56 protein-coding genes, 1 tRNA gene, 1 other RNA gene and 1 pseudogene (2 of these 59 cut by a window edge) are annotated in these 55903 nt (G+C 65.9%); 16 read left to right on the top strand and 43 right to left on the bottom strand.

The window, feature by feature from the left end; all coding sequences use genetic code 11:
- Window positions 1-118, top strand: the 3' portion of a protein-coding gene (locus ASE82_RS16695) for a JAB domain-containing protein (protein WP_056065872.1). It extends 275 nt beyond the left edge of the window; 118 of the gene's 393 nt are visible here — the last part of the coding sequence; the start codon falls outside the window, past its left edge; it ends in the stop codon at window positions 116-118.
- 361 nt (window positions 119-479) lie between these two features.
- Here ASE82_RS16695 and ASE82_RS16700 read toward each other — a convergent pair whose 3' ends face one another.
- The 3 genes from ASE82_RS16700 to ASE82_RS16710 form a co-directional block, all read right to left on the bottom strand.
- Complete coding sequence (locus ASE82_RS16700; RefSeq protein WP_056065874.1) at window positions 480-1175, bottom strand: class I SAM-dependent methyltransferase; 696 nt, start codon at window positions 1173-1175, stop codon at window positions 480-482.
- Between the two features lie 23 nt (window positions 1176-1198).
- Window positions 1199-2326, bottom strand: coding sequence for a peptide chain release factor 2 (prfB, locus tag ASE82_RS16705; protein WP_056065876.1), 1128 nt, complete (start codon window positions 2324-2326; stop codon window positions 1199-1201).
- Between the two features lie 134 nt (window positions 2327-2460).
- Window positions 2461-4980: a penicillin-binding protein 1A gene (locus ASE82_RS16710; RefSeq protein WP_056066103.1), complete on the bottom strand. Its 2520-nt coding sequence runs from the start codon at window positions 4978-4980 to the stop codon at window positions 2461-2463.
- A gap of 501 nt (window positions 4981-5481) precedes the next feature.
- Here ASE82_RS16710 and hrpB point away from each other — a divergent pair.
- Window positions 5482-7922: pseudogene (hrpB, locus tag ASE82_RS16715) on the top strand (ATP-dependent helicase HrpB).
- A gap of 10 nt (window positions 7923-7932) precedes the next feature.
- Window positions 7933-8214, top strand: coding sequence for an ETC complex I subunit (locus ASE82_RS16720; RefSeq protein ID WP_056051595.1), 282 nt, complete (start codon window positions 7933-7935; stop codon window positions 8212-8214).
- Window positions 8215-8314: 100 nt separating this feature from the next.
- Here the strand turns inward: ASE82_RS16720 and ASE82_RS16725 are convergent, their stop codons facing one another.
- Genes ASE82_RS16725 through ASE82_RS16740 form a run of 4 tightly spaced genes read right to left on the bottom strand, consistent with a single transcriptional unit; the run spans window position 8315 to window position 10946 of the window.
- On the bottom strand, window positions 8315-8818 hold the full coding sequence (locus ASE82_RS16725) for an NUDIX hydrolase (protein ID WP_056065879.1): 504 nt from the start codon (window positions 8816-8818) through the stop codon (window positions 8315-8317).
- Entirely contained in the window at window positions 8815-9480 is a 666-nt protein-coding gene (locus ASE82_RS16730; protein ID WP_056066106.1) for a TPM domain-containing protein, read from the bottom strand. The genes ASE82_RS16725 and ASE82_RS16730 overlap by 4 nt, the downstream gene beginning before the upstream one ends.
- A gap of 1 nt (window position 9481) precedes the next feature.
- Window positions 9482-10339 (bottom strand): TPM domain-containing protein, encoded by an 858-nt coding sequence (locus ASE82_RS16735; RefSeq protein ID WP_056065881.1) that lies wholly within the window; start codon window positions 10337-10339, stop codon window positions 9482-9484.
- Between the two features lie 10 nt (window positions 10340-10349).
- Window positions 10350-10946, bottom strand: a complete 597-nt coding sequence (locus ASE82_RS16740; protein WP_056065884.1) for a LemA family protein — start codon at window positions 10944-10946, stop codon at window positions 10350-10352.
- 104 nt (window positions 10947-11050) lie between these two features.
- Here ASE82_RS16740 and mscL point away from each other — a divergent pair, with 104 nt between their 5' ends.
- Window positions 11051-11521, top strand: coding sequence for a large conductance mechanosensitive channel protein MscL (mscL, locus tag ASE82_RS16745; RefSeq protein ID WP_056065888.1), 471 nt, complete (start codon window positions 11051-11053; stop codon window positions 11519-11521).
- 146 nt (window positions 11522-11667) lie between these two features.
- Here mscL and ASE82_RS16750 read toward each other — a convergent pair whose 3' ends face one another.
- Window positions 11668-12099: an RrF2 family transcriptional regulator gene (locus ASE82_RS16750; RefSeq protein ID WP_056065892.1), complete on the bottom strand. Its 432-nt coding sequence runs from the start codon at window positions 12097-12099 to the stop codon at window positions 11668-11670.
- Window positions 12100-12220: 121 nt separating this feature from the next.
- On the opposite strand from ASE82_RS16750, the gene ssrA reads away from it, so the two are divergent.
- Window positions 12221-12576, top strand: a transfer-messenger RNA (tmRNA) gene (gene ssrA, locus ASE82_RS19095).
- A 72-nt stretch (window positions 12577-12648) separates the two neighbouring features.
- On the opposite strand, the gene ASE82_RS16755 is transcribed toward ssrA, so the two are convergent.
- The 15 genes from ASE82_RS16755 to rimP form a co-directional block, all read right to left on the bottom strand.
- On the bottom strand, window positions 12649-13023 hold the full coding sequence (locus ASE82_RS16755; RefSeq protein WP_156348939.1) for a hypothetical protein: 375 nt from the start codon (window positions 13021-13023) through the stop codon (window positions 12649-12651).
- On the bottom strand, window positions 13017-13325 hold the full coding sequence (locus tag ASE82_RS16760) for a hypothetical protein (protein WP_056065897.1): 309 nt from the start codon (window positions 13323-13325) through the stop codon (window positions 13017-13019). The genes ASE82_RS16755 and ASE82_RS16760 overlap by 7 nt, the downstream gene beginning before the upstream one ends.
- A gap of 209 nt (window positions 13326-13534) precedes the next feature.
- Entirely contained in the window at window positions 13535-13915 is a 381-nt protein-coding gene (locus ASE82_RS16765) for a response regulator (protein WP_056065900.1), read from the bottom strand.
- 119 nt (window positions 13916-14034) lie between these two features.
- Entirely contained in the window at window positions 14035-16458 is a 2424-nt protein-coding gene (gene pnp, locus ASE82_RS16770; RefSeq protein ID WP_056065902.1) for a polyribonucleotide nucleotidyltransferase, read from the bottom strand.
- A 231-nt stretch (window positions 16459-16689) separates the two neighbouring features.
- Entirely contained in the window at window positions 16690-16959 is a 270-nt protein-coding gene (rpsO, locus tag ASE82_RS16775; RefSeq protein WP_055881152.1) for a 30S ribosomal protein S15, read from the bottom strand.
- A gap of 18 nt (window positions 16960-16977) precedes the next feature.
- Complete coding sequence (gene truB, locus ASE82_RS16780) at window positions 16978-17967, bottom strand: tRNA pseudouridine(55) synthase TruB (RefSeq protein ID WP_056065904.1); 990 nt, start codon at window positions 17965-17967, stop codon at window positions 16978-16980.
- Between the two features lie 151 nt (window positions 17968-18118).
- Entirely contained in the window at window positions 18119-18694 is a 576-nt protein-coding gene (locus tag ASE82_RS16785; RefSeq protein ID WP_056065907.1) for a thymidine kinase, read from the bottom strand.
- Window positions 18694-19083 carry a type II toxin-antitoxin system VapC family toxin gene (locus tag ASE82_RS16790; protein WP_056065910.1) on the bottom strand — a complete coding sequence of 130 codons (390 nt, stop codon included), beginning with the start codon at window positions 19081-19083 and terminating at the stop codon, window positions 18694-18696. The genes ASE82_RS16785 and ASE82_RS16790 overlap by 1 nt, the downstream gene beginning before the upstream one ends.
- A complete protein-coding gene (locus tag ASE82_RS16795; RefSeq protein WP_056066108.1) occupies window positions 19080-19349 on the bottom strand; it encodes an AbrB/MazE/SpoVT family DNA-binding domain-containing protein in 270 nt (89 codons plus the stop codon). The genes ASE82_RS16790 and ASE82_RS16795 overlap by 4 nt, the downstream gene beginning before the upstream one ends.
- Before the next feature lie 31 nt (window positions 19350-19380).
- Window positions 19381-19770: a 30S ribosome-binding factor RbfA gene (rbfA, locus tag ASE82_RS16800; RefSeq protein ID WP_056051571.1), complete on the bottom strand. Its 390-nt coding sequence runs from the start codon at window positions 19768-19770 to the stop codon at window positions 19381-19383.
- Window positions 19771-19885: 115 nt separating this feature from the next.
- A complete protein-coding gene (gene infB / locus ASE82_RS16805; RefSeq protein WP_056065913.1) occupies window positions 19886-22735 on the bottom strand; it encodes a translation initiation factor IF-2 in 2850 nt (949 codons plus the stop codon).
- On the bottom strand, window positions 22732-23451 hold the full coding sequence (locus tag ASE82_RS16810) for a DUF448 domain-containing protein (RefSeq protein WP_056066111.1): 720 nt from the start codon (window positions 23449-23451) through the stop codon (window positions 22732-22734). Before ASE82_RS16810 ends, infB begins: the two co-directional genes overlap by 4 nt.
- Window positions 23452-23506: 55 nt before the next feature.
- Complete coding sequence (locus tag ASE82_RS16815; RefSeq protein ID WP_056065916.1) at window positions 23507-23788, bottom strand: tautomerase family protein; 282 nt, start codon at window positions 23786-23788, stop codon at window positions 23507-23509.
- Window positions 23788-25578 carry a transcription termination factor NusA gene (gene nusA / locus ASE82_RS16820; protein WP_082441639.1) on the bottom strand — a complete coding sequence of 597 codons (1791 nt, stop codon included), beginning with the start codon at window positions 25576-25578 and terminating at the stop codon, window positions 23788-23790. Before nusA ends, ASE82_RS16815 begins: the two co-directional genes overlap by 1 nt.
- Window positions 25578-26174: a ribosome maturation protein RimP gene (gene rimP, locus ASE82_RS16825; RefSeq protein ID WP_056065919.1), complete on the bottom strand. Its 597-nt coding sequence runs from the start codon at window positions 26172-26174 to the stop codon at window positions 25578-25580. The genes nusA and rimP overlap by 1 nt, the downstream gene beginning before the upstream one ends.
- Before the next feature lie 178 nt (window positions 26175-26352).
- On the opposite strand from rimP, the gene ASE82_RS16830 reads away from it, so the two are divergent.
- Window positions 26353-27477 (top strand): PQQ-dependent sugar dehydrogenase, encoded by a 1125-nt coding sequence (locus ASE82_RS16830; protein ID WP_082441640.1) that lies wholly within the window; start codon window positions 26353-26355, stop codon window positions 27475-27477.
- A 124-nt stretch (window positions 27478-27601) separates the two neighbouring features.
- Here ASE82_RS16830 and ASE82_RS16835 read toward each other — a convergent pair whose 3' ends face one another.
- Together ASE82_RS16835 and ASE82_RS16840 are read right to left on the bottom strand one after the other, a co-directional pair.
- Window positions 27602-27997: a PaaI family thioesterase gene (locus tag ASE82_RS16835; RefSeq protein ID WP_056065922.1), complete on the bottom strand. Its 396-nt coding sequence runs from the start codon at window positions 27995-27997 to the stop codon at window positions 27602-27604.
- On the bottom strand, window positions 27994-28449 hold the full coding sequence (locus ASE82_RS16840) for a PaaI family thioesterase (RefSeq protein WP_056065925.1): 456 nt from the start codon (window positions 28447-28449) through the stop codon (window positions 27994-27996). The genes ASE82_RS16835 and ASE82_RS16840 overlap by 4 nt, the downstream gene beginning before the upstream one ends.
- A 94-nt stretch (window positions 28450-28543) precedes the next feature.
- On the opposite strand from ASE82_RS16840, the gene ASE82_RS16845 reads away from it, so the two are divergent.
- Entirely contained in the window at window positions 28544-29326 is a 783-nt protein-coding gene (locus ASE82_RS16845) for a crotonase/enoyl-CoA hydratase family protein (RefSeq protein WP_056065929.1), read from the top strand.
- 208 nt (window positions 29327-29534) lie between these two features.
- On the opposite strand, the gene ASE82_RS16850 is transcribed toward ASE82_RS16845, so the two are convergent.
- The 13 genes from ASE82_RS16850 to ASE82_RS16910 all read right to left on the bottom strand — a co-directional run bounded on the left by ASE82_RS16850 (window position 29535) and on the right by ASE82_RS16910 (window position 41686).
- Window positions 29535-29900 (bottom strand): hypothetical protein, encoded by a 366-nt coding sequence (locus ASE82_RS16850; protein ID WP_235524772.1) that lies wholly within the window; start codon window positions 29898-29900, stop codon window positions 29535-29537.
- Window positions 29900-30316 carry a hypothetical protein gene (locus ASE82_RS16855; protein WP_235524773.1) on the bottom strand — a complete coding sequence of 139 codons (417 nt, stop codon included), beginning with the start codon at window positions 30314-30316 and terminating at the stop codon, window positions 29900-29902. The genes ASE82_RS16850 and ASE82_RS16855 overlap by 1 nt, the downstream gene beginning before the upstream one ends.
- A gap of 39 nt (window positions 30317-30355) precedes the next feature.
- Complete coding sequence (gene gloB / locus ASE82_RS16860; protein WP_056065932.1) at window positions 30356-31081, bottom strand: hydroxyacylglutathione hydrolase; 726 nt, start codon at window positions 31079-31081, stop codon at window positions 30356-30358.
- Window positions 31082-31088: 7 nt separating this feature from the next.
- Window positions 31089-31505 carry a VOC family protein gene (locus ASE82_RS16865; RefSeq protein WP_056065934.1) on the bottom strand — a complete coding sequence of 139 codons (417 nt, stop codon included), beginning with the start codon at window positions 31503-31505 and terminating at the stop codon, window positions 31089-31091.
- 79 nt (window positions 31506-31584) lie between these two features.
- The gene (gene lptG / locus ASE82_RS16870; protein ID WP_056065936.1) at window positions 31585-32682 is read right to left on the bottom strand and encodes an LPS export ABC transporter permease LptG; all 1098 of its coding nucleotides are present in this window, start codon (window positions 32680-32682) and stop codon (window positions 31585-31587) included.
- Window positions 32679-33872: an LPS export ABC transporter permease LptF gene (gene lptF, locus ASE82_RS16875; RefSeq protein ID WP_200910743.1), complete on the bottom strand. Its 1194-nt coding sequence runs from the start codon at window positions 33870-33872 to the stop codon at window positions 32679-32681. Before lptF ends, lptG begins: the two co-directional genes overlap by 4 nt.
- Before the next feature lie 89 nt (window positions 33873-33961).
- Window positions 33962-35857: an ATP-binding protein gene (locus ASE82_RS16880; RefSeq protein ID WP_156348940.1), complete on the bottom strand. Its 1896-nt coding sequence runs from the start codon at window positions 35855-35857 to the stop codon at window positions 33962-33964.
- Between the two features lie 165 nt (window positions 35858-36022).
- The gene (gene spt / locus ASE82_RS16885; protein WP_056066129.1) at window positions 36023-37285 is read right to left on the bottom strand and encodes a serine palmitoyltransferase; all 1263 of its coding nucleotides are present in this window, start codon (window positions 37283-37285) and stop codon (window positions 36023-36025) included.
- 138 nt (window positions 37286-37423) lie between these two features.
- On the bottom strand, window positions 37424-37669 hold the full coding sequence (locus tag ASE82_RS16890) for an acyl carrier protein (protein WP_056065939.1): 246 nt from the start codon (window positions 37667-37669) through the stop codon (window positions 37424-37426).
- Window positions 37670-37727: 58 nt separating this feature from the next.
- Window positions 37728-38627 carry an NAD-dependent epimerase/dehydratase family protein gene (locus ASE82_RS16895; RefSeq protein ID WP_056065943.1) on the bottom strand — a complete coding sequence of 300 codons (900 nt, stop codon included), beginning with the start codon at window positions 38625-38627 and terminating at the stop codon, window positions 37728-37730.
- Window positions 38628-38724: 97 nt separating this feature from the next.
- Window positions 38725-39822 (bottom strand): glutamate 5-kinase, encoded by a 1098-nt coding sequence (proB, locus tag ASE82_RS16900; RefSeq protein WP_056065945.1) that lies wholly within the window; start codon window positions 39820-39822, stop codon window positions 38725-38727.
- A 151-nt stretch (window positions 39823-39973) separates the two neighbouring features.
- Window positions 39974-41020: a GTPase ObgE gene (gene obgE, locus ASE82_RS16905; protein ID WP_056065949.1), complete on the bottom strand. Its 1047-nt coding sequence runs from the start codon at window positions 41018-41020 to the stop codon at window positions 39974-39976.
- A 66-nt stretch (window positions 41021-41086) separates the two neighbouring features.
- Window positions 41087-41686 carry a TetR/AcrR family transcriptional regulator gene (locus tag ASE82_RS16910; RefSeq protein ID WP_056065951.1) on the bottom strand — a complete coding sequence of 200 codons (600 nt, stop codon included), beginning with the start codon at window positions 41684-41686 and terminating at the stop codon, window positions 41087-41089.
- A 63-nt stretch (window positions 41687-41749) separates the two neighbouring features.
- Between ASE82_RS16910 and ASE82_RS16915 the strand changes: the two genes are divergently transcribed.
- On the top strand, window positions 41750-42619 hold the full coding sequence (locus ASE82_RS16915; protein WP_082441644.1) for a metal-dependent hydrolase: 870 nt from the start codon (window positions 41750-41752) through the stop codon (window positions 42617-42619).
- A gap of 310 nt (window positions 42620-42929) precedes the next feature.
- Here ASE82_RS16915 and ASE82_RS16920 read toward each other — a convergent pair whose 3' ends face one another.
- The 4 genes from ASE82_RS16920 to hspQ form a co-directional block, all read right to left on the bottom strand.
- Complete coding sequence (locus ASE82_RS16920; RefSeq protein WP_235524774.1) at window positions 42930-43475, bottom strand: GNAT family N-acetyltransferase; 546 nt, start codon at window positions 43473-43475, stop codon at window positions 42930-42932.
- 175 nt (window positions 43476-43650) lie between these two features.
- Window positions 43651-43941 (bottom strand): 50S ribosomal protein L27, encoded by a 291-nt coding sequence (gene rpmA / locus ASE82_RS16925; RefSeq protein WP_056055842.1) that lies wholly within the window; start codon window positions 43939-43941, stop codon window positions 43651-43653.
- Window positions 43942-43954: 13 nt separating this feature from the next.
- The gene (rplU, locus tag ASE82_RS16930) at window positions 43955-44299 is read right to left on the bottom strand and encodes a 50S ribosomal protein L21 (RefSeq protein ID WP_056065957.1); all 345 of its coding nucleotides are present in this window, start codon (window positions 44297-44299) and stop codon (window positions 43955-43957) included.
- 237 nt (window positions 44300-44536) lie between these two features.
- Complete coding sequence (hspQ, locus tag ASE82_RS16935) at window positions 44537-44932, bottom strand: heat shock protein HspQ (RefSeq protein WP_056065959.1); 396 nt, start codon at window positions 44930-44932, stop codon at window positions 44537-44539.
- A gap of 156 nt (window positions 44933-45088) precedes the next feature.
- Between hspQ and ASE82_RS16940 the strand changes: the two genes are divergently transcribed.
- The 6 genes from ASE82_RS16940 (at window position 45089) to ASE82_RS16965 (ending at window position 49904) form a co-directional block, all read left to right on the top strand.
- Window positions 45089-45178, top strand: a tRNA-Ser gene (locus ASE82_RS16940).
- Between the two features lie 154 nt (window positions 45179-45332).
- Window positions 45333-46331, top strand: a complete 999-nt coding sequence (gene rsgA / locus ASE82_RS16945; protein WP_056065962.1) for a ribosome small subunit-dependent GTPase A — start codon at window positions 45333-45335, stop codon at window positions 46329-46331.
- Between the two features lie 547 nt (window positions 46332-46878).
- Window positions 46879-48129: a lipoprotein-releasing ABC transporter permease subunit gene (locus ASE82_RS16950; RefSeq protein ID WP_056065966.1), complete on the top strand. Its 1251-nt coding sequence runs from the start codon at window positions 46879-46881 to the stop codon at window positions 48127-48129.
- The gene (locus ASE82_RS16955; protein ID WP_056065970.1) at window positions 48122-48835 is read left to right on the top strand and encodes an ABC transporter ATP-binding protein; all 714 of its coding nucleotides are present in this window, start codon (window positions 48122-48124) and stop codon (window positions 48833-48835) included. Before ASE82_RS16950 ends, ASE82_RS16955 begins: the two co-directional genes overlap by 8 nt.
- Window positions 48832-49428: a GNAT family N-acetyltransferase gene (locus ASE82_RS16960; RefSeq protein ID WP_056065974.1), complete on the top strand. Its 597-nt coding sequence runs from the start codon at window positions 48832-48834 to the stop codon at window positions 49426-49428. The genes ASE82_RS16955 and ASE82_RS16960 overlap by 4 nt, the downstream gene beginning before the upstream one ends.
- Window positions 49425-49904: a glutathione peroxidase gene (locus ASE82_RS16965; RefSeq protein WP_056065976.1), complete on the top strand. Its 480-nt coding sequence runs from the start codon at window positions 49425-49427 to the stop codon at window positions 49902-49904. Before ASE82_RS16960 ends, ASE82_RS16965 begins: the two co-directional genes overlap by 4 nt.
- Window positions 49905-50145: 241 nt before the next feature.
- Here ASE82_RS16965 and ASE82_RS16970 read toward each other — a convergent pair whose 3' ends face one another.
- Window positions 50146-50739 (bottom strand): HdeD family acid-resistance protein, encoded by a 594-nt coding sequence (locus tag ASE82_RS16970; RefSeq protein WP_056065979.1) that lies wholly within the window; start codon window positions 50737-50739, stop codon window positions 50146-50148.
- Between the two features lie 151 nt (window positions 50740-50890).
- Between ASE82_RS16970 and dnaE the strand changes: the two genes are divergently transcribed.
- Together dnaE and ASE82_RS16980 are read left to right on the top strand one after the other, a co-directional pair.
- Entirely contained in the window at window positions 50891-54415 is a 3525-nt protein-coding gene (gene dnaE, locus ASE82_RS16975; RefSeq protein ID WP_235524775.1) for a DNA polymerase III subunit alpha, read from the top strand.
- Between the two features lie 18 nt (window positions 54416-54433).
- Window positions 54434-55903, top strand: the 5' portion of a protein-coding gene (locus ASE82_RS16980) for a long-chain fatty acid--CoA ligase (RefSeq protein ID WP_056065984.1). The gene runs 123 nt beyond the window's last position; only the first 1470 of its 1593 coding nucleotides appear in the window; it begins with the start codon at window positions 54434-54436; its stop codon lies off the right edge, out of view.

Raw genomic sequence — 55903 nt, forward strand, 5'->3', positions numbered from 1 at the left:
CGTGGCGTTCACGCGCGCGCTTGCGGCGGGGTTGCGGACGTTGGAGGTGGTGTTGCTCGATCACCTGGTAATTGCGGGGGACGAGGTGATGAGTTTGCGAGCGATGGGGATCGTCTGACTTGTCGCATCGATTCTTACCGAACCTGTAGCTAGCATCAGCGAGATGGGGCCGTCTCCCAGATGACGACAGAAAAGCTTGTTTCCCCGCGAAGGCGGGGACCCAGCCTGGGCTCCCGCCTTCGCGGGAGAACAAGGACGCGTGGGCTGTCGTCGGACTGCGGGCGACAGGTCCACAACTCTGCGGGAATGGCGTGGTGTGGGAAGCGCCTTCCCCAAACACACCACCCCGGCGAAGGCCGGGGCCCAATTGGGGGGCGTTGCCAACTACGCACAGTTCGCAGTTACTGCGACCTTTCCAATTGGGCCCCGGCCTTCGCCGGGGTGGTGCATCTGGATCGGTTACAACTCGGAACCCAACTTCACCCGAGCCGACACGCCCGGATCGCTTCCGGCGCCGGCCGCGGCCCACTGGCGCGGAACGTCGCGATGTACCCCCCGGCCGAGGGCATGTCGTCGGTATCCACCTGCGTATACCCGACCGCCGCGAACTCGCACTTCAGCAGCGCCGGCGGCGTGCCGTGGTTCTGCGTCGGGCGGTTCGCGTCGACCACCACCACCAGCCCGTCCGGCTTCAGCGACGGCCGCAGCCGCCACAGGAACTCGTAGGGCTGCTCGATCTCGTGATACATGTGCACCATCAGCACCCGGTCGAAGCTCGCCTCGGGCAGCTTCGGATCGTTCGCCTCGCCCAGCTTCACGCTGACGTTCGCCAGATCCTCGCGCGCGACGCGTTCCGCCAGCTGGTCGCGCACTGCCGGGATGATGTCCTCCGCGAGCACACGCCCGTCCTTGCCGACGCGCGCCGCGAGACGGATCGTATAATAGCCTTCGCCCGCGCCGATGTCCGCGACCGTCATGCCCTTGCGGATCTCGCCCTTGTTCATCACCTCGCCCGCCTCGTTGAGCCGGTCGCGCGCTTCCTCGTTCGACCAGCGCGTCGAGACGATCGACGCGACCGGACGGTCGGCGGCGGGGAACACCGGCTCCTTGGGCTCGCGCTTGATCAGTGGCTTGCTGCCGTCACACGCGCATAGCGCAAGCATCGGCAGGACCATCAGGGCAAGGACACCCCGCAAGCTCAATCGACGTCCTCCACCTCGACGGCCTCGCCGGTCACGCGCTGCGACAGCGCCGCCGCCATGAACATCTCGAGATCGCCATCGAGCACGTCCGACGGGCTGGTCGAGACCACGCCGGTGCGCAAATCCTTCACCATCTGGTACGGCTGGAGCACGTAGCTGCGGATCTGGTGACCCCAGCCGATGTCGGTCTTGCCCGCATTCTCGGCGTTGGCGGCAGTCTCGCGGATCGCCAATTCGCGCTCGTACAAACGCGCGCGGAGCTGATTGTACGCCTCGGCCTTGTTCTTGTGCTGCGAGCGCTGGTTCTGGCACTGCACGACGATACCGGTCGGAATGTGCGTGATGCGCACCGCCGAGTCGGTCGTGTTGATGTGCTGGCCGCCGGCGCCCGACGCGCGGTACGTGTCGATGCGCAGGTCGCTCTCGTTATATTCGACCTCGATATTGTCGTCGACGACCGGATACACCCAGACGCTGGCGAACGACGTGTGACGCCGCGCTGCCGAGTCGTACGGGCTGATCCGGACGAGCCGGTGCACGCCGCTCTCGGTCTTCGCATAGCCGTACGCGTTCTCGCCCTTGAGCAGCAGCGTGGCGGACTTGATCCCGGCTTGCTCGCCCGAATGCTGGTCGACCAGCTCGACCTTCAGCCCGTGGCGCTCGCCCCAGCGCGAATACATCCGGCTAAGCATGCCCGCCCAGTCCTGGCTCTCGGTCCCGCCGGCGCCCGCGTTGACCTCGATATAGGTGTCGTTGGCATCGGCCTCGCCCGCCAGCAGCGCCTTGATCTTGTCCTTGTCTGCACGCGCGGCGAGTTCGGCGAGCGACGCAACGCCGTCCGCCTCCATCTCGGTGTCGCCCTCGGCCTCGGCCATCTCGATCAGCTCAGACGTGTCCGACAGTTCGCTCTGGATGGCGCGGGTCGCGCTGATCGCCTCGTCGAGACGACGACGCTCGCGCATCACTTCCTGCGCAGCCTTGGGATCGGACCAGAGCGCCTGATCCTCGACGCGCGCGTTCAGCTCGTCGAGACGACGCAGCGCGCGGTCCCAGTCGAGGAAGCGGCGCAGCAGCGCCAGCGCGTCGTTGATGGTGTCTACGTGAGCCTGCGCTTCGGCGCGCATGATATTCTCCAAAAATTCCGCCGCCCCGGCGAAGGCCGGGGAAATTCCGTCTTCCCAGCGGAGGCCGGGATCGCCGTCCCAAGCGAGCGGGGCGGGTCTCCGGCGGGCGCCGGGATGACGTCTATATATGCGCGCTAGTAGATTCCGCCTTGTCTTTGCAAGAAATCGCTGTCGCGCGGGGCTTCGGCCTTCTTTACCGCGGTCGTCGTCGTGGCAGCCGTGGGGGCGACATCCGAGCGTCGTGCGGCACGCCTCGGTTCGCTCTCGGGCTTGAACGCTTCCCAGATCACCGCGGGTTTCGGATCGCTGGTGTCGGGCCACGTGCCATAGACCGGCCGGCCGCTACCGCGATCGATCCGGACCATGCGGATCCCGGTGGGGGCACGGAACGGCAGCTTGGGCAAATCCTCATACGCCTTGACCGCGAACTGCTTGAAAATCGGCGCGGCGAGCGTACCGCCCTGCGCCGCACCGCCAAGGTTCTTCGGCGTGTCGAAACCGATATACAGCCCGCCGACGAACTGCGGCGTGCCCCCGACGAACCACACGTCGGTCGGGCCGTTGTTCGTGCCGGTCTTGCCGAACATCGGCCGGTCGAGATCGCGCAACGTCACCGCGGTACCGCGCTGGACGACGCCTTCGGTGATGTGGACCATCTGGTAGGCGGTCATCGCGTCGAGCACCTGGCGCTGGCGCGTGATCGGCCGCGGCATCGGCTTGCCGTCCCAGTCGGGCGCGTTGCAGCGATCGCAGGGCCGCCAATTCTCGGGCCAGATCACCTTGCCGTGACGATCCTGGACGAAGTCGATCAGCGACGGCGGGCCGCCTTTGCCGTTGTTCGCGAGGATCGAATACGCGTTGACCATCCGTCCGACGGTCGTCTCGCCGGCGCCGAGTGCATAGGAGAGATACGGCGCATAATCGCCGACGCCCATCTTCTTGATCGTCGTAACGACCTTCGGCATGCCGGTCTGCGCGGCGGCGCGCACGGTCATCAGGTTGCGCGACTGCTCGATGCCCCAACGCATCGTATGCGGGCCGGACCCGCGCGAATTGCCGAAGTTGCGGAAGCATTTCTGCCCGAGCCGTGCGCCCTGATAGACGCAGAACGGCCCGTCGACGATGATCGACGCAGGCGTCATGCCGTTGTCGAGCGCGGCGGAATAGACGATCGGCTTGATCGTCGACCCCGGCTGGCGCATCGCCTGAGTCGCGCGGTTGAACGCCTGCAAGCGGTCGTCGAAACCGCCCTGCATCGCCAGCACGCGGCCCGACGCGGGTTCCTCTACGACGAACGCGCCCGAAACCTTGGGGATCGCCCGCAGCGAGAATTCGCCGCCGTCCGGCGCCACCGCAATGATGTCGCCCGTCTTGATCGCGCCGAACGCGTTGCCGCCCTTGCCGCGCACCGGCATCTGCGCCGCATAGCGCGGCAGCGTGCCGGTCTTGCCGGTGCGGAAGCCGAGGCTCCAGGCGTTGCCGTCCTTGCCCGTCACGATCGCCGCGACCCAATCGCGGTAATCGAGCGCGATATTGCTGTTGAGCAACGGCTGGAGCCAGTTGTCGTCCTCGATCTCGACATGACGGATCGGGCCGTTCCAGCCGCGCCCGCTGTCGAACCGCACCAGTCCATCACGCAAGGCCTGCTGCGCCAAATCCTGCAACTTCGCGTCGAACGACGTCCGCACCCACAGCCCGCCCGAATAGACGCTGTACGGGCCATCCTTCGCGTTCTCGCCGAACTTCGCCATCAGCTGGCGACGGACTTCCTCAACGAAATAGCCGCCGACGCTCTCGAACTTGGGCGTGCGCCGCAGCACCGCGCCGAGCGGCTCGGCATTGGCCTGGTCATGCTGCGCGCGCGTGATGAAGCCGTTGTCGAGCATCCGGTTGAGCACGTAGTTGCGGCGGATCATCGCGCGCTCGGTATTGCGCACCGGATCGTAGTTCGACGGACCCTTCGGCAGGATCGCGAGATACGCCATCTGCGCGAGATCGAGCTGGTCGAGTTCCTTGTCGAAATACGCGTGGCTCGCCGCCTCGACGCCGAACGCGTTACGCCCGAGCGCGATCTGGTTGAGGTACAGTTCGAGGATCTGCTCCTTGGTCAGCGTATCCTCGATCTTGTACGCCAGCACCGCTTCGCGCAGCTTCCGCGACGGCGAATAGGCGTTGCCGATCAACAGGTTCTTCGCGACCTGCTGCGTGATCGTCGAGCCGCCCTTGGCGCGCTTGCCGGTACCGAGCTTGGTCGCATAATCATACACCGCGCCGGCGAGACCGGGATAATCGACGCCGTGATGTTCGAAGAACGACTTGTCCTCCGCGGCGAGGAACGCCTTCACCAGCAGTGGCGGATATTCGGCATAGCTCAGTTCCACGCGGCGTTCGCGCGCGTAGGAATGGATCGGTGCGCCATCGATCCCGCGGACGTTGGTCGGCAGCGGCGGCTCGTACGTCCGCAGCGTGTCCACGGAGGGCAGGTCGCGCATGACCGCGAACCAGAACGCGAAGATCGCAACGAAGCCGAGCACCACCAGCACCAGCGCCGCCTTGGTCCACCGACTCGCCCACGCACGCGCGACCCTGCCGCGCAGCCGGTCGGAAGTGCGGCCTGTCGCCGTCGTCGAGGTGGGGGAGGGATCGGACGCCATGATTACTGGCGCAGCGTCTAGCAGGTTCGCGAGCGCTTGCCAGCCTTCGGTGGGATAGGGGCGGGCTGGCTGTCGCAACGCGTTCGTCAGCGACAAACTCGTTCGGCGCCCGATCCATCCGCATATGCGCGCCACCCCGGCGGAGGCCGGGGCCCAATTGGAGAGGTGGCGGTAACGGAGCGCAACGGCCTTCACCGCCGTTTCCCAATTGGACCCCGGCCTTCGCCGGGGCGGTCCCGTTGGATGATGTGTAGCCATCGACTTTCTCAAGGCCCTTCGATCCTCCCCCGCCAGGGGGAGGTGGTTGGCACTTGCCAGACGGAGGGGGAGGTAAGGACAAACCGCCGTTCCGTTCCCTCCCCCTCCGTCACCTTCGGCGCCACCTCCCCCTGGCGGGGGAGGATCGAACGCCGCGCGATCATCGGTTTGAACCCGCACCTTCCCAAGGGACCGCGCCAGCAAAACCTGTCGCCAACCCCGCTACTGTGGCAGCAGGCGCGCATGACCCCGCCGCCGCTCCCGATCCTAGCCGTGCTCCCCGACCTCCTCGCCACCCTCCGCGACCGCACCTCCGCGGTCCTCGTCGCTCCCCCAGGTGCTGGCAAGACCACCGCCGTCGCGCCAGCCCTCCTCACCGAACCCTGGTGCACCGGCGAGATCCTTCTCCTCTCCCCCCGCCGTCTGGCCGCCCGCGCCGCCGCCGAACGCATGGCCTCGACTGCTGGCGAGCCCGTCGGGCAGACCTTCGGCTACGCGACCCGCATGGACAGCAAGCGCTCCACCGCCACTCGCGTGACGGTCATCACCGAGGGCATCTTCGTCGCCCGCATCCAGGCCGATCCCGAACTCGCCGGCGTGTCCGCGGTCCTGTTCGACGAAGTCCACGAACGCAGTCTGGATGGCGATTTCGGTCTCGCGCTGGCGCTCGACGTGCAAGCCGGCTTCCGCCCCGACCTTCGTATCGTCGCGATGTCCGCGACGCTCGACGGCGCAAGGTTCGCGGCATTGATGGACGGGGCTCCCGTCATCGAGAGCGAAGGCCGAAGCTACCCGCTGACGCTCCGCCACATCGGGCGGCAGGCGGAACTGCGTATCGAGGACTCGGTCGCCGCCGCCATTCGCCGCGCACTCGGCGAAGCGGAGGGCGGCGTGCTCGCCTTCCTCCCCGGCGTTGCGGAGATCGAACGGACCGCCGATCGCCTCGCCAACCTCCCCGACGGCATTGTCCTGCACGAACTCCACGGTAGCCTCGACCCCGCAGCGCAGCGCGCCGCGATTCTCCCCGAACCGGACGGCCGGCGGAAAGTCGTGCTCGCCACCAGCATCGCTGAGACCAGCCTGACGCTCGACGGCATCCGTATCGTCGTCGACTCAGGGCTGGCGAGACGCCCCCGCTACGACCGCGCCGCCGGCATGACGCGCCTGGTCACCGAGCGCGCGAGCCAGGCCGCGGTCACTCAGCGCGCCGGCCGTGCCGCGCGCATCGGGCCGGGCATCGCGTATCGCTTGTGGGAGGAAGCGGCAACCGCAGGGCTCCCACGCTACGATCCGCCGGAAATCCTGGAGGCGGACCTGTCCGCGCTGGTGCTGGCGTGCGCATTATGGGGCGTCGGCGATCCGCGCGACCTCCGATGGATCGACCCGCCCCCCGCCGCGGCTATCGACGAGGCGATGGCGCGGCTGACGACGTTGGAAGCGATCGAAGACGGTCGTCCGACGTCGCACGGCCGCGCGATCGCGAAGCTGCCGATGCCGCCAAGACTGGCGCACATGCTGCTGCGAGCGGGGGAGCGCGGGTTGGCAAATGTAGCGGCGCAAATCGCGGTGCTGCTAGGCGAACGCGGCATCGGCGGACAGGACGTCGATCTGGAAACCCGCCTCCGCCGCTGGAAAACCGAACGCGGTTCAAAGGCGCAGGCGGCAAGAGCGATGGCGGATAGATGGGCGAAACTTGCTCCCCTCCCGCWKGCGGGAGGGGGGCAGAGGTTTGCGTCGCGCTGGGTTTCCCCGACCGGGTCGCACGCCGCCGCAATGCGTCCGGCGAAACCTGGGCCTCGGTCGGCGGCCGCGGGTTCAAGCTCGACCCGACCTCGCCACTCGCCCGCTCCGAATGGCTCGCTGTCGCCGACACGCAGGGTTCGGCCGCCGGCGCGCGCATTCTCTCCGCCGTAGCGATCGACCAAACCACCGTCGAAGCCCTCTTTGCCGACCGCATCGACTCCCGCCACACCGTCACGTTCGACCCCATGACCGGCGGCATCCAGGCGCTCCGCGAACGCCGTCTCGGCGCGATCCGCCTGTCGAGCGGCCGTGACAGCGGCGCCGACCCCGACGCCATCCTCGCCGCACTGGTGGAGGGCGTCCGCGAGCACGGCCTCGCGCTGCTCACGTGGAGCGACGGTGCGCAAGCCCTGCGTGACCGCGCCGCCTATGCCGGCGTCCCGCTCGACGACGAAACCGTGCTCGACCGCGCCGACGAATGGCTCGCACCGCTCCTGACCGGCAAGCGCCGACTCGACACGATAGCCCCCGGCGCGCTTGCCGAAGCGCTGCGCAACCTGCTCGGCTGGGACGCGATGCAGACGATCAATCGGCTGGCCCCGCCCGATTTTACCAGCCCCGCGGGCAGCACGCACGCGATCGACTACGCAGCCGAAGGCGGCCCCCGGGTCGAACTGCGCGTGCAGGCGCTGTTCGGTCTCGCGGTCCACCCGGTGATCGGCGAGGCCCGCGTACCGCTGGTGCTGAGCCTCACATCGCCCGCCGGCCGTCCGATCCAGACGACGCGCGACCTGCCCGGTTTCTGGGCAGGCAGCTGGACCGCGGTGGCGAAGGAAATGCGCGGCCGCTACCCCAAGCATCCCTGGCCCGACGACCCCGCCGCGGCGTCCGCGACGCTGCGCACGAAAAAGGCGGATGCAAGGGCCGCCGGTTCGCGATAAGGGGGCATCTATGCCAACCGCCCGTATCTTCCAGCGCCCCAAGAACGCCATGCAGTCCGGCAAGCACCGGACCGACGCCTGGCAGCTCGAATTCGAACCGTCGGAGCCCAAGCGCCCCGACCCGCTCACCGGCTGGGCCGGCAGCGGCGACACCCGCGACCAGCTGCGGCTGCTGTTCCCGACCGCCGAGGCGGCGATCGCGCACTGCGAGCGCGAGGGGTTCGGCTACACGGTCGTGCCGGCGCCGCAGAAGACGCTGAAGCTGCAGAGCTACGCGGATAACTTCAAGTAAGCCCGCGGGAGCGGCGCTAGGCCCTCCCGCACCTCCTTATTCTCCCGCGAAGGCGGGAGCCCAGTCTGGGTCCCCGCCTTCGCGGGGAAACAAGTCTTGGTTAGAGGATCGACCCCGCCAGGATCAGCAGCATCTTGGTATCGATCGCCACGCCAGCCTTCCGCTTCTCGGCCACGAACGCCGGCACGTCCGCCAGCGGCACCCGGTGCACGGTGATGTTCTCGTCACCATCCCCGCCGCCATCGCTAACCTTCGCCAGCCCTGTCGCGCGGACCAGCGTGAAGCATTCCGACGTCATCCCGGGCGACGAATAGAACACCCCCAGATCCTCGATCGCGTCTGCGCGGTAGCCGGTCTCTTCCTCCAGCTCGCGGCCGGCAGCGACCGCGACGCTCTCGCCCGCGGTTTCGTCACCGACCAGCCCGGCCGGCAGTTCGAGACACGCGCGGCCCAGCGGCACCCGAAATTGCTCCACCAGGATCACGTCGCCATCATCGATCGCGACGATCACCGCCGCCGCGATCTCGCCCTGGCGCGCGGCGAATTCCCACGTGCCCTCGGTCTGCACGGTCAGGAATTTCCCGGCCCATACGGTCTTGCTCATAACTCGATCAGCCTGTCTGGAAGTTCGTTCACCGGGGCACCGGTCCGCGGGAAATGCTCGGCCAGCACTGCGCCGATCTGAGCGACGGCATCCGCCATGCCGTCGGCGGGGCGATCGTCGCGCACACCGGCCAGCACCGCCGTCATCGCCGCGCCCCAGGTCTCGTTCGGCACGCGCGAGTGGATCGCGTCGTCGGCGATGATCTCCGCGCGGTGCTCGGCGAGCGACAGGTACAACAGCACGCCGGTCGAACCCTTGGTGCGCTTCTCGGCCCCCGCCCGGAACAGGAGCAAAGCCCGCCGCCGCACGCGTCGCGCCTTGGTCGCACCCGGCGTTAGCGCGAGCCGTGCCGGTGTCCACGCCAGCACCAGCCGTACGCCCAAGAACACCAAAGTCACCAGCACGAGCGCGACCACGTACAGCGCACCCTGCGGCGCCGCCTGCCAGGGATCGACCAGCGCGTAGATATGGTCCGCTGCGACCGGGCGGTACGCGAGCAGCGCCAACGTCAGCAGCATCGCCAGCACACCCCAGTGCATCGACACGTCGTGATAGGCATCGGACTGCCGCGCGACGATCGTGACGATCTCGCCGGTCGTCGCGGTCTCCGCCTGGGTGACCGCCGCCGTGACGCGGTTGTGATCGGTGTCGCTCAATCGCATGTCACCATCCCCCCGATGCGCCGCCGCCGCCGCCGGATCCACCGCCGCCGCCGCCAAAACCACCGCCGCCCCAGCCGCCGCCGCCGCTATCGCCGCCACCGCCCCAGCTTCCGCCGCCGCCACTACCGCCGCCACGGGTCATCGCGTCAGCAATGCTCCACAACACGATCGGCAAGGCGCCGCTGCCACCGCCGCGGCTCCCGCCATCGACATAATGCTTGCCGCCCGCGCGCCGCGAGATCATCGGAATGACGATCGCCGCCAGCACGATCCCGAAGAAAATCAGCCCGATCGGCACGCCGCCGCCGCCCGAATTGGAGCGACGATGCGTCTTGTCATACTCCGCCGCTGCCGCCGTAACCTTCGCGCGCGCCTCCGCATCGGGCAGCGCAAGCTGGTCCGCCACCGCGTTGGTCCCCGCGACGATCCCGCCGGGAATGTCCCCCGCCTTGAAGCGCGGCAGGATCTGCTGGTTGATCACCACGCTGGAGAACGCGTCGGTCAGCACCGGCTCCAGGCCATAACCGACCTCGATCCGTACCTTCCGGTCGTTCGGCGCGACCAGCAGGATCGCGCCGTTGTTCGCGTCCTTCAGCCCGACGCCCCAGCTTCGGATCAGCCGATTGCCGTAATCCTCGATCGGATAGCCTTCGAGATCGGGCACCGTCGCGACCACCAGCTGGTTGCCGGTCGTCTTCTGGAGGTCGTCGAGCCGCTTGGTCAGCGCCGCTTCCTGATCGGGCGGGATCACGTTCGCCGCATCGACGACGAAGCCGGTGAACTTGGGGAAGGTCTGCGCAGTTGCGACGCCGCTTCCCAGCAGCACCGCGAACGCCAGCGTCAGGAGATGGCGGAGCATCGGGCCCCGATCAGCTCGCGTTGCCGAAGTTCACCGTCGGTGCGGTCTCGGCGCCCGGCGTGGTCGCCGCGAACGGGACCATCGGCTTGGCACCATAGAAGATCTTCGCGCCGACCGCGTCGGGGAAGGTGCGGATCTTGGTATTATACGCCTGCACCGCGCCGTTGTAATCGCGCCGCGCGATCGTGATGCGGTTCTCGGTGCCCTCGAGCTGGCTCATCAGCGTGGTGTAGTTGCCCTGGCTCTTCAGCTCGGGATACGCTTCCTGCAAGCGCTGGAGCGATACGCCGACGGCACCCTGGACGCGCTGATACTGCTCCATCTTCGCCGGATCGGAGAGATCGGCGGCCGAAACCTGCACCGAGTTCGCGGCGGAACGCGCCTGCGTGACCTGGACGAGAATGTCCTTCTCCTGCGCGCCCGCAGCCTTCACGGTCGCGACGAGATTGGGGATCAGGTCCGCGCGGCGTTGATAATTGTTCTGGACGTCGGCCCAGCGCGCCTTCGCGGTCTCTTCCGCGGTCGGAATGCTGTTGATCCCGCACCCGGCCAGCGCCGATGCGAGGAGGATCGCGGCGGTACCGCGGGCGATTGGGGCACGTGACATCGGGGCTCTCCTGAATACCTGTGTCACCCTCATAGGACAGTCCGCAGGGTTGGCGAAACCGAAATCGGTGGCTAGCCTGGGGCTGGCAACAGAAGGGGGCGGCATTGCTCAAGGAATTCAAGGCGTTCATCATGCGCGGCAACGTGCTCGATCTCGCCATCGCGGTGATCATCGGCGCGGCGTTCGGCAAGATCGTGACCTCGCTGACCGACGACGTGCTGATGCCGGTGATCGGCAAGATCTTCGGCGGGCTCGATTTCTCGAGCTATTTCTGGCGGATGGGGCCGGTGCCGGCGAACTACGCAGGCTCGCTAAGCGACTACGCGGCGTTGAAGAAGGCCGGCGTGCCGCTGCTCGGCTATGGCGCGTTCGCGACGCAGCTGGTCAATTTCGTGATCGTCGCGGGGATCATCTTCATGATCCTGCGCGTCGTGAACCGGACGGCGGCGCTGATCGAGCGCGAGACGGCGCGGTTGAAGCGCGAGGAAGAGGCGGTTGTCGTCGCACCTGCGCCGGAGCCCGTCGAGATCGCGCTGCTTCGCGAGATCCGCGATGAGCTGAAGGCGCGGGGATGACACACCTGTCCCTCTCTCCGGCGGGGAGAGGGAGGGAGGAGCCATAGGCGACGGAAGGGTGAGGGGCTTGAGGCTTGGGAGCGCATCCCAACTCCCCCTCATCCGACGCCGCCGCGCCACCTTCTCCCCGAGGGGAGAAGGGAAGCCTAAGCTGCTACCAGTTCCTCGGCGTTGGCATCCGCGAGGCTGGTCCCATCGAGAATCCGCGCGGTCTCGTCGCGCACGCGCATCATCGCGAACCGGATCGCGCAATCCGCCTCGCTCTTGCAGTCGAGGCACGGCCGGTACGCCGTGCGGCTCACGCACGGGACGAGTGCGAGCGGACCCTCGATGATCCGGATGATCTCGCCCAGCGATATCAGGTGGCTCGGCCGCGACAGGCGGTAGCCGCCCATCTTGCCGCGATGGCTGTGCAACAGGCCGGACTCGCGCAGGTCGGCGAGGATCAGCTCGAGGAATTTGCGTGGCACGTTCGCCTCGGCGGCGATCCGCGTCATCGGGATGGGAGGGCCACCGACGGGGGCGCCGCCAAGGAAGATCATCGCGCGGAGCGCGTAGCGGGAGCGCTGCGTCAACATAATGCAGGTTGCTATGCACGCGCTTTGTGGCGAGCGGAAGGCGGTTTGGAACGCTGTGTGCCCACCCATCGGAGATTTATCCAGGGGAGGGCGCCCACCGCGCCAGTCTTTTCATTTGGCCGGGCTTTTCAGATCGATGCGGCCCCCCTATATCGGTGATGCCGTCGGGGGAATCTTCTCTTGGCGGCTATGGCGATAAACCGTGGCGTGTCATAGACACAGCGGACCCGGGGGCAGTACCCGGCGACTCCACCACCGCCCTCTTCGTAAGAGGGGGACGATGACGGGGTCGAACTAGGATCGACGTGTGTTCAACGACGCTATGTTTCGCTCGGAATGGGACCACCGCAACGGCCCATACACAAGTGCCAACGATAACGAAGCACTCGCAATTGCCGCATAACTGACGGTCTAACGACCTAAGTTATACGGACGAAAGCGCGGTTCGGGCCACACCGGGCAACAGAAGTGGACACCGGCGGTACGGGGGGCACCGAGCAACAGAAGCTCCCCACTAACCTGACACTTGGTCTCATCACGCGGCCTCGATCAGGCAGCAAGGCGCTCGACCAGTCGCAGTACCGGCGGGCTGAAGCCGAGCGGGCCGACCAGCACGTTGGTCACGACCAGCACGCCGCCACCCCAGTAATAGGCCGGATGTATCTTCCCGCGCAGGCGCAGGTCGAAGATCATGCCTGCGATGACGAACACCGCCATCGACGCGAACACCGCGAACACCGCGAACACCGCGAGCGGCGCGAACTGGCCGAGCAGCGGCATCGGCAGTATCCGCCCGAGCGCTGGCGACATGACCAGGATCGTGCCACACAACATCAGTCGCTTGTGCCACGCGGCTTGCTTGCGCAGCGCGATCGCCCAAGCCGTCAGGATGCCAAACCCGATCACCCCCAGCACATCTAGCACGAGGAAGATCCCAGGCGGAAAGAACGGCGGGACGCGGTGCTGCTGAATCGCTGCGACGGTGGTGCGATGCCCAGCACGACCATCGACGCTGCGATAACGGCGCCGAGTACGCCGAGTTGTCGATGCCAAGTGATCGATCCCCAAACGACCAGCCAGTTCTGCACGACGTAGAGAATGATCCACGCCAGAAATGCGGCGGCATGCAGATGAACTTGCAAAGGCAGTTCGAGAAACGTCCAATTCATCCGCGCCGCATTCAGCGTGAAGCCGAAGATCACCGTGACGGCGATCGCTATCGCCATGCCGAGGAAGAAGCGACGCTCGCTCGCAACGACATTCCGTTGCGCAGGCCGTACACTATTTAACGATGCCATTGGACCGCCCCCGCGAGTCGATGCTCAAGCGATGGACGATGGCCCTAATACTGATAACGGGCAATACTCATGACGAATGAGAACTGCCTAGACTAGTAGATGTAAGATCCTGAATACTCTTCCAGTCCGTTAACTGCTCAGAGTTTCAGGAGCTTGCTGAGTTGTGCGCCGGTATAGGGCTTCTGCACGAACCGCGCGGCCTTGGGTAGCGCGGCAGTAGTGCCATTATCGGCCCCCGACGTAACCAGGATCGCGATATCGGGGCGTTGCGCGTGAACGGCATTGGCAAGGTCGATGCCGTTCAGGTCTCCGGGCATGCGGACATCGGTAAACAGCGCGGCGATATCGGGCCGCTCTTCGAGCTTCGCCAAGGCGTCGGCCGCGTTGCTGGCTTCGACGACTTCGTAGCCGGCATCCTCCAGCGCGAGGTTGGAATGGACCCGGACGAGGGCATCGTCATCGACGACGAGAATAACGGACTTCGCAATGGCATTCATACCGGTTCGAACATCCGGCATGCCGCTCCGTTCCAATATAAGTCATGTTCTCAAGGCATAACGGGGCGAAGCGAGCCTGACATGAGAAAGGGGCCCGGTTTCCCGAGCCCCCTCATCATTCGCCATTAGGCCGCGAAGGCTTAGTCGCGATCGCCCGTCAGGAACGCCGGAGCGAACTCGGGGGCCTTGTCGCCGTCGGTGCGTGCAGCACGCTCGCCGCCGCCATTGCCACCCTGGCCGCCGCCATCGCGACGCGGACCACGGCCACCGCCGTTGCCGCCAGCATCACGACCGCCATCGCCATCACGACGCGGACCGCGCGGACCACGGTCACCGCCGCCTTCGCCGCGCGGGCCACGACCGCCGCCGCCGTTGCCGGCATCACGGCCACCATCGCCGTCACGACGCGGACCGCGCGGACCACGATCGCCACCCTCACGGGGCTCACGTGCAGGACGCGTGTCCTCCAGCTCTTCGCCGGTCGTCTGATCGACGACGCGCATCGACAGGCGCACCTTGCCGCGCGGATCGATCTCGAGAACCTTGACCTTGACCTCCTGGCCTTCGGTCAGGGCGTCAGACACCTTCTCGACGCGCTCGTTCTTGATTTCGGACACGTGGACGAGACCGTCCTTGCCACCCATGAAGTTCACGAACGCCCCGAAATCGACCAGGTTGACGACCTTGCCGTCATAGACCTTGCCGACTTCGGCTTCCTCGACGAGGCCCTTGATCCACTTGATCGCGGCTTCGATCTGCGCGGGGTCGGACGACGACACCTTGATCACGCCCTCGTCGTCGATGTCGACCTTGGCGCCGGTCTGCGCGACGATCTCGCGGATCACCTTGCCGCCGGTGCCGATGACTTCACGGATCTTCGACTTGTCGATCTGGAAGCTCTCGATGCGCGGTGCATGCGCCGACAGTTCCTCACGGGTGTGGTCGAGCGCCTTGGCCATCTCGCCCAGGATGTGCGCGCGGCCTTCCTTGGCCTGCGCCAGTGCCTTGCCCATGATCTCCTCGGTGATGCCGGCGATCTTGATGTCCATCTGCATCGTGGTGATGCCCTCGGACGTGCCCGCAACCTTGAAGTCCATGTCGCCGAGGTGATCCTCGTCGCCGAGGATGTCCGACAGAACCGCGAAGTTCTTGCCCTCGAGGATCAGGCCCATCGCGATGCCCGACACCGGACGCTTCAGCGGAACGCCCGCATCCATCATCGACAGCGAACCGCCGCAGACCGTCGCCATCGACGACGAACCGTTGCTCTCCGTGATGTCCGACAGGACGCGGATCGTGTACGGGAATTCTTCCTTGGTCGGCAGCACCGGGTGCAGCGCGCGCCATGCGAGCTTGCCGTGACCGACTTCGCGACGACCCGGCGCACCGAAGCGACCGACTTCACCAACCGAATAGGGAGGGAAGTTGTAGTGCAGCATGAAGTTTTCGTACGAAAGCCCGTTGAGACCGTCGATCATCTGCTCCGCATCGCGCGTGCCGAGCGTGGTGGTGCAGATCGACTGCGTCTCGCCGCGCGTGAACAGGGCCGAGCCATGCGTGCGCGGCAGGAAGTGGACCATCGCCTCGATCGGACGGATCTGCGTGGTGGTGCGACCGTCGATGCGGGTGCCGTCCTTGAGGATGGCGCCGCGGACGATCTCCGCCTCCAGCTTCTTCATCAGCTTGCCGGCTGCCATCTGGTCCTGCGGCGACGCGTCCGCAAACGCGGTCTTGCCCTTCACACGAGCCGCGTTGAGCAGGTCCGAACGCTTGGACTTGTCGGTCACCTTGTAGGCGGCCGCGATGTCCTTGCCGATCAGCTTCTTCAGCTTGTCCTTGGCAGTCGACAGGTCAGCCTGCTCGGCCATTTCCCAAGGATCCTTGGCAGCCATCTCGGCCAGATCGATGATCAGGTTCGCGGCTTCGCGGCAGGCCTTGTGGGCGAACTGCACGGCGCCGAGCATGATCTCTTCCGAAAGCTCCTTGGCTTCCGATTCGACCATCATCACGGCCTGGCCGGTGGCGGCGACGACGAGGTCGAGATCGCCAGCCTTGGCTTCTTCCAGCGTCGGGTTGAGGATGTACGCGCCATCGACGTAACCGACGCGTGCTGCGCCGATCGGGCCCATGAACGGCACGCCCGAGATCGTCAGGGCTGCCGACGCCGCGACCATCGCGAGGACGTCCGGCTCGTTCTCGCCGTCATACGACAGAACCTGGCAGATCACGTTGATCTCGTTGTAGAAACCCTCTGGGAAGAGGGGACGGATCGGGCGATCGATGAGACGGCTGGTCAGCGTCTCCTTCTCGGTCGCGCCGCGCTCACGCTTGAAGAAGCCGCCGGGGATGCGGCCGCTTGCGGAGAACTTCTCCTGGTAATGGACGGTGAGCGGGAAGAAATCCTGCCCTTCCTTGACGGTCCGTGCAGCCGTCACGGCGCACAGAACGACGGTCTCGCCGAGCGTGGCGAGGACTGCGCCGTTGGCCTGGCGCGCAACGCGGCCGGTCTCGAGCGTCAGCGTCTTGCCGCCCCACTGGGCGCTTACGGTCTTGGTATCGAACATTCTTTTTCCTTCACTCCGGTCGCCAGATGCGAACGGGGCCGTTGAGGTCTCCATGAAAGTATTACTTTCATGGAAGCCTGGTGTGCGGGCTTAGCCGGCCCGCGGCGGTGTGGAGCGAGTTGTCGCTCCTTGCCAGTTCACCGAATTGTGTCCTGGCGTTTGCCTCCGCGCGAAATGCGCGGAATCAAAACCCTATATACGAAAACGGCCCCCCGAGGGGAGCCGTCTAAGTTACTTGCGGAGACCGAGCTTCGCGATCAGATCCAGATAGCGCTGGCCGTCCTTGTGACGGAGATAATCCAGCAGCGTCCGGCGCTTGTTGACCATCATGAGAAGACCACGACGCGAGTGGTTGTCCTTCTTGTGGCCCTTGAAATGCTCGGTCAGGTTCTTGATGCGCTCGGTCAGGATCGCGACCTGGACTTCCGGCGAACCGGTGTCACCCTCGGCGCGCGAATGCTCCTTGACGAGCTCGGTCTTGCGTTCAGCGGTAATCGTCATGAATTCATGTCCTCGACATCACAGATTGAAACCGCGAACGACCCGGACGTCTCCGTCCTCGACCTCGACCAGCGCGACCGGGACAGCGTCCAGTTCGGCAAAATATTGGCCATCGTCTGCGGCGATCCCGGCCAAGATACGCCCCTGTCGGAGCGCCCCTGCCTGGTCGGGGGTGAGGGAGAGAGCCGGGATGTCGTCCAGCGCCACCCTCAAGGGCAGAAGTACATCTTCAAGCGCGGAGGCCTTAGCGAGTTCGTCCAGTTTGTCCAGCGATATCGCCGACGTGAGGTCGAACGGACCGGCCTTGGTACGGCGCAGCATCGTGACGTGGCCGACGGTGCCAAGGGCGATCGCGATGTCGCGCGCGAGGGAGCGGATGTAGGTGCCCTTCGACACATGTGCGGTGAGGGTGACCTCCTCGAGGGCGGAGTGGGGCAGGGGACCATCCCCCCCCACTCCGTCACCCCGGACCTGTTCCGGGGTCCACTGTCCCGCAAGCTCCGGAGCCCGCGGTGGAGTGGACCCCGGAACAAGTCCGGGGTGACGGATAAGAGAATGAATCGTCACATCCCGGCTCGCGAGCACCACCTCATGCCCGGCCCGCGCCAGATCATAAGCCCGCTCCCCATCCACCTTCAGCGCGGAATACACCGGCGGCACCTGGAAAATCGGCCCGGTGAACTGCGCGAGCACCGCTTCGACCGCCGCCCAGGTCGGCCGCACGTGGGACGTAGCAATGCTCACACCCTCCGCATCGAGCGTGTCGGTCTGCACCCCGAACATCACCGTAAAATCATAGATCTTGTCGCTATCGAGCATCCGCCCGGCCAGCTTGGTTGCCTCTCCAACGGCAATCGGCAAAACCCCGGTGGCCAGCGGATCGAGCGTCCCGCCATGCCCCACCTTGAACTTCCCATACCCGCCGCTGCGCAAGGCACGCTTCACCGCCGATACCCCCTGCGTCGACCCAAGCCCCAGCGGCTTGTCGAGAATGATCCAGCCATGCATGCGCGTAAGTCCTAAAGTTCAGTTGAGGCGGGACCCTACCCCACCCACTCCGTCATCCTGACGAAAGTCAGGACCCAGAGCCACAAGCGACGGTGTTCGGTACCCTGGGTCCTGACTTTCGTCAGGATGACGGGGGAAGCGTGGCTTAGACCTAACCCAAAGCCTCACAAAAATGCCGCCGACATAGTGCGACATAGCGGTCGTTCCCGCCAATCTCGGTCTGCTGCCCCTCGGCAATCGCTCGCCCGTTCCCATCGACCCGCAGGTTCATCGTAGCCTTCCGCCCACACCCGCAAACCGACTTGATCTCCACCAGCGAGTCCGCCAGCGCCAGCAACCGCGCCGACCCGGGAAACAGCGCCCCCTGAAAATCGGTCCGCAACCCGTACGCCAGTACCGGAATGCCAACCACGTCGCAGATATGCGCGAGCTGATCGACCTGTGCAGAGGTCAGAAATTGCGCCTCGTCCACCAGCACGCAGGAAATCGCGTCCTCGCCGTGCTGCCGAACCACGCAGGCCCCGATATCCGTCCCCGCATCGAACGCGATCGCCGGCGCTTCCAGACCGATCCGCGACGTGATCGTCCCCGCCGCGAACCGGTCGTCGATCGCCGCTGTGAACAGCATTGTCCGCATGCCCCGCTCACGGTAGTTGAAGTCGGCCTGCAACAGGTTCGTCGACTTCCCCGCGTTCATCGACGCGTAGTAGAAATACAGCTTGGCCATCAGATCAGTGTCTCGACAGGTACGGGCGATTGCCCTGCATGGATCGCGATTCCCCGATCGAACGTAACGAAGCCGTCCGCCACGGAACGCGCAGAAACGAGGTGGATCATGTCAGCCCAATCAGCCCCTTCGCGATAGCGCGTGACCGCCCAGGACAGGCCATCGCGATCCGCGGTATGGATAGTTCCCAACTGGAGAAGCGTTTCGATCGCATCGGCCACCATCGCACGACCGAGCGCGGCGCGCTTCGATAGCACCCATCCGAGTTCGAGCCAGACGGTCAGGCTCACCCAGACCGGCGCGCCAAGTATTTCAGATGCCATTGCCGACTGATGTTCGTCGTCTGCCAAGATGAAACGCGCGAGAATATTGGTATCAACGGCCTTCACGCGGAAAGACCGTCCTCGTCGAAATCGGGCGACCAACTCAGTTGCTCGATAGGAATGGCCGGCCCCTCGTACCGAACGCGCGCACGCAGATCGGCCATTACCTCGGCGACGCTCTTTCCGGTCGTCCTACCCGTCGGTCGCAACACGATGTCACCACCCGCTTGCAGGACCTCGAACTGCTGGCCAGGGTTCAAGCCGAGCGAGTCGCGCACATCCTTTGGGATTACGACTTGGCCTTTTTCCGACATTTTCGTCTGGGCATTCATCACGGTAAGATGCGTCTTACCGTGATCAAAGTCAATCTTCGGTCAGATCCCGCGCAACATGTGGATCGCGCAACAACTGGTCGATATGCGTACCCTCGTCGAAGCTTTCGTCCGCGAGGAACTTCAGCTTGGCGGCATACCGCATCTGCACCCGGTTCGCGACTTCGCGCTGGAGGTAGGCGGTGTTGGTCCGCAGCGCCTTCAGCACCTTTTCCTCGTCCTTGCCGAGCAACGGCTTCACGAAGACGGTGGCGTGGCGGAGATCCGGGGACATGCGGACCTCGGTAATGGTCACGAGGTGCTTTTCGAGCACCGGATCGTGGACATCACCGCGCGCAAGGATGTCGGACAGCGCATGACGCGCTTGCTCGCCGACTCGCAGCGATCGGACGGCTTTTGCTTCTGGGGTATCGGTCTTCATTCTAAGCTCCCTCTCCCCCTCGGGGAGAGGGCGGGGGTGAGGGGCGCCGCATACGCCAGCGCCTGGGACAGCCCCTCACCCAACCCTCCCCCCGCAGGGGAGAGGGCTTTAGTAGTTACAAAGTACGTTCGCGCATCTCGACTTCGAACGTCTCGAGAACGTCGCCGGCCTTGATGTCGACGAAGTTCGACGTGAACGTCACGCCGCACTCGAGCCCCGCACGGACCTCGGCGACATCATCCTTGAAGCGACGCAGCGATGCGATTTCGCCCTGGTAGATGATGACGTCGTTGCGCGTGATGCGCGCCTTGAGCGCCTTGCGGATGTTGCCCTCGGTGACGAGCAGACCTGCTGCCTTGCCGTGCTTGCCCGCCGAGAAGACCTCGCGGATATCGGCACGACCGACGACCGTCTCGAACGCTTCCGGCCCAAGCTCGCCTGCCATCCCCGCCCGGATCTCGTCGATCAGGTCGTAGATCACGTCGTAATATTTGAACGCGACCTTCTGGCGCTCGGCGATCTCGCGTGCCTTGGCGTTCGGGCGAACGTTGAAGCCGATGATCGGAGCCCCCGAAGCTGCCGCCAGAGTGACGTCCGACTCGGTGATGCCGCCGACGCCCGAGCTCAGCACGCGCGCCTTGATCAGGTCGGTGGAGATCTTGTTGATCGCCCCGACGATTGCCTCGACCGTGCCCTGCGTATCCGCCTTCACGACCAGCGGATATTCGATCGCCTGCTTTTCCTTCAGCGCCGAGAACATGCTCTCAAGGCTGGCAGGAACCGAAGCGGTCCGCTTGTCGGTCTTCACGCTGCGACGATATTCCGCGACTTCGCGGGCCCGTGCCTCGTTCTCGACGACCTGGAACGGATCGCCCGCCTGCGGAACACCCGACAGACCGAGCACCTCGACCGGCATCGCCGGACCCGCTTCCTTGATCTGCTTGCCCTTGTCGTCGACCAGCGCACGGACCTTGCCGCTCTCGCCCCCGACCACGAAGATGTCGCCGACCCGCAGCGTACCGCGGTTGACGAGGATCGTCGCGACGGGCCCGCGACCCTTGTCGAGCTTGGCCTCGATCACCGTACCCTCGGCGGCGCGATCCGGATTGGCGCGCAGTTCGAGCAGTTCGGCCTGGAGCTGGATCTTCTCGATCAACGCATCGAGACCGATCTTCTTGGTCGCGGAGACTTCGACGTCCTGGACGTCGCCGCCCATGTCCTCGACCACGATCTCCTCGCTCAGCAGGCGCTCGCGCACCTTCTGGGCATTGGCGCCTTCCTTGTCGATCTTGTTGATCGCGACGATCATCGGCACGCCCGCCGCCTTGGTGTGGGCGATCGCCTCCACCGTCTGCGGCATCAGGCCGTCGTCCGCCGCCACCACCAGGATGACGATGTCGGTGACGTCCGCGCCACGCGCACGCATCTGCGTGAACGCCTCATGGCCCGGGGTGTCGAGGAAGGTAATCTTCGACTTGTCCTTCAGCGTGACCTGATACGCGCCGATATGCTGGGTGATGCCACCCGCTTCGCCGCGCACCACGTCGGTGCCGCGCAGGGCATCGAGCAGCGACGTCTTGCCGTGGTCGACGTGACCCATGATCGTGACGACCGGGGCGCGTGGCTTCAGCGTCTCCTCGGCATCGTCGATCGTGTCGTTGGCCAGATCCTGGTCGACATCGCTGACGCGCGTCAGGTTGTGGCCGAACTCGGTGACGAGCAACTCGGCGGTGTCCTGGTCGATCGTCTGCGTCATCGTGACGGGCATGCCCATCTTGAACAGCGCCTTGACGAGGTCGGCACCCTTCTCGGCCATGCGGTTGGCAAGTTCCTGCACCGTGATCGCCTCTGGGACGACGACGTCGCGGATCTGCTTGGCCTGCGCCTCACGCGGACCACCGGTGCCACGACGCTCCTTCTCACGCGCACGCTTCAGCGCGGCGAGCGAGCGAGCGCGTGCACCATCACCATCGCCTAGCGCGCGGTTGACGGTGAGCTTGCCCGAAGTGCGACGATCGTCACCCTTGCGGTCACGCTGCTGCGGACGCGCTGGCACTGCGTCGCGACGAACGCCACCGGCCGGAGCATTGACGCCGGTCGCACCGGGGCGAGCCGCGGTCGTGCCGGCATTCGCAGCCGTGGTCGGCGCTGCGGCAGCGGGTGCTGCGACAGGCTTCGGCGGCGGCGGAGGACGCTCGGGACGCGCCACCGGCGAGAACCGGCGCGGTGCCGGGAACGCCGGATCGCGGGTCAGTTCGATGACGGGCGGCGGTGCCGGCGGAGCGACAGGGGCCGGCGCAGGCTTGGGAGCCGGCGCAGGAGCAGCCACTACCGGAGCGGGCTTTGGTGCAGGCGCAGGAGCCGCGGCAACCGGTGCCGGGGCAGGCGCCGCAGCAACGGGGGCTTCGACCGGAGCCGGCGCAGGCGCTGGCGTTGGTGCTGCGACCGGAGCGGGAGCCGCTTCGACCACAGGAGCCGGTGCCGGCGCCTCGACGGGCCTCGGCGCCTTGGCTTCCGCCTCGGCACGCGCACGATCGGCGACGCGGTTACGCTCGTCTTCGATCGCCTTGGCCCGCTCGGCCTCCTGGCGACGACGCCCTTCTTCCAGCGTGTTCATGCGCTGCTCTTCGGCCTCGCGGAGCAGCTTGGCCTGGCGCTCCTGCGGCGACAGATTGCTCTGCTGCTGACGCACGGGAGCGGGCGCAGGCTGCGGTGCGCGCGCCTGCGGTGCCGGGGCTGCGGGAGCAGCCGCCGGGGCGGGCGCGGCAACCGGTGCGGCATCCGCGACCTGCACGTCGGGCTCGCCCGGACGGCGCAGAACGCGCGCGCGCTTGGTTTCCACGATCACCGTATTCGATCGGCCGTGGCTGAAGCTCTGCTTCACCTGGCCGGTCTCGACCGTGCGCTTCACACCCAAAGGTGCGCGCATGCCAAGTTTCGGCTTCTCGTTGTCCGTGTCGCTCACTCAAATTCCTCAGTCATGTCCACGGCCGGGCGTGTTCCGGTCGATCCGGACGCCTGTTGTATCGGTGGCGCCCCATTTTGTGGTGACGCCGATGCGCCCTGCGAGGCCGTTTCGCAAGACACGGAAGAAGGTTCGGGGCCGATAAAATGCAGCCAACGGTCGAGCGCTTCGCTCACCCGCTTTGCTGCAGCGCGGTCGGTCAGGCCAATGTGTACCACATTTTCCCGCCCCAGCGCCAACGCCAATATGGTGCGCGATACCGGGAGTGCCAACCCCCGCAAACCCGAGCCCTCGACATCGTTGCCGATGCGCCACGCTTGATCGAGCTTACGGTTGCCATCCTCGGCCGCGTCGGACGCGTGATACAGCGCCTTAAGCTTGCCCTGGCGCGCGTTCTGTTCGATCCGGTCGGACCCGATCAGCACCGTGCCGGAGCGTGATTCGAGCCCAAGCCGGTCGAGCGCGTTACGCTCGAGCGCGGCTTCGATCTTGGCCGGAAGCTCGGGATCGATGATGAACTCGCCGGTCTTGAACGCGCGGGAGAGAGCGCCCTTGAGCTTGCCCTTCTTAATCGCGGCTTCGAGCTCGACTCGCGTGACACCGATCCACGCGCCACGGCCGGGAGCCTTGGCGCGCACGTCGGGAAGGATCTGGCCATCAGGCGATAACGCGAGTCGCACGAGGTGCGGACGCACGTCGCGTTCACCCGAGAGGATGCACTTGCGTACTGGCTCATTCCCCTCCCGCTCGCGGGAGGGGTCAGGGGAGGGGCTATCCGCAGAGGCGGCAGCCCTGACTGCCCTCCCCCGACCCCTCCCGCGAGCGGGAGGGGTGTGCGTCCTCCTGCGCCGGAGTCGTCTTCGGAGCGTCGCGGTCGACCAGCAACTGGCCGCCCGCGCCGTAATTCTCGGTCGAGACCTCTTCAATCACGATCTGCACCGCAGCCGGGTTCTTTCCCAGCCGCTGCACGAGCGACTGGGTGACGTCGGCGACGATGCCGGACTTCTGGTCCTTGGTGGCGGACCCCGAGATGCGGATGCTGACGAAGGGCATCAGGCCTTGTCGCCCTCGCTCTTCGTGTCGGTCTTGTCCGCCGCGTCATCGACCGCCGCGTCTTCAACCGAAGCGTCGTCCGCCGAAGCGTCCTCAGCCACGGCTTCTTCGGCGGTAGTCTCTTCAGTCGCAGCGTCCTCGACCACGGCGTCGTCAGCCGAAGCCTCTTCAACCGGCGTCTCGTCCGCCTCGACGTCGTCAGCCGAAGCCTCGGGAGCCTCGTCCTCGAACCAGTGCGCGCGCGCGGCCATGATGATCTCGTTGCCCTGCTCGTCGCTCAGGCCATATTCCGCGAGAATCCCGCCCTTTGGCTCAGGCCGCTTCGGCGCATCTTCGTTGCGACGACGGGGCTCGACGCGCTTCTTCTCGACCAGCTCGTCGGTCGCCAGATCGGCGAGGTCGTCGAGCGTCTTGATGCCCGCCTTGCCGAGCGTGACCAGCATCGCCTCGTTGAGATACGGCATGCCGGCCAGCGCGTCCTCGACGCCGAGCGCGGTACGCTCTTCGCGGCTCGCGGCATCGCGACGCTCCAGAGCTTCAGTCGCACGGTTCTGCAACTCGCCCGCCAGGTCCTCGTCGAAGCCCTCGATGCCGGCGATCTCCTCGACCTCGACATAGGCGACCTCTTCGAGGTTCGTGAACCCTTCGGCGACCAGCAGCTGTGCGAGCGTCTCGTCCACGTCGAGCTCCTTCTCGAACATCGCCGAACGCTCGACGAAGTCCTTCTGGCGCTTCTCGGACGCGTCAGCCTCGGTGAGGATGTCGATCGCCTTGCCGGTCAGCTGCGACGCGAGCCGCACGTTCTGGCCACGACGGCCGATCGCGAGGCTCAGCTGGTCGTCGGGAACGACCACCTCGATACGCTCCTCTTCCTCGTCGATCACGACGCGCGACACGGAGGCCGGCTGCAACGCGTTGACGACGAAGGTCGCGATGTCGGGCGACCAGGGGATGATGTCGATCTTCTCGCCCTGCATTTCCTGGACGACGGCCTGGACGCGCGAGCCCTTCATACCGACGCACGCGCCGACCGGATCGATGCTCGAATCATGCGAGATGACGCCGATCTTCGCGCGCGAACCCGGATCGCGGGCGGCGGCCTTGATCTCGATGATGCCGTCGTAGATTTCGGGCACTTCCTGCGCGAACAGCTTCTTCATGAAGTCTGGGTGCGCGCGGGACAGGAAGATCTGCGGCCCACGGTTCTCGCGGCGGACGTTCAGGATCAGCGAGCGGATACGGTCGTTGACGCGCACCACTTCGCGCGGGATCTGCGCGTCGCGGCGGATGACGCCTTCTGCGCGGCCCAGGTCGACGACGACGTGGCCGAACTCGACGCGCTTGACGACGCCGGTGATGATCTCGCCCGCGCGGTCCTTATACTCTTCGAACTGGCGCTCGCGCTCGGCGTCACGGACCTTCTGGAAAATGACCTGCTTTGCAGCCTGTGCGGCGATGCGGCCGAACTCGATCGGGGGCAGCGGATCGACGATGAAGTCGCCGAGTGCCGCGTCCTTCTGGAGCTTCTGCGCGCCCTTGACGTCGACCTGCTTGAAATAATCGTCGACCGCCTCGACCACTTCGACGACGCGCCACAAGCGGAGATCGCCGGTGTTGGGGTCGAGCTTCGCGCGGATGTCGTTCTCGGCGCCGTAGCGCGAGCGGGCGGCGCGCTGGATCGCGTCCTCCATCGCCTCGATCACGATCGCCTTGTCGATCATCTTCTCCGACGCGACCGAATTCGCGATCGCGATCAGTTCCGCGCGGTTTGCGGTGACTGCCGTGGCCATCAATGCTGTCCTTCTTCGGTGTCGGCCTCGTGAGCATCGGGCTCATCGGTGGGCGTATCTTGATAGAAAACCTCGTCCGCGCCTTCGGTGGAAAGCGGCGCGGTCGCGGCGATGAGACGGTCGGTCATGACGAGCTTGGCGTCGGCGACTTGGCTGAAGTCGATCGTCATGAGCTTGTGCTTGTTGACGTCGACGGTGATCTTCGTCCCCTCGACGCCCATCAGATTGCCCGAGATCTGCTTGCGGTCCTCGAACGGCTCGACGAGCCGGATGCGCGCCTCCTGGCCTTCCCAGTCGGCGAAATCCTGGAGCCGGGTCAGCGGGCGATCGATACCGGGGCTCGATACTTCGAGGCGATACGCATCCTCGCCGACCGGATCCTTGCCCTCGGCCTCGAGCGCATCGAACTTGTCCGAGATGCGGCGCGACAGCTCGGCGCAGTCCTCGATCACCAGCTGGCGGGTGTCGGGGCGCTCGGCCATCACCTGCAATGTCGGATCGGACTTGCCGCCCTGCATGCGCACGCGCACGAGGCTGAGGCCGAGCGCGGTCGCCTCGGGTTCGATCAGGTCGGTCAGCAGGGCGATATTCGCCATCGAAATTCCAAACAGGGCCAAAGCACAGGTGATTGCCGCCGCGGAGCAAGCCCCGCAGCCTCTTCATCTGGCGATGTAGAGAAGTGGTGCCTCTATACGCGGGGTGGCGCCCGTCCGCAAGCGGGAGCAACCTTCGTTTAGGACGCTGCGTTAGCGCAGGGATTTCCGGGAGAAGATCATGATTCGCAAAACGCTGTTCGCCACTGGGTTGCTGACAACCACGCTGCTCGCTTCGACCGCCTGTTCGGCACAACCGGCCGCGGCGGGCAAGCCGTTCAAGGAAACTGTAGTCGCCGATTTCGAATCGCCCTGGGCTATGACGTTTCTGCCCGACAAGCGCATGCTGGTCACCGAGAAGAAGGGGCAGATGCTGCTGGTCTCCGCCGACGGCAAGTCGCGCCAGACGGTCGCGACGCTCACCGTCGATTCGGCAGGGCAGGGCGGGCTGATGGACGTCGTCCTCGCGCCCGACTTCGCGACCAGCCAGCGCGTCTATTTCAGCTATTCGACCGCAGGCGAGGGCGGCAAGGGCGTCGTCCTCGCGCGCGGTCGCCTGCGTCCGGATGGTGGTGGCGGCACGCGTCTCGGCGAGATCGAGGCGCTGTTCAGCGCGCGGCCGTTCGTCGAGGGTAACGGCCACTACTCCGGCCGCATCGCGTTCTCGCCCGACGGCAAATACCTGTTCTTCACCAACGGCGAGCGCCAGAAATTCACCCCTGCGCAGGACCCCAAGATGACGCTAGGCAAGGTCCTGCGTCTCACGCTCGACGGCAAGCCCGCCCCCGGCAATCCGCTCGTCGCGAAGGGCTTCGCACCCGAAATCTGGAGCTACGGCCACCGCAACCTGCTCGGTATCGCGTTCGACGCACAGGGCAATCTCTGGGAGCAAGAGATGGGGCCGAAGGGCGGCGACGAGGTCAATCTCATCAAGCCCGGCCTCAACTATGGCTGGCCCAACGCGTCGAACGGCAGCAACTATGACGGCTCCGACATCCCCGATCACAAGCCCGGCGATGGTTACGAGCCGCCGAAGGTGTTCTGGAACCCGGTAATCTCGCCCGGCGGCCTGATGATCTATTCGGGCAACATGTTCCCGCAGTGGAAGGGCGACGCGTTCATCGGCGGCCTGTCCTCGAAGTCCCTCGTCCGCGTCCACCTTACCGGTACCAACGCGGCAAAAGGCGACCAATGGGATATGGGGGCAAGAATCCGCGAAGTCGAACAAGGCCCCGACGGCGCGATCTGGGTCCTCGAAGACGGCGGCGACTCGAAAGGCCGCCTGATCAAACTGACCGCGAGGTAAGCGAAATTCCCCTCCCGCTTGCGGGAGGGGTCAGGGGAGGGTGCGACGTACGTACTGGCGTCCGGTCTGTGAGGCACACCCCTCCCCCAACCCCTCCCGCAAGCGGGAGGGGAGCAGAAGTGCGTCAGTCGCGCACGATCAGGTAGTTCATCCGAGCGGCGGCGATCGGCTTCTCCCGCTCGTCCTGCCACGCGGTCGCCTCGACATTAGCCACCCGGTTCCCCAACCGAGTCACGACGCCCGCCGCCCGCGTAGGCTTATCCCGCCCACCCCGCATGAAATCGACCGTGACGTTCACCGGCTTGATCCGCGCGTCGGCACCACCCTCAGCCTCCAGCGCATGCTGCAAAGCCGCAATCGCCGCCATCTCCAGCAACCCCGAGATCGCACCGCCATGCAGGAAACCCGGCCGCCCGAGCACATCATCTGCAAACGGCATCAGCAACACCGGTGGCGCGCCATCCTCGGCCTCGACCGACACGCGAAGGATCTCTGCATAGGGCGGCAGGCCGATCGTCATGCCTCGATCCTTCTGTTGAGACCCATGCCGGCGACATCGCCCACCACCATGAACGTCCCCGCGACATGCGCCAGCGGATCGCCCGGGTCGCCGTCATGCGCCTGCCCGCGCACGAACGCGATCGACCGCGTGATCCGGTAGCATTCGCCGCGCCCGATCACCGTCTTTCCCGGTGTCGCCGGCCGCAGGTAATCGACGCGCAAATCCAGCGTCGCGTGCGGCACGAACGCCTCGCGCTTGATCCAGATCGCCAGACTCGTCGCCATGTCCATCATCGTGATGATCGGCCCCGACGCGATCACGCCGGTCGCGCGGTCGCCGATCAGCCGTTCGTCATAGGGCAGCGCCAGCTCCGCCCAGTCGTCGCCATGCGCATGATAGCGCATCCCCAGCGCGGCGCCGTGCCCGCCGAACCCGCGCGTCGCAAACCATTGTGGATCAAAACTAGCCATGCGCGAGCCTCTACACGCCGTGTGACCATGCGCAACATTGCGGGCGAGAGCAGGCGCCGTTAGCGTCGCTGCAAAGATCGAGAGGATCGCCAACATGAACGACCGGGTCACCATCACCGTCACGGACGGCATCGCCGACGTCCGCCTCGCGCGCGCCGACAAGATGAACGCGATCGACCCCGCAATGTTCGAAGGCATCGCCGCCGCGATCGACCGGCTCAAGGGAATGACAGAAGTCCGCTGCGTCGTCCTCTCCGGCGAGGGCAAGGCGTTCTGCGCCGGCCTCGACATGGCGTCGATGGCGAACGGTGGCTCCGGGTTGGCGCTAGGCGACCGGACCGACGAGGGCGCCAACCTCGTCCAGCAGGTCGCGTGGGGCTGGCGGACCTTGCCGATGCCGGTGATTGCCGCAGTCCACGGCGTCGCGTTCGGTGGCGGCTTCCAGATCATGTCGGGCGCCGACATCCGCATCGCCCACCCGAGCGCCCGCTTCGCGATCCGCGAGGCGTATTGGGGCCTGGTCCCCGACATGGCCGGCATCGCGTTATGGCGCACGCTAGCCCGCGACGACGTGCTGCGCGAACTTACCTACACCGCCCGCGAGTTCGACGGCGCGGAAGCGCTGCGGCACGGCTTCGTCACGCGCCTGTCCGAAGACCCGCTCGGCGAGGCGATGATGCTAGCCCGCGAGATCGCCGCGAGGAACCCCCACGCGATCCGCGGCTCGAAGGCGCTCTACAACCTTGCGGCGGATGCAGACGCGGCGACGGTGCTGTACGCGGAAACCGAAGAGCAACTCAAGGTCATCCGCACGCCCAACCAGGTCGAACAGGTCCGCGCGAACATGGAGAAGCGGGCGGCGGTGTTCGAGGACTGAACCTTCCGTCATCCCGACGAACGTCAGGATGACGGAAGGGGGCGACGTTCGGTCCCACTTCTACCACCCCGGCGAAGGCCGGGGCCCAATTGGAAAGGTCGATGTAACGAGGCGCCGTCCTCAGTCAGCACCGTCCCCCAATTGGGCCCCGGCCTCCGCCGGGGTGGTGCAACAAACGGGGCGGCGCGTTGAGGCGGAACGAGCCCCCCTACTTCACCTTGTCATACGGCGTGAAATCCCGGAACCGGCAATACCCCGACGGGATCGACATACCCACCGACACCGTCCGAAACCGATCGTTCCGGCACAATTGCCCGCCGTAAACATCGACAATCAACGTATCGAACGGCCGCAGCGAAGGACACTCGCCGACCGGCCCGGTCTTCCAGATCCGCTTGCCCGACTGCCGATACAGGATCGTCTGCGAATCGACGATCTCAGGTCCGTTGAGCTGTTGAAGATCGATGCACCGCACCGGCGTCCCAGCAACCCGGCTTTCCAGGGGGTCGGACTTGCCCGCGCCGAGCATCCCCACCGTCATCAGCGCCACCGCCGCCAGGACCGCCCCGCGCATCAAGGCTTCCGATACGGGACGAAGTCGCCGAAGCTGCAACTCCCGGTCGGAAAGCGCGATGCCTGGTCGAACGTCTGCGCGATATCGCCGCGGCACAGCTGCCCGCTTGGCGTCCGCGTCACGAGGATATCGCCGCGCGCGATACCTTCGCACCCACCAACGGTATCGCTGCGATACACCAGCCCGTTGTTCACCCGGTACAGGATCGTCGCGCCGTAGCCCGAACTCTGCTTCTGCGGGAACTGGCTGATGCACGACTCGGGCTTGCCCGGCACGAGCCCGGCGAGTTCCTTCGCCAGCTTCTCCTGCACGCCCGCCTCGCGCACCTGCGCGCGCTCGACCTCCGCCTGGGTCTGCGTACACGCACCCAGCAAAATCGCCGGCAGCATCAAGAGTGGCAGGGTCCGCATCCGCATCGCAACGCTCCTCAAAATCCCATCGCCCTTATACGCGCTTCACCCGCGAAACGCATCCTTGGCCGCACGATAGCCCGCGAACTGCTCGAGCGACGTCGCGCGCAGGAAAGGATTGGTCGCCCGCTCCCGCCCGATCGTCGTCGGCACGGTAGGCTCACCCTTCGCGCGCGCCGAATCGACCTCTGCCATCCGCGCGACGATATCGGCATTGTCGGGCTCGGCAACCAGCGCATAGCGCCCGTTGCTCTGCGTATATTCATGCCCGCAGAACACCTCGGTTTCGTCCGCGAGCTTTGCATAACGCTGCATGTTCGCGAACATGTCCGCCGGCGTCCCCTCGAACAGCCGCCCACACCCCATCGCGAACAGCGTGTCGCCGGTAAAGATCGCCGCGTCGTCCGCGAAATGGAACGCGATATGCCCCTGCGTATGCCCCGGCACCGTCATCACAGTAGCGACGTGATCGCCGAGACGGACGACATCCCCTTCACCGACCTGCTCGTCGAGCGTGGGGATCTTGTCCGCCTCCGCCGCCGGCCCGACGACGGTCGCACCATAGGCCTTCATCTCGGCATTGCCGCCGGTATGATCGGGATGCCAGTGCGTCGTCCACACCCGGTCGATCCGCCAGTCGCGCTTCTTCGCGGCGGCGATCACCGGCCCCGCCTCGCCAGGATCGACCACCACCGTCTCGCCTGAGACGGTGTCGTGGATCAGCCAGGCGTAATTGTCGGCCAGCACCGGCACGCGGACGATATCGAGCATCAGCGTGTTACCACTTGCCGGTGTTGGGCATCGACGCCCACGGTTCGGCGGGATCTAGCGCGCCATCGGCCTGCAACAGTTCGATCGAAATGTTGTCGGGCGTCCGCACGAACGCCATGTGACCGTCGCGCGGCGGCCGGTTGATCGTCACGCCCGAATCCATCAGCCGCTGGCACGTGTCGTAGATATTGTCGACGCGGTAGGCGAGGTGGCCGAAATTGCGACCCTCGCCATATTCCTCGGGATCCCAATTATGCGTCAGTTCGACCTCGGCACCCTCGTCGCCAGGGACCGACAGGAAGATCAGCGTGAACCGCCCCTTCTCGTTCTCCATCCGGCGGACCACCTTCAGGCCCAGCGTCTCGAAGAACGCGATCGTCTTCGCCGGGTCGGTCACGCGGATCATCGTGTGGAGATATTTCATGCTGGCTCCGAGGGTTGTTCGGACCAGCAGATAGGGACGGGGGCGGTGGCGTGAAAGGGTGCGACCGACCGGCGGCGCCCTATTCCTCCGACCGGATCAGCACCGCCTCGCCGATGAAGAAGAACAGCAGGAACGGCGCCCAGGCGGCGAGGAACGGCGGGTAGGCGCCGAGATTGCCCATCGCGAGCGCGAAATTGTCCGCGACGAAGAACGCGAAACCAAGCCCCATGCCGATCACGGCGCGCACGAACAGCTTGCCCGATCGCGCGATGCCGAACGCCGCGACCGCGCCCAGCAGCGGCATCAGTACCGACGACAGTGGCCCCGACAGCTTGTGCCACAACGATCCTTCGAGCGCCTTCGTCGGCCGCCCCGCGTCGGACAGGTCGGCGATCGCCGCCTTCAGCGCGCCGAACGACAGTCCGTCCGCATCGACGCTCGCCAGCGTGAACTGGTCCGGCCGCACGTCCTTGGCGATCACCACGGCGCCCAAGGGTCGGACGTTGCCGCTCTTCACGTCGAACCGGGTCGCAGGGCTTACTTCCCAACCGTTCGCGACGCGCCTGCCGTGATCCGCCCGCAGGATCGCGACGAGGTTGCCGCCGGTGCGATCGTACAGCGTGATGCCGCCAAGCCGCGTCGCGTCACCGCGCCCGCGGATCTGCGCGACCTCGATCAGGTCGTCGCCATCGCGCACCCACACGTTCGCGCGGTCGCCGCGATCGATCGGCAGCTTGCCGTAATTCACCTTCTGCCACTGGTTCAGCGTCGCCGTCGCCCGCGCCACCACGCGGTCGTTGAACACGAAGCTGATCACCGCGACACCCAGGCTCGCGACCAGCAAGGGCGCGAGCACCTGATGCGCGGACAGGCCGGAGCCCTTCAGCGCGACGATCTCGCTGTTCTGGTTCATCGTGATCAGCGTCAGGATGGTGCCGAGCAGGACCGAGAACGGCAGGAACCGCGAGACGATCTGCGGCGCCCGCAGCGACACATACTGCCAGACCTGCGCATCGCCATTGCCGGGAAAGGCGAGGATGTCGCCGGAGTTGCTCAGCAGGTCGAGCGCCTGGAGCACCAGCACGAGCGCGGCGAGCACCGCGAACGTCCGCACCAGGAACATCCGTCCCATGTAGATCGCGACCGTCCGCGACGGGAAGAAGCTGATCAGGTTCATGCGGCTTTGCTCTTACGGAAGCCGGGGATACGCTTGGTGATCGCCTTGAACGTCTTCGAGAAGACGCGTTCGAGCGCACCGATCGGTTGCCCGCCGGGGACATAGGCGATCGTGTAGTACATCCACAGGATCAGCCCGGCGAAGATCGTGAACGGCACCCACAGTGCGATGATCGGATCGATCCGCCCGAGTTCGCCGACGTCCGCCGCGTATTGGTTCACCTTGTGATAGGTAACGATCATCACGATCGACAGGAACACGCCGAGCGCGGACGAGGATCGCTTCGGCGGCACGCCGAGCGCCAGCGCGAGCAGCGGCAACAGGAACATCGTCGCGACCTCGGCAAGGCGGAAGTGGAATTCGGACCGGCTGCCGTCGCGCTGCTCCAGCGTCGCGCCGCGCTGGCCCTGCTTGGCAAGCTCCGGCAGCGTATATTCGAGATTGCGCCCGCCGCGGCTGCGGAAGCTCTCGAACTTGGGCAGGTTGATCGGCAGATCGTGGCTGCTGAAGGTCAGCACGCGCGGCGTCTTGAACTCGGGCCGGTTGTGGATCAGCGTGCCGTTCGCAAGGCGGAAGATGATGACGTTGGGATCGTCGGTCGCGAGGAACTTGCCCTTCTCCGCGGTCACCCCCAGCCAGTCGCCATTCTGGCTCGACGCATGGACGAAGATCCCGGATAGCTCGCGGCCCTTGTCCTTGCCCTCCTCGATCCGCAGCGTCATCCGATCGCCGAGATTGGTGAACTCCCCGACCTTGATCGACGCGCCGAGTGCACCCGTGCGCAACTCGAACCGCAGACCCTCGTAATAATAGCGCGCGATCGGTTGGACATAGCCGACGATCGCAAGGTTCAGCAGCGCCAGTGCGATCGTGTACATGTACGGCACGCGCAGCAGCCGGTTGTAGCTCATCCCGACGCCGCGCAGGACGTCCAGCTCCGACGAGGTCGACAGCCGGCGGAAGGCGAGCAGGATGCCGAGCATCAGCCCGATCGGAATACCGAGCCCCAGATATTCGGGCAGCAGATTGGCGAGCATCCGCCACACGACGCTGATCGGGCCGCCTTGCGTCGCGACGAAATTGAACAGTCCGAGCATGCGATCGAGCACGAACAGCATGACGGCGATCAGCAGCGTCGAAAATAGCGGCACCGCGATCAGCCGGGCCATGTAGCGGTCGATGGATTTCATGCGCGGGTTGGGCTCGGTATGCTGGGTCGCGCGGGTATAGGGGCGCACGCGCTAGGCGTCATCCTCAATCGCAACGCATCAGTGAACGATCATTCCGCGGCGATCGGCTGGTTCGTCTCGCGGCGCTCCGCGGCCATCGCAGTCAGGACCGCGCGCTCCAGGCCGTTGAGCGTGAAGGGTTTACGCAACACCTCGTGCCCGCCGAACTGCGCGACGTTCACCTCGCCGGCAAACCCGGTAACGAACAGCACTGCGACGTGCGGATAGAGCGGCGAGAGCGCGGCGATCATCTCCGGCCCGGTCTGGCGCGGCATCAGCACGTCGGAAATGATCAGCCCGATCCCCGGGTTCGCCGCCAGCAGCGCAGGGGCGGCAAGCGGATCGTCGCACGCGATCGGATGATGCCCGATCTCCTCCAGCGCGCCGGTCGTCGCCGCCAGCACGCGCGGATCGTCCTCGACCACCAGGATCTGCAACGTCTCCGGCATCGTCGGTGCGACCGGCTCGACCATCGCGATCGGGACGGTCGGCAGGGGCGTTGCGGCCAGCTCGGCGGCGCGCGGAAAATAGAGCGTTACGGTCGTTCCTTCGCCCGGTGCGGAAACGATGCCGACTTCGCCGTGCAACTGCTGGACCAGCGCGAAGATCTGGCTGAGCCCCAATCCGGTGCCCTTGCCGACTTCCTTGGTGGTGAAGAACGGTTCGAACACGCGCTCGGCGACGTCGGGCGCCATCCCGCAGCCATCGTCGCCGACCATGATCGTGACGTAATCGCCCGCCGCGCACCGCCCGACCTGTTCCGCTGCCAAAGTTATCGTGCCGGTCGCGACGGTCAGCGTGCCGCGTCCGTTCATCGCGTCGCGCGCGTTGACCGCCAGGTTCAGCACTGCGTTCTCAAGCTGGACTCGATCGGCGCGGACGCACCCGCCGGCCGCATCGTCGCGCACGATGACCGTGATCGCGTCCCCCAGCGTGCGGTCGAGCAGGTCCGACATCCCCGCGACCAGCGCGGCGGCGTCGATCGTCTCGGCCTTCAGCGAATCCTCGCGACTGAAGGCGAGCAGCCGGCGGGTCAGCGCCGCCGCGCGGTTCGCACCCTCGGTCGCGCTGTCGATATGGCGGCGGACGCTGGCCGGATCGCTGGCGAGATTGCGCCGCGCCAGTTCGAGGCCGCCCAGCACCACCGCCAGCATGTTGTTGAAGTCATGCGCGATCCCGCCGGTCAGCTGGCCAACCGCCTCCATCTTCTGGATCTGGCGCAGCTTGGCCTCCTGCACGCGCAGTTCCGCGGTGGCGGCGGCGACCGCGGTGGTCAGCTCGCCCGCGCGCTCGCGCTCCAGTTCGGCATCGGCCAGCGCGGTCGCCCGCTCTCCGACCGCGCGGATCGTGAACCAGCCGAGCAGGATCGCGCCCAGCACGATCAGCACGCCGAATATCGCCAGCACCCCCGCGACCCAGCTCGACCGCTCGACCGATCCCAAGGCCGCCGCCGTCCGGTCGTCGAGCAACGCGCGCTCGCGTGCGATCAGCGTGTCGAGCGTCGTGTTGATCTCGATGAGCGTCGGCGCCTTTCGCCCCTGGTAATAGCGTGCGAGCGCCTGGCCGTTCTTGCCGTAGCGCGTGTTGAGCGCCGTCAGCGACAACTCCCGCCCGCGCGCGTCATAGGCGGCACGAAGCCGATCGACTCGCGGCTGCTGCTCGGGATTGTCGTTGGTGATCTGGTCGAGCCGGTCGATCTGCGTCCCCGCGAGCAGCCATTCGTCGAAATAGAGTTGCCCCAATTGCTTGTCGCCGCTGATGACGTACCGCCCGAGCGACGCCTCCGATCGCGCGATCGTCCCGGACAGCGTGCGCGCGAGGATCATCACGTCATAGCTGTGCGCCTGAAGTTCGAGCGCGCGATCGCGCTGGCGATTGGCGTGGCCGAGCGTCACGATCAGCGCAATGAGCACAGCCGCACCGAGCAGGCCCATCACGACCAGCATGGCTATGCGCCATCTCGCCCCGCCCCCCTGGGCCGCAGTTTCGACCTCGTCTTGCGTCACGGCCGGCATCCTAACGCGTCGTTGCCCACACGCAATGACTTGGAACGCCGGTACCGATCGAACATTTCACGGATGTTTCCTCCTCCCCGCGAGAGGAGGAAACCGTCAGCCGATCACGCCGACGGCGCGGCCAGCGGTCTCGAACATGCCCAGGATCGTCGTGATCTGCTCGTCGGTATGTTCCGCGCACAGCGAGCACCGCAGCAGGAATGTCCCCGCGGGCGTTGCGGGCGGACGCGCCATGTTGACGTAGAGACCACCCTCGAGGAGCGACTGCCAGATCGCGATCGCCTGTTCCTGGTCGGTCAGGATCACCGCGATGATCGCCGAATCGGACGTCTCGGTGCCGAGCTTGAAGCCCATCGCCTTCAGCCCGCCGTGTAGCCGCCGCGCGTTCTTCCAGAGCTGAGCGCGCTTGTCGTGCGCGGTCATCAGCTTGCGGATCGAGGTCGCGGCGGTGGCGACCACCGACGGCGGCAGTGAGGCGGTGAAGATGTACGGACGGCAGGCGAACCGCACCATCTCGAACTTCGGGTGGTTCGACACGACGAACCCGCCGACCGTGCCGACCGACTTCGAGAAGGTGCCGACGACGAAGTCGACCTCGTCGGTGAGGCCCATCTCCTCGTACACGCCGCGACCATTGGGGCCGAAGAACCCCATCGAATGCGCCTCGTCGACCAGCACCATGCAGCCATGCTTCTTGGCGACCGCGACCATTTCCTTCAGCGGCGCGATGTCGCCGAGCATCGAATAGACGCCTTCGAGCACCACCAGCTTGCCCGCTTCCTTCGGCAGGCGACCGAGCCGCTTGTCGAGATCGGTGACGTCGTTGTGGCGGAAGCGGACGATCTCGGCATTGCCCTGCTTGCAGCCGTCGTAGATCGACGCGTGGCTGTCGGCGTCGAGGATGACGTATTCGCCCTTGCCGGCGAGCGTCGAGATGATCCCGAGATTGGCCATGTACCCGGTCGAGAACACGATCGCGCCGGTCATGTCGTAGAATTCGCGCAGCGCCTGTTCGACGTCGATATGATCGTGGAACGTGCCGTTGAGCATCCGGCTGCCGTTGGTGCCCGACCCGAACGCGTCGAGCGCGTCCTTGCCCGCCTGGATCACGTCGGGGTCGAACGTCATGCCCATGTAATTGTAGGTGCCGAGCAGGATCGTGTCCTTGCCGCGGATCACCGCCTGCGTCGGCCCCTTCACCTCGTCCATCACGATCGCGAACGGATTGCGCACGCCACTGGCGATCAGCGCCTCGCGTTCGGCGATAAGCGCGTCGAATTTCGACATGAGGTCGCGTTCGGGGGCGACCTCGGGCGCGTCGACGGGGAGGGCGTGGGCGGTGGTGGCGGCTTCGGTCATCGTCATTCGGCCTTGAAAACTTCCGTTCGTCCTGAGTAGCGGCTGAGCGAAGCCGAAGACGCGTATCGAAGGGCAGGTGGTTCGATACGGGCCTTCGCCATGCTCAGTCCCTACTCACCACGAACGGGATATCTTGAATTAGTCCTGCTTCAGTTTTGCGACCGCGTCGACCAGCTGGCCGACCGTCTCGATCTCGGCCTGCATGTTCATCGTGATGATGATGTCGAACTCGTCCTCGATCGCGGCGACGAAATCCATGACGGTCAGGCTGTCCCACTCCAAGTCGCCCTGGAACGTCGTCGCATCGGTCAGCGGCGCGTTCTTCTTGTTGAACGGCTCGATCTGCGCGGTGACGGTGTCGTAGATCTGCTGGCGGTCGCTCATCGTAATCCTTCCGGGTGTCGGCGCAGTCCTGACAGGGAATTGCGGCGGCTTTTCGGCGCTATAGCAGCCCGGCGGCGCGATACCACGCCGCGGTTTGCGCGAGCGCCTGAGGAGTCGGGACAGACGGCGTCCACAGTGAGACCGGCGGCGGCTTGTGCGAGACCCAGTCGGGGTGGCAGAAATAACCGACCCGGTCGCGCGTCAACTTGGCCTTGCTACGACGGACGAGCCGGTCGGCAGCGGACGCGAGCTTCAGGAGCGCCCGGGGCGTCGAGAAGACCTTGACCGGCTTCCCGACTGCCACGCCGATTGCTCGTGCGAAATCGCGATTGTCCCAACCGTTCGGCACCCCGTCGTCGGGCTCCATGATCGACGGCGCATCGGCACTCTCGGCAAGGGCGAGCAGCAGCGTGGTCAGGTCCTCGACATACAGCAGCGAGACGCGTGTGCCGGCCGGGGGCATCGGCAGATACCCCGACCGTGCCGCCTTGAAGAGATCGAGCAGGTCGTGATCGCGCGGGCCGAAGATCGCGGGCGGGCGGACGATCGTCCAGTCCAGCCCCGACGTCTGCACGCGCGTTTCCGCTTCGGCCTTGGACCAGCCGTAATTCGACAGCGTCGGCTCGCGTGCGGCGAGCGAGGAGACGTGGACGAAGCGGCGAATGCCGGCCGCCCGCGTCGCCTGAAGGATGCCTTCGGTTCCGGCGACGTTACCCTCGGCAAAGCCCGCACGGTTGGCCGCGTTGACGACACCGGCGACGTGGATCACCACATCCGCGCCCTCGACCAGCGTCGCGAGGCTCTTAGGCCGATCAAGCGCGCCTTCGATCCAGGTCACACCGATGCGCTTGGCCTGCGGCTTCCGCGCGAGCGCACGGACGGTGTGGCCGGTCTCCAGCGCGTGGTCGATCAGATGGCTGCCGACGAACCCGGTGCCGCCGGTGATGGCCAGGATCATGACGGAGCTCCCGAGGTAGCAGTAGAAGTATGTTCACCCGCGAAGGCGGGTGCCCAGTCTGGGCACCCGCCTTCGCGGGTGAACAAGGCCCGGCCGATCATACGAGCGCCAGGTGATTGCGGTGCACCAGCGCGGATCTTGGAGCGTACCCAAGGATCGCCGCATGGTCGTCGCTATGCCGGCCGAGCAAGCGTACGGTATCGGCCGCATCATACTCCGCAAGGCCCCGCGCGACAGTCCCAGCAGGCCCTTCGATCGTCACCAGATCGCCGCGAGAGAAAACCCCATCGATCCGGGTCGCACCAGTGGCGAGCAGACTCCGACCCTGTCCGAGCGCTGCCGCAGCCCCGGCATCGACATGGATCGAGCCCTTTGCGGTCAGGCCGCCCGCCAACCAAGCTTTCCGCGCGGACGCGGTGCGTTCGGCGGTGAAGAACGTATGGCGGGCAGGGGTGGACAGCGGATGCTCGATCCGCCCCGACGCGATCGCCAGCGGAATACCAGCGCCGGTCGCTATCCGCGCCGCGGCGATCTTCGAGGCCATCCCGCCCGAACCCATTCCCGAGCCCGACCCATCGTCCGCCATCCCGGCCACCGCATCGATCCGCGGCACGCTGGCGATATGGGTAGCGGACGGATCGGTATGCGGATTGGCGGTGTAGAGCCCGTCGACGTCGGACAGCAGGATCACCCCCTGCGCGCCGGCGGCTTGCGCGACGCGGGCGGCGAGGCGGTCATTGTCGCCGAACCGGATTTCCTCGGTCGCGACGCTGTCGTTCTCGTTGATGACCGGCACGACCTTCAGCGACAACAGCCGGTTTAGCGTCGCGGCGGCGTTGAGATAGCGGCGCCGGTCTTCGAGATCGTCCAGCGTGACGAGGATCTGCGCCGCGTTAAGCCCCTGCGCGGCGAGCAGTTCGGCCCAGACCTGGCTGAGCGCGATCTGGCCGGTAGCCGCCGCGGCCTGCGCGTCTTCGAGACTGGCGCGGCCACCCTTTGCGAGACCAAGCCGGCGCGCGCCCAAGGCGATCGCGCCAGACGACACGATCGCGACCTGCTGGCCTTCACCAGCCCGTGCAGCAATGTCGGCCACGAGACCGGTCAGCCACTCCCGCCGAACGCTCCCGTCCGGATCGACCAGCAACGCCGATCCGATCTTCACGATCAGCCGGGGGCAAGACGACGGTGGAAACATCACGCATTCCCCTCCCGCTTGCGGGAGGGGTTAGGGGAGGGGCGGGCGTGACCTGTCGGCAAGAAAGCCCTCCCCCGACCCCTCCCGCAAGCGGGAGGGGAGAAATCGAAAGCCCACCCTCTCCCCGCAGGGGAGAGGGTTAAGCAAGACGTCAGAGCGGCGACCATGCGACCGGCACTTCGCCTTCTTCCAGTTCCTTCGCCGCGCCCGGTGCCGGCCCGATCGCCTCGATCAGCTGGTCCAGCACCGCTTCGATACCAGCGCCGCTCGCGCCCGAAATCGCCATCACCTCGGCACCGCTGGCTTCCGCCAGTTCCGCCGACAACGCCGCGATCAGCTCGGGATCGAGCATGTCGATCTTGTTCAGCGCGACGATCACCTTCTTGTCGGTGAGCCCCTCGCCGTAATTCTCCAGCTCGTCGCGCACGATCCGGTACGATTCGGCCACGTCACGGTCGTTCGCATCGACCAGATGCAGCAGCACCCGGCACCGCTCGATATGCCCGAGGAACCGATCGCCGATCCCAGCACCCTCGGCCGCACCCTGGATCAGCCCCGGAATGTCCGCGACCACGAACTCGCGCTGCTTGTGGCGCACCACGCCCAGCTGCGGCCGCGTCGTCGTGAAGGCATATTCGCCGACCTTCGCCTGCGCGTTCGTCACCTGATTGATGAAGGTCGACTTGCCCGCATTCGGCAAGCCGACGAGGCCCGCGTCCGCAAGCAGCTTCAGCCGTAGCCAGACCCACGCCTCGCCGAACGGCCAGCCGGTGCCGTGCTGGCGCGGGGTACGATTGGTCGAGGTCTTGTAGCTCGCATTGCCGCGCCCGCCATCGCCACCGCGGAACAGCACTTCGCTTTGGCCGACCTCGGTGAAGTCGATCAGCACCTCTTCCTTGTCCTCCGACAGCACCTGCGTGCCGAGCGGAACGCGGATGACGAGGTCCTTGCCACCCGCGCCGGTGCGGTTCGAACCCGACCCGCCCGAACCGCGCGGCGCACGGAAATGCTGCGTGTAGCGGAAGTCGATCAACGTGTTCAGGCCGGCGATGCATTCGAACACGATGTCGCCGCCCTTGCCGCCATTGCCGCCATCGGGGCCGCCATATTCGATATATTTCTCGCGGCGGAAGCTGACGGCACCGGGGCCGCCCTCACCCGAACGTACGTAGATCTTGGCTTGGTCTAGAAAATGCATCGCCGCCCCATAGCGAAATTGGCGAAAATCTCCACCCTCTGCGATTCGCCCCTCGATCCGGAGCGTTCAGCAGCGGGCAGGGGCGGCGGCGTCCTTGCTGGCAAGCAGCGCATCGAGCGCCAGTTCGCGCGCCTTGCCGACCGGCAGCCCCAGCGCGCGCGCCATCGGTGCCCCCATCAACGCGTCACCAAGCGCCATCAGCACCAGCGTCAGCGTCTGTTCCTGGATCGGCTGGTCCCCGGGCATGTCGCCCTCCGCCAGTTCGTCGACGAGGTCGTGAATAGCGGTCAGGATCGGATCGAGCGCATTGGTATTGCCCGACAGGATCATCCAGCTCGCCAGCGCCCCCGCGCCGCCCTTGCCGAACGCGTCGAAGGTCATTTCCACCACCTCGCGCGGATCAAGCTCGCCCGCCCGCACGCGCAGAACCGCTGCGCCGATGGTGCCGACGATGTCCGCCGCCATCCGCGTGATCAGCGCGGTATGCAGCGCCTCCGCCGAGCCGAAATGGTGGAGCAAATTGGCGTGCGTACGCCCGACGCGGCCTGCCACGGCCTTCAGCGTGACGGCGCTTGGGCCACTCTCGACGAGCAGGGTCCGCGCGGCCTCGACGGCGGCTTCACGCGATTCGGTGGGGGAGAGTCGCTTGCGCGGAGTTGACGTCACGGACCGGGAAACCTATTTACATCAATGTAAGTAACGAGTGTTCATTCCTGTTTGGAGGTTTCCGTGGCGAAAGCAACCACGCCTGCCGATCTGACGATCACCCCGCGCGACCGCCGCTTCGGCCGCGGTGCCGCGATTCGCCGTTGGTGGCTGAACGACGATCCCATTGCGACCGCGTTCTACAACGCGCTGTCGGTGACGTTCCCTAAGGGCGAGGGCTATTTCGTCGACAGCGTCAGGAAGTTCCGCGAGGGCACGCCACCGAAACTCCACGCCGAGATCAACGCCTTCATCAAGCAGGAGGTGATCCACACCCGCGAGCACGTCGCGTTCAACCGCCACGTGACCGACCAGGGCTACGACGTCGCGCCGTTGATCGTGGATGTCGACGCGGCACTGGCCTTGACCAAGGGGCGGCCTGCAATTGCGAGCCTCGCCGCCACCACCGCACTCGAGCATTTCACCGCGATGCTGGCGCACGAGCTGATCGCCAACCCGAAGCACCTCGCGGGCGGCGATCAGCAGGCGGCGGCGCTGTGGCTGTGGCATGCGGCCGAGGAGATCGAGCACAAGGGCGTCGCCTACGACACGTGGCTGCACGCGACTCGTGACTGGCCACGGATCACGCGCTGGCGGGTGAAGTCGCTGGTGATGCTGATCACGACGTGGCGCTTCTTCACCGGACGTGCGCGGGGGATGGCGGAACTGCTGCGGCAGGACGGGCTGACCGGGCCTCGCATATGGGCGCGGATGGCGTGGTACGCGTTCGGCAACCCGGGGATGGCGCGCAAGATCGCGGGCGTCTGGGCGGGGTATTTCCTGCCGGGGTTCCATCCCTGGAAGCATGACGATCGCGCGCTGATCGGCTTGGCGGAGAGCGAGTACGAGGCGGCGGTGTTGCCGGTTGCTAAGCGGGTGGTGGCGGTAGCGTAGTCGTCGCCGGACGAGCACGGGCGGTTCCCCTTTCTAGTTCTCCCGCGAAGGCGGGAGCCCAGGATACCAAACGCCACCGCCCGTGATTCCTGGCCCCCCGCCTTCGCGGGGGAACAGTTGGGGGGCGTACCCACGCGAAGGCGCCTCCTTGATAGGGCACCACCTAAACAACGGCACCACCCAGGCGAAGGCCGGGGCCCAATTGGGGAGCGTTGCTAACGGAGTACATCGCTCCGTTACTGCGACCTTTCCAATTGGGCCCCGGCCTTCGCCGGGGTGGTGCGCGATCGTACGACGACGGTGCTGCGACTCACGCCGCCAAAGGCATCGGCGCACATCGATCGTCATCCAGGTCCAGCTCGAACATCACCGCAGGCGCCTCGCCCCTACGCCCACGCGAAGCCCGCGCCTCAACCCGCCCCGTAGGCCGAAACCCGAGCTTCGCCAGCACGTGCCCCGACGCCGGGTTATCCACGAAATGAAAAGCATCCAGCCGCCGCAAGCCCAGCGCATGCCGCGCCATCGCCACCACCGCCTCGCCAGCCTCGGTCGCATACCCACGGCCCCAGGCGTCAGGCGCCAGCCAATAGCCGAGTTCATGCCCCGCGTCCGCCGCGCGGATACCGATCCCGCCAACGAGTCGCGGCGTGCCCGCTTCCATCGTCTCGATCATGAAATGGGGGTCGTGTGGCCCACGTGGCTGCGCCAGAAACGCCTCGGCATCCCCCAGCGCATACGGCCAAGGCGCCCGCGCCAGCTTGGCGACCACCGACTCATGGCCGATCGCCCGCGCCAGTGCAGGCGCATCTTCCGGCCAACCCGGCCGCAATGTCAGTCTCTTGGTGCGCGCGAACACGGCTCTACTCCTATCGCGTCATTGGCTGCGCGCATGCCACGTCGGGATGACGGGACCGCGACAGCCGCGTGGAGGGAGCAATAAAAAAGGGAGCCGGGGTGACCCGTCTCCCTTGTTCAGGTTCGCTTTCGCGACCCGGGTCACCCTGGTGGGCAACCCGGATGGTTACCCGATATTATTCGGCTGCAGCTGCCATGTCAGCAGTGTCGTTCGCTGCCAGCTCGACCGAGCAGAATTTCCGTCCGAGTTTGCCCTGGCTGAACACGACGCGGCCATCGACCAGCGCGAACAGCGTATGATCGGTACCGATGCCGACGTTCGTGCCCGGGTAGAACTTCGTCCCGCGCTGACGCACGAGAATGTTGCCGGCGACGCACGCCTGGCCACCGAACTTCTTGACGCCAAGGCGACGACCGGCCGAATCGCGACCGTTGCGCGAAGAGCCGCCTGCTTTCTTATGTGCCATCTGAAGCTACTCCTTATGCCTGAGCGGCCGGGGCATCAGCCTCGGTCTGCTTGGCGGTCTGGCCACCCACGGACACGATCTTCAGGATCGTGTGCTGCTGGCGATGGCCGTTCTTACGACGATAGTTATGACGACGACGCTTCTTGAAGACGATGACCTTGTCCGCCTTCGCCTGCGCGATGATCTCTGCAGCGACGACGAAGCCCTCGACGGACCGCAGCTCCGAGCCTTCGCCCGCCAGCAGAACGTCACCCAGCGTCACCGACGCACCTGCATCGCCCTCGATCTTCTCGATGACGATCTTATCTCCGGCGGCGACGCGATACTGCTTGCCGCCCGTGCGCACGACTGCGAACATGGCCCTTGTCACTTTCCAAATACGTGTATCCCACGAACGCAGGGTCCGCCGGAAGAAGCCGGGCAGCTAAGCGAGGGGGGGAGAGTTGTCAACCGCGAAGGGGCGGGAAAGGGTGGTTTACCGCGAGGTGCTGCCCACAGGCGAGGCAGAGGATTGTTTCCCCGCGAAGGCGGGGACCCAGTCTGGGCTCCCGCCTTCGCGGGAGAACAAGCTTTTTACAAGCTAAGCGATTCGCCCTTAGTGCCGATGAACCTGCCGCAGCGCGTACCGACCATCCGCATATTCACTGAACAGCCCATCGATCGCCGGATGGTCGACCGGCTCGTCGCTATCGTCCGGCACTAAGTTCTGCTGGCTCACATAAGCGACGTAGCTCGACTCCATGTTCTCGGCGAGCAGATGGTAGAAAGGCTGGTCCTTGCGCGGACGAATGTCCTCGGGGATCGCTGCATACCATTCGTCGCTGTTCGCAAACACCGGGTCCACGTCGAAGATCACCCCGCGAAAATCGAACAGCCGATGCCGCACGACGTCGCCGATCGAGAAATTCGCATGCGAAACCGGCGGTGCGACCACCTCGGCGGGCACGATCGGGCGGGTGATGTCGTGAGCGATACTGTCGTGTCGGGGCATATCGGCCAATTTAGGGTTTGTTTTGCGCCGCACAAGGAAAACGCGTCGAGCGGCGCTGGGAGCGCTCAAAACCCTCTTGCATCGCTGGGGCCCTTTCATTAGAGGCCGCGCTTCGACCGATCGGAGGCGCTGTTCGCAGAGCTTCGGATGACCTGCGGAGAGGTGGCAGAGTGGTCGAACGTACCGCACTCGAAATGCGGCGTACCCGCGAGGGTACCGTGGGTTCGAATCCCACCCTCTCCGCCATTTATTCCCTATACCACCGGACATTCGCCGTCAGGCGCACCCCCAATTAGGCGGTCCCACGCGCATACGGCGATGGCAATGCCCTCCGTCGCGGCCTAGACGATGGGCGGTACGATCGCCGCCGCGTCGTCGAGAAGGATGCCGCACCAAGCCTATGATATCGACCGACCAGGCACTCGCAGACCTTGGCTGGACTGCGCATTTCGCGGACCAGCTTGCCGAAGATGAGCAGCAATATTGCCACCCTGTCCGCGTGATGGCGGTGCACCGCGGCAAGATCGCGGTGTCCGGCGCCAAATCGGACGGTTTCGTCTCACCCTATATCGCAGGCGCGCAGCCCGAGGACGATCACCCTACGGTCGGCGACTGGCTGCTGATCGACGATCGCACGCAGGAGGCGACGCGAGTCCTTCGCCGGATGAACCTATTCAAGCGACGCTCACCGGCCGATCCGCGGAAAGATCAAATGATCGCCGCCAATGTCGACACCGTCTTCATCGTCGCATCGTGCAACCAGGATTTCAGCATCGCCCGGCTCGAGCGCTATCTCGTGCTGGCGCGCGAGGTGGGGGTGCCACCGGTCGTCGTCCTCACCAAGGCCGACCTGACCGACACGCCCGAGGAGTTCGCGGCCGCTGCGCGCGCGATCGAACCGGGATTGCTCGTCGAAACCGTCGACGGACGCGACCGGGCGGACGTCAAGCGGTTGGCGGCATGGTGCGGGCCCGGCAAGACCGTCGCGTTCCTCGGCTCGTCCGGTGTCGGCAAATCCACGCTCGTCAACGCGTTGCGGGGATCGGACAGCATCGGAACGCAGGCGGTGCGGGGCAAGGACGGTACCGGCCGCCACACGACGACGGTGCGCGAGATGCACCGGCTCGACCAGGGCGGCTGGCTGCTCGACCTTCCCGGTATGCGCGAACTGCAATTGTCGGAGGCCGCGACCGGGCTGGCCGAGGTGTTCGACGATATCGCGCTGCTCGCGCAGGAGTGTCGGTTCGCCGATTGTTCGCACGGGGTGGAGCCGGGGTGCGCGATCCAGGCGGCGATCGCGGCAGGGGCGCTGGCGCCTGACCGCTTCGAACGCTGGCGCAAGCTCAACGCCGAGGAAAACGGCGCCGCGTCACGGCTGACGAAGCGTCGGACGCGGTAACGCGCTCACCGCGCTTCGGCGTTTCCAAGCGATCGGGCGCGGTAGAGCATCAGGGCGCAGCATCGTTGCTGTACTGTCGAGGCTGCTGTGAAGCAGATCAAGATCTGACAGAGTATAGATCGCCGTGGTGAACTATGCCGGACAAGCAAACGCCCGGACCGTTGCCGATCCGGGCGCCTGCGTGACGATCGCTCGTCAGCCCCCATTTTTTTGCTCTCGCATCTCGTCTTGCGACGGAGCGGAAAAGCAGTCCCCGAACCACGGCCGTTGCCTGTGTCTCAGCGAGTTTGTTGCTAGTTATGTCCGTGGATTTTGTCACGGTCTTTGCGCGGGGCGGCTCACGATTGAACTGGGCCTGTGGCGATTACGCAACAGACCAATCTAGACACTTCCGGATCGGGACTGACCCGGCCCTGCACGAGGGGGGCGTCGCACGCCGAGCGCACCGCCACGCACCGGCCTCAGAGCCAGCCCCGACAGTTGCCTCGCAACGGGCCGCGTCCTAGAGCCGCTGCACTCTATCCCTAACGATCGAACCTGGCCGCCCATGATCCTGTCCCGCTACGAACGGATGATAGCCCGCCGCTATCTGCTGCCGGGCAAGGGCGAGGCGTTCATCTTCCTCGTCGCCTCGATCAGCCTAGTCGCGGTCATGCTTGGCGTCGCCGCGCTGGTGATCGTGATGAGCGTGATGAACGGCTTTCGCGCCGAGCTGTTCGACAAGATCGTCGGACTCAACGGCCATGCGGTGGTGCAGGGCGTCGGCAACCGGCTCCCCGACTGGCGCGAGATCGTCGCGCAGGCGCAGAAGACGCCGGGCGTCACCAGCGCGCTGCCGCTGATCGAACAGCCGCTCGCCGCCACCTATAACGGCCGTGCCGAGGCGGTGCTGGTGCGCGGAATGCGCGTCGACGACATCCGCCGCAATTCGACGATCAGCAACAAGGTGATCATGGGCTCGCTCCAGTCGATCACGCAAGGGTCCGGCCGCATCGCGATCGGCTCGCGCCTTGCCGAATCGCTCGGTGCGCAGGTCGGTTCGGAGATTTCGCTGTTCAGCCCGCAAGGGCAGACGACGCCGTTCGGCACCGTGCCGCGGATCGTCAGCTATACGGTCGGCGCGATCTTCGAGATCGGCGTCTATGATTACGACAAGGCGTACATCATCATGCCGATCGAGGATGCGCAGACGCTCCTCCTGATGGGCGACGCGGCCGGCATGGTCGAGCTGAAGACGGTCGATGCGGACAAGGTCGGCGAAATCCTTAAGCCGCTCGCCGACAAGATCGGCGGCAACGCGGTGATCGCCGATTGGCGGACGATGAACGCGCAGCTGTTCGAGGCACTCGCGGTCGAGCGCGTCGCGATGTTCACCGTGCTGTCGATCATCATCCTGGTCGCGGTGTTCAACATCCTCTCGTCGCTGATCATGCTGGTCCGCGCCAAGACCCGCGACATCGCGATCCTGCGAACGATGGGCGCGACGCGCGGCTCGATGATGCGGATCTTCATCGTCGTCGGCACGACCATCGGCGCTCTCGGCACGGTCGCGGGGCTCGTGCTCGGCTTCATCTTCCTGTTCTACCGGCAAGGCGTCGTGAACTTCGTCCAGCTCGTCACCGGTCAGAACCTGTGGGATCCGTCGATCCGCTATCTGACCGAACTCCCGTCGAAGACCGACCCGGTCGAGATCGTCGTGATCGCGCTGATGGCGCTCGTCTTCAGCTTCCTCGCAACGCTCTATCCGGCCTGGAAAGCGGCGAGTACCGACCCCGTGCAGGTGCTGCGTTATGAATGAAGGCCTCAAAATCGATCGCCAGATCGAGAAGTTCGACGATTATGTCCTCCAGACCAGCGGTCTCACCAAGAGCTTCACGCAGGGTGGCGCGACGATCGACGTGCTGCGCGGCGTCGACCTCGCGATCGCGCCGGGCGAGATCGTCGCGCTGCTCGGGCCGTCGGGCTCGGGCAAGTCGACGCTGTTGCAAGCCGTGGGCCTGCTCGAGGGTGGCTTCCAGGGATCGATCAGAATCGCCGGCACCGAGGCAGCCAAGCTCAACGCGCACGAACGGACCGTGGTGCGCCGCGACAGCCTCGGCTTCGTCTATCAGTTCCACCACCTCCTGCCGGACTTCAACGCGACCGAGAACGTCGTCCTCCCGCAGCTCGTCCACGGCGCGACGCGGATCGAGGCGGACAGGCGGGCAGCGGAATTGCTGACCCAACTCGGCCTCGGCCACCGCCTGACGCACCGCCCAAGCCAGCTCTCCGGTGGCGAGCAACAGCGCGTCGCGGTCGCCCGCGCGCTCGCCAACAAGCCCGCCCTGGTGCTCGCGGACGAACCGACCGGCAACCTCGACGAACACACCGCCGACATCGTCTTCGCCGAGTTCATCCGCCTGGTCCGCGAACAGGGCACCGCGGCGGTGGTCGCGACGCACAACGAGCGGCTCGCGGCGCGCATGGACCGCGTGCTGCGGCTGCACGAGGGAAGGCTGGCATGATCTGGGGCGAGACGCCGACGCTCACCGGGCGTCACGTCACGCTCCGCCCGCTGGTCGCCGACGACATGGATTCGCTCGTCGCGGCCGCGTCGGCGGACAACCTCTGGGACACATTCTACGCCAACGTGTCGATGATGAAGGCGCCCGACCGCTGGCTCGCCGCGGCGTTGCGCGAGCAGGACTTCGGGCGGGCGCGACTGTTTGCGGTGGTGGCCGGCGGGACCGTCGTCGGCACCACGCGCTTCATGCGGATGAACGAGGGCAACAAGCGACTCGAAATCGGCGGCACCTTCTACGCCAAGTCCGTGCAGCGCACCGGCGTCAACACCGAGGCCAAGCTGATGCTGCTGACCCACGCGTTCAACGCCCTCGGCTGCGAATGCGTCCAGATCCGCACCGATTCGCTCAACAAGCGGTCGCAAGCCGCGATTGAACGCCTCGGCGCCAAGTGCGACGGCGTGTTGCGCGGGCACCAAGTGATGGCCGACGGCCGCTTGCGCGACACCGTCGTCTACAGCATCCTCCGCCACGAATGGCCCGGCGTGCGTCAGAACCTGGCGTATCTGCTCGCGCGAAACGAGGACCGCCCATGACCGCGATCACCGACTTCACCGTAAAAAACGCCGACGGCACAGCGACTTCGCTCGAACTTTACCGCGGCAAGGTGCTGTTGATCGTCAACACCGCCTCGAAATGCGGCTTCACCCCCCAATATGACGGCCTCGAAGCACTCCATCGTGACTATGCCGATCGGGGTTTCGAAGTCCTCGCGTTCCCGTGCAACCAGTTTGGCGGGCAGGAACCCGGCGACGCGGCGGAGATCGCCAATTTCTGCACGCTGACCTACGACGTGACGTTCCCGGTCTTCGCGAAGATCGACGTCAACGGGGCAGGGGCCGACCCGCTGTTCGAGCGGCTGAAGTCCGACGCGCCGGGCGTGCTCGGGTCGAAGGCGATCAAGTGGAACTTCACCAAGTTCCTTGTCGGTCGCGATGGGGCGGTGGTGGACCGCTACGCCCCGACGACCAAGCCCGAGGACATCCGCAAGGATATCGAGAAGCTGCTCTAACCCACAGGGGCACCACCCCACACCACCACCCCGGCGAAGGCCGGGGCCCAATTGGGGGACGGCGGTGAAGACCGCTGCGCTCCGTTACTGCAACCTCACCAATTGGGCCCCGGCCTTCGCCGGGGTGGCGCTTTCTCGCGAGGAGAGGCCAAGCATCCCAACGTAGCGTGTTCCCCCGCGAAGGCGGGGGCCCAGACTGGACTCCCGCCTTCGCGGGAGAACAACCAGTTCGCGGGGAAAGTCAGGCGGTCACCGAAAACGCCGGTGCGCCCTTCTTGTGCGCGAGGGCCGAAGCAACCGAAGTCACCCCGCCAAACAGGAAGCTGATCCCCAGCACATACCCCGGCAACGTCAACGCCGACCAAGGCAGCGTCGCCAACACGATCACCGCCAGCAGTATATTCACAACACCAAGCGCGATCATCAGCCCCTTGCCGCGCCGAAACCGCGCCCCAAGCCCGATCTCCAGCGCCCCACGCACACCCAGCCAAACCGCAATCAGCAACGTCAGCGATATGGCCCCCGTCGCAGGCTCGAACGCCATGATCAGCCCGATTACCAGCGACACCAGCCCAAACCCGATCGCATAGCCGCGCCCCTCATGCCCCTTGCCGGCAAGTCCCGACACGATCGACACGATCCCGGCGGCAATCAGGAACGCCCCGATCACCAGAGTCGCGGCATAGGTCGCGGAAAACGGCGACGCGAACGCCATGATCCCGAGCACCACCGACAACACGCCATACGCCAGGATCCACCCCCAGCCCGCGCCCGCACGCGGCGTTCCCGCAGCCGTGGTTTCGGTATCGGCAAAGTGCCCGCGTGGATCGGTCATGTAGAATGCTCCCAGAAGTCCCCGCCGCAACGGCTCGTCGTGTCCGCAGTTCCGATCGGACTCATCCCGGCTGGTCGAATCACGCTGCAGCGCCTACCTCCGGTCGATGCATTCCGGTTACGTCCCCCTCCGCGTTTTCTCCTGCTACACCATGCTCGACGGCGCCATCGATCCGAAAGCGATCGCCAAGCAGGCGCGCGCGCTTGGCTTTCCCGCCGCCGCGCTGACCGATCGCAACGGGCTCTACGCCGCGATGGCCTATTCGGACGCCGCCAAGAAGGACGGTGTCCAGCCGATCATTGGCGTCATGCTCGGCGTCGGCCGCCCCGACATGCCCGACGGCGTCGCGACGCAGTTCGACTGGCTCGCGCTCTACGCGCAGAACATGACCGGCTACGACAATCTCTGCGCGCTCGTCTCGATGGCGCATCTCGATCGCCCGATCGAGATGCCCGCGCACGTCGATTTCGCCGCGCTCGAACGCCACACCGACGGCTTGATCGCGCTGACCGCAGGCGGCGAAGGCGGTCTCGCCCGCCTGTTCGCGGAAGGCCAGCCCGCCCGCGCCCGCGCTTACCTGGACCGCCTGCAAGGCCTGTTCGGCGACCGCCTCTACATCGAACTCTCGCGCCGCAACGACGCGATCGAAACGGCGGCCGAAGCCGACCTCATCGACATCGCCTACGAGCGCAACCTGCCGCTGGTCGCGACCAACCCGTGCTGCTTCACCGAGAGCGCGTTCGGCGATGCGCACGACGCCATGCTCTGCATCGCGCACTCGACCTATGTCGAGACCGAGGACCGCATCCGCAGTTGCCCCGAAGCCTGGATGAAGCCGGCCAAGGTGATGCACGAGATGTTCGCCGACCTGCCCGAGGCGATCGCCAACACGCTCGTCGTCGCACAGCGCTGCGCGGTGATGGCGCCGTACCGCAAACCGATCCTCCCCAGCCTCGCCGGCGATATCGAGGGCGAGGCAAAGCTCCTCCGCGACGACGCCGAGGCCGGTCTCGAAGCGCGTCTCGCGCGCATCACCGAACTCCACGGTGAGGGAGAGGACGGCTGGCGCGACGTGTACCGCAAGCGGCTCGCGTTCGAGGTCGACGTGATCGTCCAGATGGGCTTCCCCGGCTATTTCCTGATCGTCGCGGACTTCATCAAATGGGCGAAGGACCACGACATCCCCGTGGGCCCGGGCCGTGGCTCGGGCGCCGGCTCGGTCGTCGCCTGGTCGCTGACGATCACGGATTTGGACCCGATCAAGCTCGGCCTGCTGTTCGAACGCTTCCTGAATCCAGAACGCGTGTCGATGCCCGATTTCGACATCGATTTCTGCGAAACCCGCCGCGTCGAGGTGATCCGCTACGTCCAGGAGAAATACGGCCGCGACCAGGTCGCGCAGATCATCACCTTCGGAAAGCTTAAGGCACGCGCCGTGCTCAAGGACACCGGCCGTGTGCTCCAAATGAGCTACGGCCAGATCGATCGTCTCGCGAAACTGGTCCCGAACCATCCGACCGACCCCTGGACGCTGGAACGCGCGCTCAACGGCGTCGGGGAACTCGCGAAGGAATACGCCAACGACAACGGCGTCCGGAAACTCCTCGATCTGGCGATGAAGCTGGAGGGCTTGCCCCGCCACTCGTCGACGCACGCCGCCGGCGTGGTGATCGGCGACCGGCCTTTGGCACAGCTCGTCCCGCTGTATCGCGACCCGCGCTCCGACATGCCCGTCACGCAGTTCGACATGAAATATGTCGAGGGTGCCGGCCTCGTGAAGTTCGATTTCCTCGGGCTGAAGACGCTGTCGGTGTTGCAGAAGGCGGTGCAACTGCTCGCCAAGCGCGGCATCGTCGTCGACCTCGACGCGCTCGAATGGGAAGATAAGCGCGTCTATGCGCTGCTCCAAAAGGGCGACACGGTCGGCGTGTTCCAGCTCGAGTCGGAGGGCATGCGCCGCACGCTGTCCGCCGTCCGCCCGTCCAATTTCGGCGACATCATCGCGCTCGTGTCGCTCTATCGACCGGGCCCGATGGACAACATCCCGTCGTTCGGCCGCCGCAAGAACGGCACCGAAGCAATCGACTATCCACACCCGCTGCTCGAACCGATCCTGTCGGAGACCTATGGGATCTTCGTCTACCAGGAACAGGTCATGCAGGCCGCGCAGGTCCTTGCCGGCTTCTCGCTGGGCGGCGCCGATCTGCTGCGCCGCGCGATGGGTAAGAAGGTGAAGGCCGAGATGGACGCGCAGCGCGCGGGGTTCGTCGAGGGTTGCCTGAGCGTCAACGGCATCAAGAAGGCCGAGGCGAACGCGCTGTTCGACTTGATCGACAAGTTCGCCGGCTACGGCTTCAACAAGAGCCACGCCGCTGCCTACGCGCTGCTCGCGTACCAGACCGCGTGGCTCAAGGCGCACCACCCGCACGAATTTTTCGCGGCCTCGATGTGCTACGACCTGCACCAGACCGACAAGCTCGCGATCTTCACCGACGACATGCGCCGGCTGGGAATCACGTCGCTGCCGCCGTGCATCAACGCGAGCCAGGCCGAGTTCGATGTCGAGGTTCTGCCTGACGTCGAGCTAGCGCCCGAACCAGAAGCTTGTTCACCCGCGAAGGCGGGTGCCCAGACTGGGTCCCCGCCTTCGCGGGGAAACAATCTGGCGGTTCGTTATGCGCTAGGCGCCCTCAAGAGCGTCGGCGAAGGCGCAATGGAAAAACTGATCGTCGAGCGCGTCCAGAACGGTCCGTTCGCCGGCCTCGACGATCTCGCCAAGCGAGTCGACCCGCGCCTGCTCAACAAGCGCCAGCTCGAAACGCTCGCCGCCGCCGGTGCCTTCGACGGCCTCGACCAGAACCGCGCCGGCATCCACGCCACCGCCGAGACGATCCTCGCGATCGCCGCACGCACGCACGAACAGAAGACCAGCGGGCAGGGCGGCTTGTTCGGTGACGCCGAACCCGCGGGCGACGCGATCAAGCTTCCCCCCTCGGTCCGCTGGACGCTCAGCCAGCGCATGGATCAGGAGAAGGAAGCGTTCGGCTTCTATTTCTCCGCGCACCCGGTCGATCGCCATCGCCACATCGCGGTCAGCCACGGCGCCCGCGCCTACACCGCGCTGTCGGAGCTCAACATCCCCGACGACGGCAGCCGCGCCGGCGCGACGATGGCCGTGCTGGTCGAGGACGCGCGCTACCGCACGTCCGCACGCGGCAAGCGCTTCATGATGGCGCAATGCTCCGACGCCAGCGGCCAGTTCATGGCGACCTGCTTCGATGACCAAGTCTCGAAGGATCTCGAAGAGGCGGCCAAGGCCGGCGGCTGCGGACTAATCACCGTCGAGCTCGATCGTAAGCCCGGCGAGGACACGCCGCGCGTCAGCATCAAGCGTATCCAGCCGTTCGAAGGCCTCGCCAACCTCGCGCGTTTCCAGGTGGTCGTGACGATTTCTGACATGACCGCGTTCGCCGGCCTCGCCTCGCTGCTCGCCGAACATCGCGGCGCGCGCGGCGAGGTTCGCGTGCGTGCGCAACTGCCCGACGGCGAGGTCTGCATCCTGCTCGGCCGCGACTTCCTGCTCGACGGGGAGCTTGTCGAGCACATCGAGTCGTTGCACGGTGTCGCCAAGGTGGAGATGAAGACCTCGGAAACAAGGCTCGCTCTGGTCGGGTAACAGCTTGGGAGAGCATGAATGCTGGGTGGAATGCAGGATTTCGAGCTTCGTGTTCCCCGCCTGATCGACCACGCGGCACGCGAACACGGCGCGAGGGAACTCGTCAGCTACTGGGCGGATGGTCGCGAGACGCGCACCAACTGGGCGGGCGTATCCCGCGACGCCCGTAAGCTCGCGCAGGCGCTTGAGAAATTAGGCGTAGCCCCCGGCGACCGGGTTGCGACGCTGGCGATGAACCACGCGCACCACCTCGTTGCCTGGTACGGCGCGATCGGCATGGGCGGCGTGATCCACACGATCAATCCCCGCCTGTTCGACGAGCAGCTCGTCTACATCGCCAACCACGCCGAAGACCGCGTGATGCTCTACGACAAGGCGTTTCAGCCACTCGTCGATCGCCTCCGCGGCCAATGGGGCAGCATCCGCCACTTCATCTGTTTCGATGATCTGGGACCCGACGGTTTCCAGGCGATGCTCGACGCCGAGGACGGCGACTATGAGTGGGTCGAGGGCCCGGAGCGCGACCCGTGCATGCTCTGCTACACCAGCGGCACCACCGGCGATCCGAAGGGCGTGCTCTACACGCACCGCTCGACGATGATCCATGCGATGGCCGAGGTCGCGCCCTGGGTGTTCGATCTCTCGCCGAACGCCGTAGTGCTTCCGGTCGTGCCCATGTTCCACGCCGCCGCCTGGGGCCTGCCGTTCGCCTGCGCGCTGTCGGGGGCGAAAGTCGTCTATTCCGCGGTCAACGATCCCGCCGTGCTGTGCCGCCTGATGAACGACGAGAAGGTGACGCACTCCGCCGGCGTGCCGACCGTCTGGCTGGCGATGTTCGGCCACATGGACGCGTCGGGCGAAGCGCCGCGGCATCTTAAACAGGTGACGATCGGCGGCTCGGCGGCCCCCCGCGCGATGATCGAGAGGATCATGGGGCTCGGCGTCACCGTCAAGCACCTGTGGGGCATGACCGAAACCTCCCCGATCGGCACCGCCGGCTTCGCGCCCCCGCACTGGGACGACATGAGCCACGACGAGAAGCTCGATCTGGTCGGCAAGCAGGGCAGCGTCCCCTTCGGCATAGAACTCCGCATCATCGACGACGAAGGCACGGTCCTCGCCCGCGACGGCCAGATCGCCGGCCGGTTGCAGGTGAGGGGCCCCTGGGTGGTCCAACGCTATTTCGGCGCCGACGAAGACGCGGTCGACGCGGAAGGCTGGTTCGACACCGGCGACGTGGCGATGCTCCACGCCGATGGCACCATGCAGATCACCGATCGCTCGAAGGACGTCATAAAGTCCGGCGGCGAATGGATCAGCTCGGTCGACCTGGAGAACGCCGCCGTCGGCTGCCCCGGTGTCGCAGAGGCGGCGGCGATCGGCATCTACCACCCCAAATGGGACGAACGCCCGCTGCTGCTGGTCGTCCGCAAGCCCGGCAGCGAGGTCACCGAACAGGCGATCCTCGATCACCTGACGAAGCACGTC

Origin of the sequence: Sphingomonas sp. Leaf230 (assembly GCF_001421745.1) — a bacterium.
Classification (GTDB): domain Bacteria; phylum Pseudomonadota; class Alphaproteobacteria; order Sphingomonadales; family Sphingomonadaceae; genus Sphingomonas.

Excerpts from the sequence above, each read along its gene's own strand:
- ASE82_RS16855 (WP_235524773.1), bottom strand. The coding sequence starts at position 30,316 with ATGCGGATGCGGACCCTGCCACTCTTGATGCTGCCGGCGATTTTGCTG.
- prfB (WP_056065876.1), bottom strand. The coding sequence starts at position 2,326 with ATGCGCGCCGAAGCGCAGGCTCACGTAGACACCATCAACGACGCGCTG.
- ASE82_RS16725 (WP_056065879.1), bottom strand. The coding sequence starts at position 8,818 with ATGAGCAAGACCGTATGGGCCGGGAAATTCCTGACCGTGCAGACCGAG.
- truB (WP_056065904.1), bottom strand. The coding sequence starts at position 17,967 with ATGCATGGCTGGATCATTCTCGACAAGCCGCTGGGGCTTGGGTCGACG.
- gloB (WP_056065932.1), bottom strand. The coding sequence starts at position 31,081 with ATGCTCGATATCGTCCGCGTGCCGGTGCTGGCCGACAATTACGCCTGG.
- ASE82_RS16970 (WP_056065979.1), bottom strand. The coding sequence starts at position 50,739 with ATGACCGATCCACGCGGGCACTTTGCCGATACCGAAACCACGGCTGCG.
- ASE82_RS16700 (WP_056065874.1), bottom strand. The coding sequence starts at position 1,175 with ATGGTCCTGCCGATGCTTGCGCTATGCGCGTGTGACGGCAGCAAGCCA.
- lptF (WP_200910743.1), bottom strand. The coding sequence starts at position 33,872 with ATGAAATCCATCGACCGCTACATGGCCCGGCTGATCGCGGTGCCGCTA.
- ASE82_RS16720 (WP_056051595.1), top strand. The coding sequence starts at position 7,933 with ATGCCAACCGCCCGTATCTTCCAGCGCCCCAAGAACGCCATGCAGTCC.
- lptG (WP_056065936.1), bottom strand. The coding sequence starts at position 32,682 with ATGAACCTGATCAGCTTCTTCCCGTCGCGGACGGTCGCGATCTACATG.
- ASE82_RS16735 (WP_056065881.1), bottom strand. The coding sequence starts at position 10,339 with ATGCTCCGCCATCTCCTGACGCTGGCGTTCGCGGTGCTGCTGGGAAGC.
- pnp (WP_056065902.1), bottom strand. The coding sequence starts at position 16,458 with ATGTTCGATACCAAGACCGTAAGCGCCCAGTGGGGCGGCAAGACGCTG.
- ASE82_RS16880 (WP_156348940.1), bottom strand. The coding sequence starts at position 35,857 with ATGCTGGTCGTGATGGGCCTGCTCGGTGCGGCTGTGCTCATTGCGCTG.
- ASE82_RS16895 (WP_056065943.1), bottom strand. The coding sequence starts at position 38,627 with ATGATCCTGGCCATCACCGGCGGCACCGGGTTCGTCGGCAGCCATCTG.
- ASE82_RS16950 (WP_056065966.1), top strand. The coding sequence starts at position 46,879 with ATGATCCTGTCCCGCTACGAACGGATGATAGCCCGCCGCTATCTGCTG.
- ASE82_RS16865 (WP_056065934.1), bottom strand. The coding sequence starts at position 31,505 with ATGAAATATCTCCACACGATGATCCGCGTGACCGACCCGGCGAAGACG.
- ASE82_RS16835 (WP_056065922.1), bottom strand. The coding sequence starts at position 27,997 with ATGACGATCGGCCTGCCGCCCTATGCAGAGATCCTTCGCGTGTCGGTC.
- ASE82_RS16750 (WP_056065892.1), bottom strand. The coding sequence starts at position 12,099 with ATGTTGACGCAGCGCTCCCGCTACGCGCTCCGCGCGATGATCTTCCTT.
- ASE82_RS16850 (WP_235524772.1), bottom strand. The coding sequence starts at position 29,900 with ATGCGCGGGGCGGTCCTGGCGGCGGTGGCGCTGATGACGGTGGGGATG.
- proB (WP_056065945.1), bottom strand. The coding sequence starts at position 39,822 with ATGTTTCCACCGTCGTCTTGCCCCCGGCTGATCGTGAAGATCGGATCG.
- ASE82_RS16740 (WP_056065884.1), bottom strand. The coding sequence starts at position 10,946 with ATGTCACGTGCCCCAATCGCCCGCGGTACCGCCGCGATCCTCCTCGCA.
- rimP (WP_056065919.1), bottom strand. The coding sequence starts at position 26,174 with ATGGCGAATATCGCCCTGCTGACCGACCTGATCGAACCCGAGGCGACC.
- hspQ (WP_056065959.1), bottom strand. The coding sequence starts at position 44,932 with ATGCCCCGACACGACAGTATCGCTCACGACATCACCCGCCCGATCGTG.
- ASE82_RS16840 (WP_056065925.1), bottom strand. The coding sequence starts at position 28,449 with ATGGCTAGTTTTGATCCACAATGGTTTGCGACGCGCGGGTTCGGCGGG.
- ASE82_RS16795 (WP_056066108.1), bottom strand. The coding sequence starts at position 19,349 with ATGAATGCCCAGACGAAAATGTCGGAAAAAGGCCAAGTCGTAATCCCA.
- ASE82_RS16785 (WP_056065907.1), bottom strand. The coding sequence starts at position 18,694 with ATGGCCAAGCTGTATTTCTACTACGCGTCGATGAACGCGGGGAAGTCG.
- dnaE (WP_235524775.1), top strand. The coding sequence starts at position 50,891 with ATGCTCGACGGCGCCATCGATCCGAAAGCGATCGCCAAGCAGGCGCGC.
- rplU (WP_056065957.1), bottom strand. The coding sequence starts at position 44,299 with ATGTTCGCAGTCGTGCGCACGGGCGGCAAGCAGTATCGCGTCGCCGCC.
- ASE82_RS16765 (WP_056065900.1), bottom strand. The coding sequence starts at position 13,915 with ATGCCGGATGTTCGAACCGGTATGAATGCCATTGCGAAGTCCGTTATT.
- ASE82_RS16890 (WP_056065939.1), bottom strand. The coding sequence starts at position 37,669 with ATGAGCGACCGCCAGCAGATCTACGACACCGTCACCGCGCAGATCGAG.
- ASE82_RS16730 (WP_056066106.1), bottom strand. The coding sequence starts at position 9,480 with ATGCGATTGAGCGACACCGATCACAACCGCGTCACGGCGGCGGTCACC.
- ASE82_RS16710 (WP_056066103.1), bottom strand. The coding sequence starts at position 4,980 with ATGGCGTCCGATCCCTCCCCCACCTCGACGACGGCGACAGGCCGCACT.
- ASE82_RS16815 (WP_056065916.1), bottom strand. The coding sequence starts at position 23,788 with ATGCCCTTCGTCAGCATCCGCATCTCGGGGTCCGCCACCAAGGACCAG.
- obgE (WP_056065949.1), bottom strand. The coding sequence starts at position 41,020 with ATGCATTTTCTAGACCAAGCCAAGATCTACGTACGTTCGGGTGAGGGC.
- ASE82_RS16955 (WP_056065970.1), top strand. The coding sequence starts at position 48,122 with ATGAATGAAGGCCTCAAAATCGATCGCCAGATCGAGAAGTTCGACGAT.
- rpsO (WP_055881152.1), bottom strand. The coding sequence starts at position 16,959 with ATGACGATTACCGCTGAACGCAAGACCGAGCTCGTCAAGGAGCATTCG.
- ASE82_RS16845 (WP_056065929.1), top strand. The coding sequence starts at position 28,544 with ATGAACGACCGGGTCACCATCACCGTCACGGACGGCATCGCCGACGTC.
- nusA (WP_082441639.1), bottom strand. The coding sequence starts at position 25,578 with ATGGCCACGGCAGTCACCGCAAACCGCGCGGAACTGATCGCGATCGCG.
- rbfA (WP_056051571.1), bottom strand. The coding sequence starts at position 19,770 with ATGAAGACCGATACCCCAGAAGCAAAAGCCGTCCGATCGCTGCGAGTC.
- ASE82_RS16760 (WP_056065897.1), bottom strand. The coding sequence starts at position 13,325 with ATGGCGATAGCGATCGCCGTCACGGTGATCTTCGGCTTCACGCTGAAT.
- spt (WP_056066129.1), bottom strand. The coding sequence starts at position 37,285 with ATGACCGAAGCCGCCACCACCGCCCACGCCCTCCCCGTCGACGCGCCC.
- rsgA (WP_056065962.1), top strand. The coding sequence starts at position 45,333 with ATGATATCGACCGACCAGGCACTCGCAGACCTTGGCTGGACTGCGCAT.
- ASE82_RS16965 (WP_056065976.1), top strand. The coding sequence starts at position 49,425 with ATGACCGCGATCACCGACTTCACCGTAAAAAACGCCGACGGCACAGCG.
- rpmA (WP_056055842.1), bottom strand. The coding sequence starts at position 43,941 with ATGGCACATAAGAAAGCAGGCGGCTCTTCGCGCAACGGTCGCGATTCG.
- ASE82_RS16830 (WP_082441640.1), top strand. The coding sequence starts at position 26,353 with ATGATTCGCAAAACGCTGTTCGCCACTGGGTTGCTGACAACCACGCTG.
- ASE82_RS16960 (WP_056065974.1), top strand. The coding sequence starts at position 48,832 with ATGATCTGGGGCGAGACGCCGACGCTCACCGGGCGTCACGTCACGCTC.